General features: G+C 65.6%; 56 protein-coding genes and 2 pseudogenes (1 of these 58 cut by a window edge). 33 read left to right on the top strand and 25 right to left on the bottom strand.

Translation table 11 applies throughout. The features are described from left to right. On the top strand, positions 1-336 hold the 3' portion of the coding sequence (locus GGQ98_RS04350) for an SDR family NAD(P)-dependent oxidoreductase (protein ID WP_184065668.1). Its footprint begins 444 nt before the window's first position; the window shows 336 of its 780 coding nt (coding positions 445-780); the start codon falls outside the window, past its left edge; the stop codon is at positions 334-336. Between the two features lie 24 nt (positions 337-360). Here GGQ98_RS04350 and GGQ98_RS04345 read toward each other — a convergent pair whose 3' ends face one another. The 5 genes from GGQ98_RS04345 to GGQ98_RS04325 all read right to left on the bottom strand — a co-directional run bounded on the left by GGQ98_RS04345 (position 361) and on the right by GGQ98_RS04325 (position 7,797). Continuing rightward, complete coding sequence (locus tag GGQ98_RS04345; protein ID WP_184065665.1) at positions 361-1,293, bottom strand: formylglycine-generating enzyme family protein; 933 nt, start codon at positions 1,291-1,293, stop codon at positions 361-363. Next, positions 1,290-2,930 (bottom strand): arylsulfatase, encoded by a 1,641-nt coding sequence (locus tag GGQ98_RS04340; protein WP_184065662.1) that lies wholly within the window; start codon positions 2,928-2,930, stop codon positions 1,290-1,292. The genes GGQ98_RS04345 and GGQ98_RS04340 overlap by 4 nt, the downstream gene beginning before the upstream one ends. A 97-nt stretch (positions 2,931-3,027) precedes the next feature. After that, the gene (locus tag GGQ98_RS04335) at positions 3,028-3,969 is read right to left on the bottom strand and encodes a TauD/TfdA dioxygenase family protein (protein WP_184065658.1); all 942 of its coding nucleotides are present in this window, start codon (positions 3,967-3,969) and stop codon (positions 3,028-3,030) included. A 25-nt stretch (positions 3,970-3,994) separates the two neighbouring features. Then, the gene (locus GGQ98_RS04330) at positions 3,995-5,410 is read right to left on the bottom strand and encodes an MFS transporter (protein WP_184065655.1); all 1,416 of its coding nucleotides are present in this window, start codon (positions 5,408-5,410) and stop codon (positions 3,995-3,997) included. 8 nt (positions 5,411-5,418) lie between these two features. Next, positions 5,419-7,797, bottom strand: coding sequence for a TonB-dependent receptor (locus GGQ98_RS04325; RefSeq protein ID WP_184065652.1), 2,379 nt, complete (start codon positions 7,795-7,797; stop codon positions 5,419-5,421). A 577-nt stretch (positions 7,798-8,374) separates the two neighbouring features. On the opposite strand from GGQ98_RS04325, the gene GGQ98_RS04320 reads away from it, so the two are divergent. After that, positions 8,375-11,125, top strand: coding sequence for a TonB-dependent receptor (locus tag GGQ98_RS04320; RefSeq protein ID WP_184065649.1), 2,751 nt, complete (start codon positions 8,375-8,377; stop codon positions 11,123-11,125). A gap of 68 nt (positions 11,126-11,193) precedes the next feature. Here GGQ98_RS04320 and GGQ98_RS04315 read toward each other — a convergent pair whose 3' ends face one another. The 3 genes from GGQ98_RS04315 to GGQ98_RS04305 all read right to left on the bottom strand — a co-directional run bounded on the left by GGQ98_RS04315 (position 11,194) and on the right by GGQ98_RS04305 (position 15,238). Beyond that, complete coding sequence (locus GGQ98_RS04315; RefSeq protein WP_184065645.1) at positions 11,194-12,753, bottom strand: alkaline phosphatase D family protein; 1,560 nt, start codon at positions 12,751-12,753, stop codon at positions 11,194-11,196. A gap of 185 nt (positions 12,754-12,938) precedes the next feature. Then, positions 12,939-14,303: an ABC transporter permease gene (locus tag GGQ98_RS04310; protein ID WP_184065642.1), complete on the bottom strand. Its 1,365-nt coding sequence runs from the start codon at positions 14,301-14,303 to the stop codon at positions 12,939-12,941. Next, entirely contained in the window at positions 14,300-15,238 is a 939-nt protein-coding gene (locus GGQ98_RS04305) for an ABC transporter ATP-binding protein (protein ID WP_184065639.1), read from the bottom strand. The genes GGQ98_RS04310 and GGQ98_RS04305 overlap by 4 nt, the downstream gene beginning before the upstream one ends. Before the next feature lie 49 nt (positions 15,239-15,287). On the opposite strand from GGQ98_RS04305, the gene queG reads away from it, so the two are divergent. Beyond that, positions 15,288-16,445 carry a tRNA epoxyqueuosine(34) reductase QueG gene (gene queG, locus GGQ98_RS04300; protein WP_184065636.1) on the top strand — a complete coding sequence of 386 codons (1,158 nt, stop codon included), beginning with the start codon at positions 15,288-15,290 and terminating at the stop codon, positions 16,443-16,445. Here the strand turns inward: queG and GGQ98_RS18290 are convergent. Continuing rightward, positions 16,425-16,997: pseudogene (locus GGQ98_RS18290) on the bottom strand (EI24 domain-containing protein); the annotation flags it as partial. The gene queG and the pseudogene GGQ98_RS18290 sit on opposite strands and share 21 nt — an antisense overlap. Before the next feature lie 86 nt (positions 16,998-17,083). Here GGQ98_RS18290 and GGQ98_RS04295 point away from each other — a divergent pair. Further along, positions 17,084-18,073 carry an adenosine kinase gene (locus tag GGQ98_RS04295; protein WP_184065634.1) on the top strand — a complete coding sequence of 330 codons (990 nt, stop codon included), beginning with the start codon at positions 17,084-17,086 and terminating at the stop codon, positions 18,071-18,073. Between the two features lie 59 nt (positions 18,074-18,132). Here the strand turns inward: GGQ98_RS04295 and GGQ98_RS04290 are convergent, their stop codons facing one another. From GGQ98_RS04290 to GGQ98_RS04255, 8 genes are all read right to left on the bottom strand, one after another. Then, a complete protein-coding gene (locus GGQ98_RS04290) occupies positions 18,133-19,716 on the bottom strand; it encodes an amino acid permease (RefSeq protein ID WP_184065631.1) in 1,584 nt (527 codons plus the stop codon). Between the two features lie 110 nt (positions 19,717-19,826). Further along, on the bottom strand, positions 19,827-20,207 hold the full coding sequence (locus GGQ98_RS04285; protein ID WP_184065628.1) for an HIT domain-containing protein: 381 nt from the start codon (positions 20,205-20,207) through the stop codon (positions 19,827-19,829). A gap of 2 nt (positions 20,208-20,209) precedes the next feature. Next, complete coding sequence (locus GGQ98_RS04280) at positions 20,210-20,542, bottom strand: phosphoribosyl-ATP diphosphatase (RefSeq protein WP_184065624.1); 333 nt, start codon at positions 20,540-20,542, stop codon at positions 20,210-20,212. 31 nt (positions 20,543-20,573) lie between these two features. Continuing rightward, positions 20,574-21,335: an imidazole glycerol phosphate synthase subunit HisF gene (hisF, locus tag GGQ98_RS04275; RefSeq protein WP_184065622.1), complete on the bottom strand. Its 762-nt coding sequence runs from the start codon at positions 21,333-21,335 to the stop codon at positions 20,574-20,576. Next, the gene (hisA, locus tag GGQ98_RS04270) at positions 21,332-22,060 is read right to left on the bottom strand and encodes a 1-(5-phosphoribosyl)-5-[(5-phosphoribosylamino)methylideneamino]imidazole-4-carboxamide isomerase (protein WP_184065619.1); all 729 of its coding nucleotides are present in this window, start codon (positions 22,058-22,060) and stop codon (positions 21,332-21,334) included. Before hisA ends, hisF begins: the two co-directional genes overlap by 4 nt. Positions 22,061-22,187: 127 nt before the next feature. Continuing rightward, the gene (hisH, locus tag GGQ98_RS04265; RefSeq protein ID WP_184065616.1) at positions 22,188-22,844 is read right to left on the bottom strand and encodes an imidazole glycerol phosphate synthase subunit HisH; all 657 of its coding nucleotides are present in this window, start codon (positions 22,842-22,844) and stop codon (positions 22,188-22,190) included. Between the two features lie 34 nt (positions 22,845-22,878). After that, complete coding sequence (gene hisB / locus GGQ98_RS04260) at positions 22,879-23,478, bottom strand: imidazoleglycerol-phosphate dehydratase HisB (RefSeq protein WP_184065613.1); 600 nt, start codon at positions 23,476-23,478, stop codon at positions 22,879-22,881. Next, positions 23,475-24,809, bottom strand: coding sequence for a PQQ-dependent sugar dehydrogenase (locus GGQ98_RS04255; protein ID WP_184065610.1), 1,335 nt, complete (start codon positions 24,807-24,809; stop codon positions 23,475-23,477). Before GGQ98_RS04255 ends, hisB begins: the two co-directional genes overlap by 4 nt. A 93-nt stretch (positions 24,810-24,902) precedes the next feature. Here GGQ98_RS04255 and hslV point away from each other — a divergent pair, with 93 nt between their 5' ends. Together hslV and hslU are read left to right on the top strand one after the other, a co-directional pair. Further along, positions 24,903-25,454 (top strand): ATP-dependent protease subunit HslV, encoded by a 552-nt coding sequence (gene hslV, locus GGQ98_RS04250; protein WP_184065607.1) that lies wholly within the window; start codon positions 24,903-24,905, stop codon positions 25,452-25,454. After that, positions 25,451-26,782: an ATP-dependent protease ATPase subunit HslU gene (gene hslU / locus GGQ98_RS04245; protein WP_424141346.1), complete on the top strand. Its 1,332-nt coding sequence runs from the start codon at positions 25,451-25,453 to the stop codon at positions 26,780-26,782. The genes hslV and hslU overlap by 4 nt, the downstream gene beginning before the upstream one ends. A 46-nt stretch (positions 26,783-26,828) precedes the next feature. On the opposite strand, the gene GGQ98_RS04240 is transcribed toward hslU, so the two are convergent. From GGQ98_RS04240 to GGQ98_RS04225, 4 genes are all read right to left on the bottom strand, one after another. Further along, entirely contained in the window at positions 26,829-27,812 is a 984-nt protein-coding gene (locus tag GGQ98_RS04240) for an I78 family peptidase inhibitor (RefSeq protein WP_184065604.1), read from the bottom strand. 58 nt (positions 27,813-27,870) lie between these two features. Then, positions 27,871-28,401, bottom strand: coding sequence for a Smr/MutS family protein (locus GGQ98_RS18615; protein ID WP_184065601.1), 531 nt, complete (start codon positions 28,399-28,401; stop codon positions 27,871-27,873). Beyond that, positions 28,385-29,611 carry an MltA domain-containing protein gene (gene mltA, locus GGQ98_RS04230; RefSeq protein WP_184065598.1) on the bottom strand — a complete coding sequence of 409 codons (1,227 nt, stop codon included), beginning with the start codon at positions 29,609-29,611 and terminating at the stop codon, positions 28,385-28,387. The genes GGQ98_RS18615 and mltA overlap by 17 nt, the downstream gene beginning before the upstream one ends. Positions 29,612-29,697: 86 nt before the next feature. Beyond that, positions 29,698-30,354 carry a Tim44/TimA family putative adaptor protein gene (locus GGQ98_RS04225; RefSeq protein ID WP_184065784.1) on the bottom strand — a complete coding sequence of 219 codons (657 nt, stop codon included), beginning with the start codon at positions 30,352-30,354 and terminating at the stop codon, positions 29,698-29,700. A gap of 215 nt (positions 30,355-30,569) precedes the next feature. Between GGQ98_RS04225 and secB the strand changes: the two genes are divergently transcribed. The 20 genes from secB to GGQ98_RS04125 all read left to right on the top strand — a co-directional run bounded on the left by secB (position 30,570) and on the right by GGQ98_RS04125 (position 46,672). Continuing rightward, a complete protein-coding gene (gene secB / locus GGQ98_RS04220) occupies positions 30,570-31,106 on the top strand; it encodes a protein-export chaperone SecB (protein WP_184065595.1) in 537 nt (178 codons plus the stop codon). Between the two features lie 22 nt (positions 31,107-31,128). Next, positions 31,129-32,691 (top strand): murein biosynthesis integral membrane protein MurJ, encoded by a 1,563-nt coding sequence (gene murJ / locus GGQ98_RS04215; protein ID WP_184065592.1) that lies wholly within the window; start codon positions 31,129-31,131, stop codon positions 32,689-32,691. Between the two features lie 35 nt (positions 32,692-32,726). Continuing rightward, on the top strand, positions 32,727-33,737 hold the full coding sequence (gene trpS / locus GGQ98_RS04210; RefSeq protein ID WP_184065589.1) for a tryptophan--tRNA ligase: 1,011 nt from the start codon (positions 32,727-32,729) through the stop codon (positions 33,735-33,737). Positions 33,738-33,828: 91 nt separating this feature from the next. Then, positions 33,829-34,491, top strand: a complete 663-nt coding sequence (locus GGQ98_RS04205) for a DUF4136 domain-containing protein (protein WP_184065586.1) — start codon at positions 33,829-33,831, stop codon at positions 34,489-34,491. Positions 34,492-34,549: 58 nt separating this feature from the next. After that, positions 34,550-35,500, top strand: a complete 951-nt coding sequence (locus GGQ98_RS04200) for a DUF2333 family protein (RefSeq protein ID WP_184065583.1) — start codon at positions 34,550-34,552, stop codon at positions 35,498-35,500. Beyond that, positions 35,497-35,958, top strand: a complete 462-nt coding sequence (locus GGQ98_RS04195) for a universal stress protein (RefSeq protein ID WP_207791247.1) — start codon at positions 35,497-35,499, stop codon at positions 35,956-35,958. The genes GGQ98_RS04200 and GGQ98_RS04195 overlap by 4 nt, the downstream gene beginning before the upstream one ends. Before the next feature lie 78 nt (positions 35,959-36,036). Further along, entirely contained in the window at positions 36,037-36,591 is a 555-nt protein-coding gene (locus tag GGQ98_RS04190) for a NifU family protein (protein ID WP_184065580.1), read from the top strand. Positions 36,592-36,620: 29 nt separating this feature from the next. Then, positions 36,621-37,214 carry a malonic semialdehyde reductase gene (locus tag GGQ98_RS04185; RefSeq protein WP_184065577.1) on the top strand — a complete coding sequence of 198 codons (594 nt, stop codon included), beginning with the start codon at positions 36,621-36,623 and terminating at the stop codon, positions 37,212-37,214. After that, positions 37,214-37,828, top strand: coding sequence for a tRNA (adenosine(37)-N6)-threonylcarbamoyltransferase complex dimerization subunit type 1 TsaB (gene tsaB, locus GGQ98_RS04180; RefSeq protein ID WP_341534129.1), 615 nt, complete (start codon positions 37,214-37,216; stop codon positions 37,826-37,828). Before GGQ98_RS04185 ends, tsaB begins: the two co-directional genes overlap by 1 nt. Beyond that, positions 37,828-38,283, top strand: a complete 456-nt coding sequence (locus tag GGQ98_RS04175; RefSeq protein ID WP_184065574.1) for a GNAT family N-acetyltransferase — start codon at positions 37,828-37,830, stop codon at positions 38,281-38,283. Before tsaB ends, GGQ98_RS04175 begins: the two co-directional genes overlap by 1 nt. A 99-nt stretch (positions 38,284-38,382) precedes the next feature. Next, positions 38,383-38,802 (top strand): Ros/MucR family transcriptional regulator, encoded by a 420-nt coding sequence (locus GGQ98_RS04170; protein ID WP_184065571.1) that lies wholly within the window; start codon positions 38,383-38,385, stop codon positions 38,800-38,802. 79 nt (positions 38,803-38,881) lie between these two features. Further along, positions 38,882-39,307: a Fur family transcriptional regulator gene (locus tag GGQ98_RS04165; RefSeq protein WP_184065568.1), complete on the top strand. Its 426-nt coding sequence runs from the start codon at positions 38,882-38,884 to the stop codon at positions 39,305-39,307. A gap of 13 nt (positions 39,308-39,320) precedes the next feature. Further along, complete coding sequence (gene miaB / locus GGQ98_RS04160; protein WP_184065565.1) at positions 39,321-40,628, top strand: tRNA (N6-isopentenyl adenosine(37)-C2)-methylthiotransferase MiaB; 1,308 nt, start codon at positions 39,321-39,323, stop codon at positions 40,626-40,628. A gap of 2 nt (positions 40,629-40,630) precedes the next feature. After that, positions 40,631-41,635 carry a PhoH family protein gene (locus GGQ98_RS04155; protein ID WP_184065562.1) on the top strand — a complete coding sequence of 335 codons (1,005 nt, stop codon included), beginning with the start codon at positions 40,631-40,633 and terminating at the stop codon, positions 41,633-41,635. Continuing rightward, the gene (gene ybeY, locus GGQ98_RS04150) at positions 41,628-42,134 is read left to right on the top strand and encodes an rRNA maturation RNase YbeY (RefSeq protein WP_184065559.1); all 507 of its coding nucleotides are present in this window, start codon (positions 41,628-41,630) and stop codon (positions 42,132-42,134) included. Before GGQ98_RS04155 ends, ybeY begins: the two co-directional genes overlap by 8 nt. A gap of 105 nt (positions 42,135-42,239) precedes the next feature. Next, positions 42,240-43,058, top strand: coding sequence for a hemolysin family protein (locus tag GGQ98_RS04145; RefSeq protein ID WP_341534128.1), 819 nt, complete (start codon positions 42,240-42,242; stop codon positions 43,056-43,058). Next, positions 43,055-44,542 carry an apolipoprotein N-acyltransferase gene (gene lnt, locus GGQ98_RS04140; protein WP_184065554.1) on the top strand — a complete coding sequence of 496 codons (1,488 nt, stop codon included), beginning with the start codon at positions 43,055-43,057 and terminating at the stop codon, positions 44,540-44,542. Before GGQ98_RS04145 ends, lnt begins: the two co-directional genes overlap by 4 nt. Before the next feature lie 63 nt (positions 44,543-44,605). Further along, complete coding sequence (locus tag GGQ98_RS04135) at positions 44,606-44,998, top strand: helix-turn-helix domain-containing protein (RefSeq protein ID WP_184065551.1); 393 nt, start codon at positions 44,606-44,608, stop codon at positions 44,996-44,998. 80 nt (positions 44,999-45,078) lie between these two features. After that, a complete protein-coding gene (gene metK / locus GGQ98_RS04130) occupies positions 45,079-46,296 on the top strand; it encodes a methionine adenosyltransferase (protein WP_184065546.1) in 1,218 nt (405 codons plus the stop codon). Between the two features lie 85 nt (positions 46,297-46,381). Further along, positions 46,382-46,672: a hypothetical protein gene (locus GGQ98_RS04125; RefSeq protein WP_184065543.1), complete on the top strand. Its 291-nt coding sequence runs from the start codon at positions 46,382-46,384 to the stop codon at positions 46,670-46,672. Positions 46,673-46,827: 155 nt separating this feature from the next. On the opposite strand, the gene GGQ98_RS18775 is transcribed toward GGQ98_RS04125, so the two are convergent. Then, the gene (locus tag GGQ98_RS18775; RefSeq protein ID WP_184065540.1) at positions 46,828-47,037 is read right to left on the bottom strand and encodes a type II toxin-antitoxin system RelB/DinJ family antitoxin; all 210 of its coding nucleotides are present in this window, start codon (positions 47,035-47,037) and stop codon (positions 46,828-46,830) included. A 266-nt stretch (positions 47,038-47,303) separates the two neighbouring features. Next, positions 47,304-48,182 (bottom strand): OmpA family protein, encoded by an 879-nt coding sequence (locus tag GGQ98_RS04115; RefSeq protein ID WP_184065537.1) that lies wholly within the window; start codon positions 48,180-48,182, stop codon positions 47,304-47,306. A gap of 234 nt (positions 48,183-48,416) precedes the next feature. Between GGQ98_RS04115 and GGQ98_RS04110 the strand changes: the two genes are divergently transcribed. Genes GGQ98_RS04110 through GGQ98_RS04100 form a run of 3 tightly spaced genes read left to right on the top strand, consistent with a single transcriptional unit; the run spans position 48,417 to position 50,510 of the window. Further along, complete coding sequence (locus GGQ98_RS04110; RefSeq protein WP_184065534.1) at positions 48,417-48,953, top strand: RNA polymerase sigma factor; 537 nt, start codon at positions 48,417-48,419, stop codon at positions 48,951-48,953. Then, a complete protein-coding gene (locus tag GGQ98_RS04105) occupies positions 48,950-49,510 on the top strand; it encodes a hypothetical protein (RefSeq protein WP_184065531.1) in 561 nt (186 codons plus the stop codon). The genes GGQ98_RS04110 and GGQ98_RS04105 overlap by 4 nt, the downstream gene beginning before the upstream one ends. A 22-nt stretch (positions 49,511-49,532) precedes the next feature. Then, positions 49,533-50,510 carry a M23 family metallopeptidase gene (locus GGQ98_RS04100; protein WP_184065528.1) on the top strand — a complete coding sequence of 326 codons (978 nt, stop codon included), beginning with the start codon at positions 49,533-49,535 and terminating at the stop codon, positions 50,508-50,510. Positions 50,511-50,513: 3 nt separating this feature from the next. On the opposite strand, the pseudogene GGQ98_RS04095 reads toward GGQ98_RS04100, so the two are convergent. Next, positions 50,514-50,804: pseudogene (locus GGQ98_RS04095) on the bottom strand (4a-hydroxytetrahydrobiopterin dehydratase); the annotation flags it as partial. A gap of 44 nt (positions 50,805-50,848) precedes the next feature. Between GGQ98_RS04095 and GGQ98_RS04090 the strand changes: the two are divergent. Next, positions 50,849-51,247, top strand: a complete 399-nt coding sequence (locus GGQ98_RS04090; protein ID WP_184065522.1) for a metallopeptidase family protein — start codon at positions 50,849-50,851, stop codon at positions 51,245-51,247. On the opposite strand, the gene GGQ98_RS04085 is transcribed toward GGQ98_RS04090, so the two are convergent. Next, complete coding sequence (locus GGQ98_RS04085) at positions 51,236-51,943, bottom strand: NAD-dependent deacylase (protein WP_184065779.1); 708 nt, start codon at positions 51,941-51,943, stop codon at positions 51,236-51,238. The two genes, GGQ98_RS04090 and GGQ98_RS04085, sit on opposite strands and share 12 nt — an antisense overlap. Positions 51,944-52,013: 70 nt before the next feature. Between GGQ98_RS04085 and dapB the strand changes: the two genes are divergently transcribed. The 3 genes from dapB (at position 52,014) to GGQ98_RS04070 (ending at position 54,713) form a co-directional block, all read left to right on the top strand. Further along, positions 52,014-52,817: a 4-hydroxy-tetrahydrodipicolinate reductase gene (dapB, locus tag GGQ98_RS04080; RefSeq protein WP_184065519.1), complete on the top strand. Its 804-nt coding sequence runs from the start codon at positions 52,014-52,016 to the stop codon at positions 52,815-52,817. A 47-nt stretch (positions 52,818-52,864) separates the two neighbouring features. Further along, on the top strand, positions 52,865-53,155 hold the full coding sequence (locus tag GGQ98_RS04075) for a putative quinol monooxygenase (RefSeq protein ID WP_184065516.1): 291 nt from the start codon (positions 52,865-52,867) through the stop codon (positions 53,153-53,155). A gap of 343 nt (positions 53,156-53,498) precedes the next feature. Continuing rightward, positions 53,499-54,713, top strand: coding sequence for a tyrosine-type recombinase/integrase (locus tag GGQ98_RS04070; protein WP_184065513.1), 1,215 nt, complete (start codon positions 53,499-53,501; stop codon positions 54,711-54,713). The last annotated feature ends 92 nt before the right edge of the window (positions 54,714-54,805 follow it).

Here is a 54,805-nt window from a genome sequence, read left to right as displayed (position 1 = left end):
AACACCGCGTCCGTGGCCGCCGAAGACGGCCAGATCGGCCAGGCGGCCTATTCCGCATCGAAGGGCGGCGTCGTGGGCATGACGCTTCCCATCGCGCGCGACCTGATGAGCGAGGGCATCCGCGTCAACACGATCCTGCCGGGCATCTTCAACACGCCGCTGCTGCAGGCCGCGCCCGACAACGTGAAGGCCTCGCTTGCCGCCTCCGTGCCGTTCCCCAAGCGGCTCGGCGAACCGGAAGAGTATGCGAAGCTGGCGATCGCGATGATCAGCATCGGCTATTTCAACGGCGAGGATGTGCGCCTCGACGGCGGCATCCGCATGGCGCCGCGCTGATTCGGTCCATGCCAAGTACGATCTTCACGGTCGAATCGTGCGGAAACCGAGATGTGAGGCGCCGGCGTTTTCGTCTTGTGCGTGGCGGGCCTCCGGACGGTAGCGGGCGCAGTAGTTGGGGGCGCAGAGGAACGAGCCGCCCTTGATGACGCGAACGCGCGCGCCGGGCTGCGCGGGATCGAAACTGGGGTTGCCGGGTGCGCCTTCACCCATCACCAGCGCGCGGTGGCTCGGTAGATACCAGCTTCGCGTCCATTCCCACGCATTGCCGATCATGTCGTTGAGGCCGTAGCGGTTCGGCTTGAAGCATCCCACCGGGGCGAGCGCGGCGTGGCCGTCCTTGCGGTCGTTGACCATCGGGAAACGCCCCTGCCAGGTGTTCGCGTCCGCCGCTCCGGGCTGATCGAGCGATTCCGCCGCGCCGCCGCGCGCGGCATGCTCGAACTGCTCTTCGCTGGGAAGCGCGCGGCGGGCCCATTTCGCATAGGCGGCGGCATCCTCGTAAGCGACGTGGACGACGGGATGCTGGCCGCGTCCCGCGATGTCGCTTGCCGGGCCCTCCGGATGGCGCCAGTCGGCGCCCCGCACATACGCCCACCATTCGGCGGGATGCACAGGCGCCTCGCCCGGTCCCGGCGGCTGGAAGACGACGGAGCCGCCGTCCCGTTCCGCGCGGGTGATGTAGCCGGTCGCGGCGACGAACGCGGCGTACTGCCGGTTCGTCACCTCGTGCCGGTCAATCCAGAAGCCGCGCAGCGTCACCTCGTGCGCGGGGCCTTCCTCGGCATAGGCCTTGTCGGTGCCGATGCGGACCTTGCCGCCCGGCACCCACAGCTCGTCGTCGACGGGCAGCGGGCAACCGGGCGGTTCGGCCGCGCGCACGCCACCACCGGCGCTCCCTCCGGGCAGGATGGCGAGCGCCGCAGCGGCGAGCAGGGCACGAAACGAAGGGGTCATGGCCGGTAGAGCGTCTGGTCCGGCAGGATGACGCCGACGTCCTTCGCATAGGCATCCCATGCCGCGGTGAGCTGGGCGAGACGTTCCGGCTCGCCGGCGGCGAGGTTGGTCGTTTCGGCGGGATCGTCCGCGATGTTGAACAGCCGCCAGCGGCCGTCGCCGATGTCGGTGATCTTCCAGTCGCCCTGCCTGAGCGCGCGCGAGCCGAACAGTTCGACGCCGTAGGCATCGTTCGGACCATAGACGCGGTCAGCCCTGCCGGTGAGGTAGGGCACCCAGCTCTTGCCGCGGATCGGTTCCACCGCCTTGCCCCTGAACGTGCCGTTGTGGTTCGGGATGCCCGCGAGATCGAGGAAGGTGGGCACCACGTCGGCCACCGAGAGGAACGCGCCGGCGATGCCTTTCGGGGCGCTCAGTCCCCTGCCCGAGACGAACGAGACGACGCGTGTGCCGCCTTCGGTCGCATAGGCCTTGTAGAGCCATGACGGCGCCGTAGCCGCCTGCGCCCAGCCGGGACCGTAGGCGATGTAGGATTCGGCACTGCCCCGGCTTTCGAAGCTGTTGTCGGCGTTGTCGTCGAGGCGGTTGATGCCGACCATCTCGCTCGTCGCGATGTCCAGCGCCTCGGCGCCGTTGTCGGAGAGGAAGACGATGACGGTGTTGTCGAACTCGCCGGTGCGCTTCAGTTCCGTGACGACGCGCCCGACGGCCTTGTCGAGCCGGTCGACCATCGCGGCGTAGATCTCCATGTCGCGCGCGGCGGTGCGCTTCTCTTCCGCCGAGAGCGACGCCCACGGGCGCGGGTAGGTCGCGGTGTGAACGGGCTTCGAGGGATCGCGAAGGCCAAGCTCCGCCTGCCGCTTCAGACGCTCTTCGCGCAGCACCTCGAACCCGGCGTCGTACTTGCCGCGATACTTCGCGATGGTCTCGGCGGGAGCCTGCAGCGGCCAGTGCGGCGCGGTGAAGGCAAGATAGGCGAAGAACGGCTTGTCGCCCTCCGGCCCCGCCTTCGTCTCGCCGATATACTGGACGAGCTTCGCTGCGAAATAATCCGACGAATAGAAATCGGAAGGAACGCCCGTCAGGCGCTGACCCTGTTCGGTGTAGGTCGCGCCCTTGATGGGATCGTCGGAGGCGCCGAGGCCGAAGTGATTGTGGCCCCCTTGCAGCAGTGCGAAGCTGTGCTGGAAGCCGCGCGCGTGCGGATCCTGCTCCGGCGTGACACCGAGGTGCCACTTGCCCGAATAAAGCGTCCGGTAGCCGTTCGCGCCGAGCAGCTCCGCGAGCGAGGCGACCTCGGGCCGGAGATAGCCTTCATGGCCCGGCTTGCCTCGCTGGTTGGGCGCGATCAGCTCCGCCATCGTGCCGAGACCGGCGCGATGGTTATCCGTGCCCGAAAGCAGCATCGAGCGCGTCGGCGAACAGGTCGGCGCGGTGTGGAAGCCGGTGAAGCGCACGCCCGACTTCGACAGCGCATCAAGGTTCGGCGTGTCGATCTCGCCGCCGAACGCACCGATATCGGAGAAGCCGAGATCGTCCGCGACGATGACGAGGAAGTTGGGGCGTTTCGGCGTTTGGGCAAACGCGGGTACAGCGCCCGCGACGAGGGCTGCAACGATCAACAGGGTGCGGCGCATCCGAGGGAAATCCTTTTTTGATAATTGGCCGCGCCCCGGAAGGGGGATCGGAGCGCGGCCGAGGCGATCTTCCGGGAAGGGGGAGGACTCCCGGGAGCTATTCGGCGGCGACCAGAGCCGGCTGCGGCTCCGGTTTCACGATGCGGCTGCGGCTGCCGTCGATGGCGACCGGCACCTCGCCGTGGATCGTCGCGCGGCGCAGCGTGCGGCGCTGCGTGCCGAAATCGGCGACGGCGCGGTGCTGGGTCGAACGGTTGTCCCAGATCGCCACGTCGCCCGCGCGCCAGCGCCAGCGCACGGTATTTTCGGGCTTGGTGATGTGATCCTGCAGGATCGAGAACAGCCGCTGCGAATCCGCGCTGTTCAGCCCCACGAAGCTCTTCACGAAATGCCCGACGAGCAGCGCACGCTCGCCGCTTTCCGGGTGGACGCGCACGACGGGATGCTCTGTTTCATAGACCGTGGAGGCGAACACATTGCGGTGCTCCTCGATGCGCTTGCGGTCGGCGCCGCCAAGCGTGGCGGCATAGTCGTAATCGTTGGTATGCAGCGCCCAGAGATTGTCGACGAGCGTCTTCAGGCTGTCGGGAAGTTCCTCATAGGCGGTGACACCGTTCGCCCACAGCGTGTCGCCGCCAGCCTCCGGAATCGTGATGGCGCGCAGAATCGAGGCTTCCGGATAGGCATCCACGAAGGTGACGTCGGTGTGCCAGCTCGACGCGGCGTAGCCTTCCTTCGAATCGAGTTCGAGCAGGAAGCGCGAGCCTTCGGCGACGGGCACGGTCGGGTGCGCGACCGGCTTGCCGAGGCGACCGGCGAAGCCTTCCTGCTTCGCGTCGTCGAGATCGAACTGGTCGCGGAAGAAGATCACCTTGTGGCGGACGAGCGCGGCGCGGATCGCGGCGATGGTGATGTCGTCGAGATCGCCCGAAAGCGCGATGCCGCGAATCTCGGCGCCGATGCGGCCGGCGACGGGGACGATTTCCAGCGGGCTTTCGGCCGCGCGGGCGTTGACGAAGTTGTGGGTCAGTACGGTCATGGGACGTCTCCTTGGGTTTGAGTGTTCATTCGGCAGGAACAGCGGTTGAGAAGGCCGCGCGCTCCCGCTCGTCGAGCGCGCGGCGGATTTCGGAATGACGGGATTCATCGAGCGGAAAACCATGGATCAGCCAGGCGGAGAGCGCGTGCGCCACTGCCGGGCCGAGGGCGAAGACGAGGAGCAGGCCATGCAGCGCCTGCGGCGTATTCGCGCCCGACGGCTGGAAGCCGAGCCAGGCGACGAGCGGCAGGGCAATGCCGACGGCTGCGGCCATCGCGGCCTTGCTGGTAAGGCTGAACACCGAGAAGAACAGCGCGGTGCGATCGACGCCGGTATCGAGACGGTGCTTGTCCGCGACGTCCGCGACGATGGCGCGCAGCATCAGGTTGCCCGAACCCTGCGCCAAGCCCTGCGCCACGGTAAGCGCAATGAGCAGGCCGAAAGCGTTCGGCGTGACCAGCAGCAGACCGAGATTGATGACGACCTGCACGACCTCCCCGGCGACGCCGGTGCGGTGCTTGCCGTAGCGCAGCGCGATCTTCATCCAGATCGGGCCGGCGGCGATGCCGAAGACGAACTGGAGGAGGAACAGGCCGCTCGCCCATTGCGGCAGGCCCATGTAGCTGGTGATGAAGAAGACGAAGAGCGTCGAGCGCACGAGCTGGCCGAAGGTGACGGCGAAATCGGAGCCGATAACGCGGAGCAGCAGCCGGTCGCCGAGGATGGCGGCGAGCGTTTCGCGAAAGGAAACCCGCGCAGTGACACCGCGCGGCGCCGGCGCTTCGGGGAAGGCCCGCAGCACGAACGCAAGCGAAATGACGAGGCTGACGAGGACGACACCGCCAAACGCCGCGAGCTTCAGTTCGGCGTCGCCGGGGCGCAGCTGATCGGCGATGGTCGGCAGTACGAGCACCAGCAGCAGTGCGCTCGACCCGGCGACGCTCGCGTAGGTCGCGACGCGCGTGCGCTCGTGATAGCGGCCCGAAATCTCCCCCGACCAGGCGAGATACGGAATCTGCATCATCGACCAGCCGAGATAGAAGACGAACAGCGTGACGCCGAGATAGAGCGGCGTGATCGTGGCGGGCGGGAAGAACAGCGGGATCGCCGCCACGCCGTAAAGCGCGGCGCCGGCGACAATCCAAGGCCGACGCCGGCCGAAGGGGCTGCGCGTGCGGTCGCTGAGGATGCCGATCACCGGATCGGCGGCGGCGCCCCATAGCCGTTCGAGGAGGAAGATGAGCCCGAGCGTCGCCAGCGACAGCCCGTAGTGCTGCGCATAGATCGCCGGCAGATAGACGCCGAGCGGCATCTGCGCCGCATAGATGGGGACGGCGAAGGACGAGAACGCCGCCAGCCGCCAGCCGTTCAGCCTCGCTCCCGCAGCCGGAGCGGCGGCGGGAGCGGATGCTGCGTGCGGGGAGGAGAATGCCGTCGCCATCGCCGCCTCTACAGCTTCGTGCGCAGGGTGACGCCGACTGTGCGCGGCTCGCCGATAAGGGCGGTCACGAGGCCGGTGGCGGCGGGGCTCAAGGTCTGGAAATAGTCCTTGTCGGTGAGGTTGCGGGCCCACACCGAAATGTCCCAGCGCGTATCCTCGCTGCGGAGGCCGAGGCGGGCGTTGAGGAGGCCGTAGCCTTCGATCTGCGCCCACGCCGAATTGGTCGCCGACGTGTTGTACGAGGAACGGTGCGAGAAGTCGGCATGGCCGTAGACCTCGAGCGCGCCGCCCACGGGCCGGGCGACATCGGCGCCGAGCGTGTAGGTGAACTTCGGCACGCCCGAGAGCTGCTCGCCGCTCAGATCCTGAAGCGCGCCGAGGTTGAGATTCTCCTGCGCCTGCGGGGCGTTGGTGTAGTTGCGGTAGGTCGTGTCGGCATAGGCTGCGGAGGCCGTGAGGCTGACGTAATTTGTCGGCGCATAGACGACATCCGCCTCGAAGCCGCGTGAGCGCACCTTGGGAATGTTCGCGATGTACTGGCGGAAGTTGACGGTATCGGGCACCTGTTCGGTGATCGCGGTCTGGTAATCGCTGACCTCCGTCCAGAAGCCGGCGAGGTTGAAGGTCAGGCGGCGATCGAGGAACTCGCTCTTCAGGCCCAGTTCGAAGTTGTCGACCTTTTCGGGATCGACCTCCGGCCGGACTCCGGCGGGCAGCGCCGAGAGATTGAGACCGCCCGATTTTCCGCCGCGCGAATAGGTGGCGTAGACGAGCGCGTCGGGGGTGAAATTCCACGACAGGCTGAGAAGCCCCGACAGGCTGTTGTCGGTGAAGCTCGTTTCATAATCGGTGATCGGATTGAACTGCGCACGGATCGCCAGTGCGGCGGCGGCCTGCGCCGGGAGCAGCCCGGCGAGGCTCGGTTCCACGACATTGAACTGATGATATTCGCCGCTCTTCTTCTCGTGCGTGTAGCGGAGGCCGCCGGTGAGCTTCACGGCATCGCTGATGTTCCATGTCGCCTGACCGAAGGCCGCGTAGCTCTTTGTTTCGGGGTTCGAGGTGGAATGGGATTCATAGCCATCGAGCGCGGCGTTGCCGACGATCGCGGGAACCGTGGGCAGGTTCCAGTTCGCGGCGGCGGACCCGTAGGCAAGCTTTCCGTAGCCGCGCACGACCTGCCAGAAATAGTATGCGCCAAGGACGTAATCGACGGTGTTCTGCCCGGTGGAGGAGAGGCGGATTTCCTGGCTGAACTGACGCTGGTCGTTCGCCTGCTGCGCCTTCGTGATGATCGGCAGCGCGGTGGAATCGCCATCGTTCGAAGGCCGCCAGTCCCACCAGCGATAGGCGGTGATCGCGGTGAGCGTGCTGTTTCCGACCTCCCAGTCGATCTGGCCCGAAAGCCCGTAGCCCTTCATGTTCGACTGGTAGTGCCCGTCGGAATCGCCCTTGCGCGCGAAGGGGTCCACGGGAAGCGGCGTGTAGCCGGCGCGGGCGGCGCGGTCGGAGAAGCTGTTGGCGATGTCCGTACCGTCCGCGTAGGTGTCGTTGATGGCGCCGATGACGTTCAGGACATGCTTCTGCCGCTGCCGCGAGACGTCGCCGATCAGGCGGACGCTGAGAGTTTCGGACGGCAGGATGAGCAATTGTCCGCGCGCGGTGAAATTGTCGTAGTCCTGCGCCTTGTTCCCCTTGGTGACGTTGTCGAGGAAGCCGTCGCGGTGCGTGTCCGCAAGGCTGAGGCGGAAGGCGACGCTGTCGCCGATCAGCGGTGCCGAAATGGAGCCGCGCACCTGATGATAGCCATAATCGCCAAGCGTCGCCTCGCCCGAGAATTCGGGCTCGAAGCTCGGCAGGCGCGAGGTGATGTTGATGGCGCCTGCCGTGGTGTTCTTGCCGAACAGCGTGCCCTGCGGCCCGCGCAGCACCTCGATCTGCTGAAGATCGACGAGATCGAACTGCGACTGGCCGACGCGGCCGTAATAGACGTTGTCGATATAAACGCCGACGCCGTTTTCGAGACCATCGTTGGTGAGCGCGACGTTGGATCCGAGGCCGCGGATGTTGATGTTGGTGTTGCGCGGATTGAAGCTGAACACCTGCAACGTCGGCACGAGCTGCTGCACCTGGCCGAGCGTGAAATTACCCGTGGCTTCAAGCGTTTCGGCGCCGACGACGCTGAGCGCGATCGGCACATCCTGCGCGCGCTCCTCGCGGCGGCGGGCGGTGACGGTGATCTCGCCGGCGTCTTCGTAAACGGCGCTTTCGGCTGCGGCATTATCGACCGCGACAGCCTCCGCAGCGAGCGCCGCGCCGGCTGCGAGAACGAGGCCGAGCGCGCTGCCCGTGCCGGCGAATAGAACGAAACTGGTCTTGCTGGTCATGATGAAATTCACGATTCCCCGATGCCGGACGGCACAGGGCCGCCGACCCCGCGCGCGAAGGCGCAGGTTATTTTTGATGGACGTGCGTGGTCGGTCCGCATGCGCGCGTGCGCCGAGCGGAGAACGACGGATCAGCGCGCGGCCGCAAAGCCGCGTCTGCCGTGGGTGCTATTTCAGGTCTGACATTGCATCGTCATTTCCCCTTGTCGGTGGGGGGAACACGAAGCCTGGCGTCGTTGCCTCAGCATCGTGCGCTTTAGCTGTTTTTTACGCGGAGCAAGCTGCATCCCATCAAAAGCCGCGGACCCATCGACGACCCTGCGGCCGTGGGCGCCCTGGTCAATGAGCGTCCCTGATTCGATGTCTACTTATCTCGTAGATAATTTGGAATGTCAATAAGGAATTGCTATCCACTGCCAAAGAGCCAGATTGCGCGACCGAGCGGCTCCGCGCTGGATTCCAGGCCGCGCAAGCGCCTTCGGCATCGTCGCAGCGTCTCTTCAAACTGTCTCGGAATCGTCGCCGAACAGTCACAGCGCATTGGTACCGCGCCCCACGGAATTAACGGGGGACTTTAATGATGATCAGGAAATTATTGGCGGGCACGGCTTTGGCCTGTCTTCCGACTGCGGCCCTTGCCGAAGACATTATCGGCAATGTGACGAACGCGGCCAGCGGCAATGCCTTGGCGGGCGCCGTGGTCAGGGTTGCGGAGGTGGGACGCGAAGCCGTCACAGGGCAGGACGGCCGCTATCTCATCAGCAATCTGGCGCCGGGTGAATACACGCTCGTCATCGCCTATGCGGGCCTCGATGAGCAGACAATGACAGTCGTGGTTCCGCAGGGCGGCGTCGCGCGCCAGAATGTCGAGCTCACCAGCGCTGCTATCGACACCAGCGAAATCCTGGTGGTCGCGCGGCTTGAAGGTCAGGCCGGCGCCATCAATCTTCAACGGCGTGCGCCCAGCTTGCGCACTGTCGTATCCGCTGACGCCTTAGGCCAGATTCGCGAGGGCAATATCGGTGATGCGCTCGTGCGCTTGCCAGGCGTTTCGGTCGAAACCCGGGCAGGCGTGCAGCGCACCGCCACGATCCGCGGCCTCGCTCCGCAATACAACACCGTCACTGTCGACGGCTTGCGCATGACGAACGTGGACGGCAATCGCGATATCGCGCTCGACAGCTTTCCTTCAAACATGCTTTCGCGCGTGGAAGTGATCAAATCGCCGACACCGGACATGTCTGCCGACGCAATCGGCGGCACCGTAAACCTTGTGACCAAATCCGCCTTCGATCGGCGCGGTTTCAACGCCGACGGCCAGGCCGGCGGTACATATAATGATCTGCGTGGAAACTGGAACTATCAGGCGGGCCTCACGGTCTCGAACACCTTCGGATCCAACGAGCAGTTCGGCCTGCTCGGTTCCGTCTATTATTTCCGCGACGAGCGCGGCTATGATGTCGTCCAGACCGGTTACACCACGAACGCAGCCGACCAGAAGACCATCAACCGCTCCTTCTATTTCGATCGCGGCGAATCCAAGGACAAGATCGGCGCGGGCCTGACCTTCGACTTCCGGCCCGATGACAATACCCGCGCCTTCATTCGCGGCGTCTATCACTATGATTATCGGTGGCTGAACCACCGCGGCACGGATTATCGTCCCAATGCCGCGACGTTGACGAATGTGACACCGGACAGCGCCAGTTCGACCGGCGGCCGCGTTGACCTGATCGCCTTCTATCGCGAACCCAAGAACATCTTCCAGATGTACTCCACCGGTGTTGAGCATCAGTCAGACGGGTGGATGCTGGACGGGCGGATCGCCTTCTCTCAGGCAGACAAGACCTATCCGGTCACGCTTCAGGTCACGAATTCGTTCAACGGCGTCGATATGAGCTACGACCGGACCGATCGTGACTTCCCGACGTTCCAGGTGACGAACGGCGTCGACATCACCGATCCGGCAAACCTCTCTTTCCGGCAGTTCGACACCAATCAGGTTCCGCGCACGGAGAAGGAATGGTCGTTCGACGGCAATGTGGCCCGGGAATTCACGGGTAGCATTCCGGTTACGATGAAGGCCGGCGTGCGCGTGACGCTGAAGGATGCTGCCCAGTCCCAACCGCTCACGGTGCGCTACACGGGCCTCACCGGCATCACGGCAGGCTCGTTGCTGGAAACCCTGGACGGCTCCAACTTCATGAGCGACTCTGACGGTCGCGCAGTCCTCCTCGATTTCGCGCCTGACTGGCGCAAATATCTGGAGATACAGCAAACCAACCCCTCGGCGTTTACGCAGACGGCAGCGGCGCGACTTTTCACCGACGAGACCCGCGCCAATGCGGACTTCACGATTACCGAGAACATCTACGCAAGCTACCTGATGGGCACATTCGATATCGGTGCGCTCCAGATTGTTGCTGGCGGCCGTATCGAGCACACCAAGATTTCCAGTGAAGCCAACGCCGTCGTTACGAGTGGCGGCGCGGTGACTTCGGTTACGCGTGTCAGTGACGAGAATTCCTATACGAACTTCCTGCCGGGCGTTCAGGCGCGTTACACGACGCTGGATGACCGGCTGGTGTTGCGTGCAAGTGTGACGGAAGCCATCTCCCGCCCACCGCCCGGCGATCTCGTGCCATCACGCCAAGAGAACGCACAGCTCAATCAGCGCATCATCGGCAATCCCGATCTGATGCCGGCCACATCCTGGAACTACGATGCCTCGGCTGAGTATTTCTTCCCGCCGCTGGGCCTGGTTTCGGCGGGCGTGTTCCACAAGGACATATCCGACTTCGTGTTCAGCTCCAGCCGCATCACGTCGGATGGCGTAGACGAGCGCACCCGCCAGAACGGCGAGGGCGGCAAGGTGACCGGCATCGAGCTGGGCTGGGTGCAACAGTTCACCGGCCTGCCCGGTTTGCTCTCCGGTCTGGGTATCGAAGCCAACTACACATGGCTGGATTCCAAGGGCTCTTATCCCGGCCGCACGGAAAATCTGTCGCTGGTGAACTCGCCCCGACATATTCTGAACGCTGTGGCCTCCTACGCGCAGGGGCCGGTCAGTGTTCGGGTTTCCTATAATCGCCTGTCCAAGCGGCTTGAGTCCGTCGGCGGGCGGGCAGCCCTCGATGTCTACAACGAAAAATCGAGTGTGTGGGATCTGGCGGCAAAGGTTCGTGTGTTGGGCGGGAACAGCCTGTTCTTCAATGTGAAGAACCTCACCGACGAACCCACGGTGTCGTATCAGGGCAGCCGGGACAATCCGACGATCGTCACTTATTACGGCCGCCAGTTCAATTTCGGGTTGAACGTCGAGTTCTGATCGACACGTCAGACCAGAAGAAGGGCGCTATCCTGACGGATGGCGCCCTTCTTCATGCTCTGCTGCATTCAGGCGCTCAGCAGGCCCCTGAGGCCGTCTTCGACGACGAACCGGGCATCTGGCGCCAGGGGGGATTCGGGGTCGCGCGCATCGACAAGAGAGCGGAAGGTAATCTCGCTGCGCGCCTTTTTGATATCGAGCCGCCCATAGCCGCGGCGGCTGCTGTCGAACAGTGCGAGACGCGGATTGTCTTCGTGAACCTGCCGGGCCGCAGCACGGTCTCGGCCGAGCGAACTGATGGATCCGCCGACAAACTCGCTCGCGACCACCGTCTCGCGCGCATCCAGCACATCACCGGCGGCAAAGGTATGGATGTCCCCTCCGATGATCAGGGGATTGCGAACCTTGGCATCCGTCCAGCGCTGCATGATGCGATCGCGCGTTGCCGGGAAACCGTCCCAGCCATCGCGCGAGAAACGCTCAGGCACGCGCTCGGGCGTATCCCGCAGGTGCAGGGTGCCGAATAGCGTCTGCTGTGTCAGGATGCTCCACTGCGCCCGTGATGTCGCCACGCGGTCCAGCAGCCATTCTTCCTGCGCAGCGCCCAGGATCGAACGGGCAGGATCGCGACGCTCCGCGCAATCGGGGATCAACTTGCCGTTCGCTTCGCTATCGCATGCTCTTGTCGACCGATACTGACGGTCATCAACAAGCTGAAACTGGGCGAGCGCCCCCCAATCCAGCGCGCGATAGATCGGCATTCCTTCAGCGACCGGCAGCGCGCGCCTGCGTAGCGGCATATGCTCATAATAAGCCTGATAAGCGGCCATTCGCCGGCGCAGAAAGAGGGCTGGGTCGACATCGTCTTCGGATTGAAGGTGTCCATAATCGTTCGCGACTTCATGATCATCCCAGATCGTCATCCATGGCGCCGCTGCGTGCGCGGCCTGGAGCAGCGGGTCGCTCTTGTAGGTTGCGTAGCGAATGCGATAGCCGGCCAGATCGACCGGTTCCGGGTTGCGGTGAAGCCGAACATGATTGGCAGCGCCTGGATTGGCCTCGTAAATATAATCGCCGAGGAACAGGACGACATCGGGATCATCAGCCACCATATGCCGATACGCCGCGTAATGGCCGCGCTCATAGTGCTGACAGGACGTGAAACAGGCGCGCATTGCGCTGATGTCTGCCCCCGCAAGCGGCGTCGTGCGCCCGCGGCCGACCGGGCTGAGTTCACCGCCCGCGCGGAACCGATACCAATAGGGGCGGTCTGGCCTGAGACCCGTAATCTCGACATGCACACTATGCCCCCATGCCGGCGATGCGATTGAGGTGCCCGAGGCGACGACCCTGGAGAACGTCTCGCTCTCGGCAACTTGCCATTGCACATCGACAGCCACCGGCGGCATCCCTCCGTCCGGCTGAAGCCAGTCCGGCGCAAGCCGGGTCCAGATCACGAAGCCATCCGAAGCTGGATCACCCGAAGCAATCCCGAGCGTAAATGGATATGCCCCAAGGCTTGCCAAGGCAGATCGTGCCTTGCCGCACGCTGGCATCAGGGTGCCGCCGGCAAGAAGAACGGCGCCTTTCAGCACCTCGCGTCGAGATGCGTTTCCCAGAGTTTTCATGCCGTGAACAGTGCCATTTCTTCTTCGCGGATATGCGCCACTATCGAAGAAAAGCGAGACCTTTGTGTGACAGCCGAAGGCGCCCGCGCTGCATCGTTATGTTGAAGCGCGACTCAAGCGACGAGATCAGGGCATTGGAACAAAGGGCTGAATCAACGGCCTGGGCGGAATGCCGATCCGTCTCTTCAAGCCGCTTTCGGTTTCAGGCCCGCCAGCTGGCGCAAGCTGGGCGGCGAGCCTGAGCGCAGCACGCCGTAGCGGAACAGGCGCGCGGCAAGTGCGATGACCAGCGCCGCGAAGGCGAGTTGCCACGCGATCGACGCCAGATGGATGCCGAGACCCGTATCGGCGGCGGCGCGGCCCAGCATCATGTAGGGCGCCGACAGCGGAAACCACGACACGATCTGAAACCAGAGCCCGCCGGGGTTCGCGAGCGCGCCGAGCGTCGAGATCAGGATCACCATCTGCAGGATGGTGACGGGCATCGAAAGCGTCTGCACCTCGCGGATCGTGGAGCAGAGGCTGCCGATGCCGAGATAGATCGCGCCGTAGATGAGATAGGCGCAGGTGAAATAGGCGACGCCGAGCACCAGCAGTTCGGGCCAGCCGCGCGGCGGCATGGGGATCAGCCCGGCGGGAAGCTGCGCCGCCGCCAGCATCAAGCCGCCGCCGAAGAGCAGCCCCCAGACGGTGACGCCGATCAGCGAGACGGCGAGCATCGCGATGAGCTTGCCCGCGTAGATCGCCGGAACCGGCACGGCGGCGACCAGCACCTCTATGATCTTGTTCGATTTTTCTTCGACCATGTTGGACAGAAGCGCGCCCGCGAGCAGCGAAATCAGCGCGAAAAGCACCGTCGCGGCGCCCGTGGCGAGGATCGGCGCGCCGCGCCGCTGCGCCTGCGGCGCCGGGTCGCCGAGCACGGCGAGCGTGATGTCCGGCTGGGCCGCGCGCATGGCCTCCATACGATCGGAAAGCCCCTCCGCCGCAAGCGTACGGCGCATCCACGCCAGGCCCGCGAGCGTGCGGATGCGCTCGGCATCCTGCACCTTGCCGCGCGTCAACAGCATCAGGCCGTCCGGCTTCACGACGAGCGCCGCGCCGAAACGGCTTTTGCCGGTGAGCAGACGGCGGGCTTGCTCTTCAGGATCGCCGTGGATGATGACCTGCACGAATGCGGGCGCACGGCGCGGCGCCATCGCCGCCACGTCGGCGCGTTTCGCCAGCGCATCGAGCTGCGTATCGGAAAGCAGTGCCGCGGGGCGCGCAAACGCCGCCGTGTCGCCGTGCGCGGCGCGCAGACGATCATAGGCATTCCGGGTCTGCTCGCGCGCGGCCGCAGCCTGCACCCAGGGCGCGAAATCACCCGCAGGATCAACCACCGCGACCGCCTGCGGCGGCGGCGCGGCATCGCGCGGACCGCCGACGAGCGAGGCGAACACGGCGAAGGCGAGGCCGATGACCGGCATCGCGAGCCAGACGAGGAAGCCGCGCGACAGGATCGTCGCCATGATATCGCGGCGCGCGATGGTGAGCGTTGCGCGGATCATGCGGCCTCCGGTGTTTCAGCGCGCAGTGCGCCGTCGCCGACGATGGTGACGAAGGCGTCGTGCAGTGTCGGCCGCTCGATGTGCATGTCGCGGATGCCGCTTCCCGTTTCGATGAGGCATGCGAGCAGCGGCTCGATACCGCCCGGCGGCAAAGGGAAACGATAGGCGTTTCCCGGGCCGGGCAGGATATCGACCGTGCTGCCCGGCGGCAGCATCGCGTGCAGATTCGAGAGCGGCCGATCGGTGACGAGGACGACACGCGACGGCAGATGCGCGCGCGCGGCGCCCACGCTTCCCGAAAAGCGGGTGCGCCCGTGCGCGATGATGACGAGGCCGTCGCACATGCGCTCGGCATGCGCCATAACGTGCGTGGAGAACAATATGGTCGCGCCGCGCGCCCGCTCGGCATGGATCATCGCTTCGAGATCCTGCTGGTTGACCGGATCGAGCCCTGAAAAGGGCTCGTCGAGGACGATGAGATCGGGGCGGTTCACGAAGGTGGCGAGCAGTTGCACCTTCTGCGCCATGCCTTTCGAGAAGGTGCGGATACGCGCGGTCGCTTCCCCGCCGAGGCCGTTCGCCGCGAGCAGTTCGTCCGCCCGCGTGCGGCCCTCCGCAAGGGACATGCCGCGCAGGGCGCCGACATACGCGATCGCCTCCCGCGCGGTCATCGCCGGATAGAGGCCGCGTTCTTCGGGAAGATAGCCGACCCGCGCCGCGACCGAGAGCGGCCGATCCGTGCCGAGCAGGCGGCGATGTCCGCCGTCGGGCTCCAGAATGCCGAGCAGCATGCGCAGCGTCGTCGTCTTGCCCGCGCCGTTCTGGCCGAGGAAGCCGTAGATGGCGCCCGCAGGCACGCGAAGATCGACACCCGCCACCGCCTGCTTGTCGCCGAAGCGTTTGGAGAGGTTTTCAGCTTCGATGGCGTAGTTCAAACACCTGATCCCTTCACACGCAGGCCCGCGACGATGCTATGAATAGATCGTGGATACGAACAAAATCTTGAAGGACTTGAACGCGAAGGCGGCGGAGCTGGGCTTTTCCGCCATCGGCATCGCACCCGCCGACGCCGCGCCTGCCGCAGGCGCGCGGCTGAGGGCGTGGATCGCCGACGGCCGCCACGGCGACATGCTGTGGATGGCGGAAAAGGCCGATCGCCGCGAAAGCCCGCGCGCGCTGTGGAGCGATGTGAAATCCATCATCATGCTGGGCATGAGCTATGCGCCGGGGCTGGATCCGCTGCGCCACGCGGGGCACCCCGACATCGGTGTGATTTCGGTCTACGCGCAGGGGCAGGACTATCACGACACGATCAAGGCGCGGCTGAAGACGCTGGCGCGCTGGCTGCTGGCGGCGACAGGCGAGGGCGAGGTGAAGGTGTTCGTGGACACCGCGCCGGTGATGGAAAAGCCGCTCGCCGCCGCCGCCGGGATCGGCTGGCAGGGGAAGCACACGAATCTCGTCAGCCGCGACCACGGCAGCTGGCTGTTCCTGGGCGCGATCTACACGACGCTGGAGCTTCCCGCCGATGCGCCGCACGCCGACCGCTGCGGTTCGTGCGACGCGTGCCAGCGCGCGTGCCCGACCGACGCCTTCACGGGGCCCTACAGCCTCGACGCGCGGCGGTGCATCTCGTACCTGACCATCGAGCTGAAAGGCCCGATTCCGCACGAATTCCGGCGCGCGATCGGCAATCGTATTTACGGCTGCGACGATTGCCTGGCCGTGTGCCCCTGGAACCGCTTCGCCAAGGCCTCCGCCGAGGCGGCGTTCCTGCCGCGCGCCGAACTGACCGCGCCGCGCCTCGCCGAGCTTGCCGCGCTCGACGAGGCGGGGTTCCGGCAGGTGTTCGCCGGATCGCCGGTCAAGCGGATCGGCCGCGACCGTTTCGTGCGCAACGTCGCCATTGCGCTCGGCAACAGCGGGGCTGCCGGTGCGGCGCCGGTGCTGAAGCGGTTGACCGAGGATGCGTCGGAACTGGTGCGCGAGGCGGCGGCGTGGGGCCTTTCAGCGCTTGCCGACGATCTGGAACGCATGCGCGGCGAGCGCGGCGGCGATGATCGGCGCGAACAGGTTGAGGACGGGCACGAGGAACAGCGGCGCGGCAGTGAGGCCGAGACGGAGCCGCAGCGCACGGTTTGATGCAACCAGCGCCGACGCCTGCGCGCGCGGCATGTGGCGAACCGCGACCATCTCCAGAAGATCACGGCCCATCAGCCAGCCGTTGACGGCGGTGAACAGGAGGAGCGGGCCCACCGCCGTGAACAGCAGCAGCACATAGACGGGCGCTAGCGCAAGGTTCCACAGCACGACGCGCAGCGCGGAGGCGAGCGCGAGCATCCCGGCCTCAGCCATGGTCACGCGGCGATGCGCCGCTGCGCGGGGGTAGTGGCGGTCCTCCACGGCATCGACGACATCGTCGAGGAACAGGCCCATGACGCCGGTGGCGATGCCGGGGAACAGGAACCAGCCGCCGATGAGGACGATGGGCAGCGCCGCCCAGTCCGCCGCATCCGCCCAGAAACGCTGCATCCATAGCGGCAGCGGCGGCGCGCTGCTGCCGCTGAGCCAGAGATCGAGACCGAACCAGACGCCCGCGAGGACGAGGAGCGTCAGCACGATCGATTTCAGGAACACGGCGACAAGGCGCCGGTCGGAGAGCTGGACGAGGACGCGCGGGAGTTCAGCGAGCATTTGCCGAGACTAGCACCGAAGGTTGCGGACGGCGAGACGCGCCGCTAGGGGTCGGGTTTCCCCCTCTTCTCAGGTGAAAACGCCCGATGACCAGCACCTACGACATCGTCGTGATGGGCAACGCCCTTGTCGATGTGATCGCGTCCGCCGACGATGCCTTCCTTGCGGAAAACGGCCTGCAGAAAGGATCGATGCACCTGATCGATACCGCAGAGGCGGAGCGCCTGTACGGCCGCATGGGGCCGGGGCGCGAGGTTTCGGGCGGATCGGGCTCCAACGCCGCCGTGGGCATGGCGGCACTCGGCCGGCGGGTGAACTTCATCGGGCGGGTTTCAGGAGACCAGCTCGGCGAGGTGTTCGCGCACGACATGCGCGCGTCGGGCGTCGACTATACGACGCCTTACGCGGCGGACGGCACACCGACGGGGCGCTGCCTGATCCTGGTGACGCCCGACGCGCAGCGCACGATGAACACCTTCCTGGGCACCAGCGCGATGCTGAGCACGGCGGACGTGGACTACGACCTGATCGCGGCGAGCCCGCTGACCTACCTGGAAGGCTATTTGTGGGACGCCGCCGATCCGCGCGCCGCGATGGAAAAGGCCTGCGCGGTGGCGCATGCAAACGGGCGGCGCGTGTCGTTCACGCTTTCCGACGTGTTCTGCGTGGAGCGTCACCGGGCCGACTTCCTGCGCCTGGCGCGCGGCGGCGCGGATATCCTGTTCGCCAACGAGAACGAACTGAAGAGCCTTTACGAAACGGACGACTTCGACGTTGCCGTCGCGGCGCAGCGCGGGGCCTGCGAGGTGAGCGTCATCACCCGGTCCGAGAAGGGCGCGGTCGTGCTGACGAAGGACGCGGCGATCACGGTTCCGGCCGAGCCCGCCGCGCGCATTATCGACACGACGGGCGCGGGCGACCTGTTCGCGGGCGGGTTCCTTGCCGGTTTCTCCGAAGGCCGCGCGCTGCGCGACTGCGCGGTGATGGGCGCGGTGGCGGCGGCGGAAGTCATCAGCCACTTCGGCGCGCGCCCCGAGGCCGATCTCGCCGCGCTCGTCGCGAAACGGCTGGGCTGAAAAGCGGCTGGGCTGAAAACAGGTCGGCCCGGTTCTGGTGAGAACCGGGCCGATCCGTATCAGGCCTGCTTGCCGCCCGGGGTCGGCGCGCCCGGCATCGGGGGCACCGGCTGCGGCGGCACATCGGGATCGGCTTCCGGCACATCGATGATACCGCGGCCGACATGGCTCTTGCGGTAGCCGTAGGCGAAGTACAGCAGAAGGCCGAGGGCGCCCCAGAGCGGCAGCACGATCTTCGCATCGAACGGCAGCGCGAAGTAAAGCGACACGCAGCCGATCACCGTGAGCGGACCAACCAGCCAAAGCGCCGGGGTGCGGAACGGCCGCGCGCGGTGCGGATCGCGCTTGCGGAGCAGCATCACCGCGATCGCCACCATCATGAACGCGAACAGCGTGCCCGCGTTCGCGATATCGGCGAGCTTGCCGACCGGCAGGAACGCCGCCGTGAAGGTGACGGCAAGGCCGGTGATCAGCGTGATGATGTGCGGCGTCTTCCACTTCGGGTGGATCGTGGAGAGCTTTTCCGGCAGCAGGCCATCGCGCGACATCACGAAGAAGATGCGCGTCTGGCCGAACAGCATGACGAGAATGACCGACGGCAACGCAAGGAAAGCAGCGAGACCGATGAGATTGCCGATGTTGAGATAGCCGACCTCGCGCAGAACGTGGGCAAGCGCTTCCTTCGAGCAGGCGAGCGGTTCCTGACCTGCCGCCATCAGCGTGGCGCAGCGCGCGCCGAGTTCGGCCGAACCGGGGGTCAGCCATTCGCCGAGCGCCGAGGTGACCGGCTGCGACCCGAGCGGCGAACCGATCGCGCCCGCAGCGACGAGCATGTAGAAGACCGTGCAGATCGCGAGTGAGCCGATCAGACCGATCGGCACGTTGCGCTGCGGGTTCTTCGTTTCCTCCGCCGCCGTCGAGACGGCGTCGAAACCCACATAGGCGAAAAAGATGGAGGCTGCGGCGCCGACGATGCCCGCGCCGCCCGAACCGAACCAGCCCTGCGGCGCAAACGGTTCGAAGTTTTCCATACGCATCACCGGCAATGCGAGCACGATGAACGCGGTGAGCGCCACCACCTTGATGGCGACCAGCACGGCATTGACGCGCGCGCTTTCCGTGGTGCCGAGCATAAGAAGCCAGGTGATGAGAAGCGCGATGACGACAGCGGGGAGATTGATGATGCCGCCGGGCACGTACGGCCCGGAGATGAGCGCGATCGGCAGGTCTATATCGAACCAGCCCTTGACCTGGCCGACGAAATAGCCCGACCAGCCGACCGAAACCGCGCTCGCCGCCACGGCATATTCAAGCACCAGCGCCCAGCCGACCATCCAGGCAAGCAGCTCGCCCATGACGGCATAGGTATAGGTGTAGGCGGAGCCCGAAACGGGCACCATCGAGGCGATTTCCGAATAGCAGAGCGCCGCAACCACGCAGACCGAGCCCGCGATGATGAAGCTGACGATCATGCCGGGGCCGGCCTTCTGCGCGGCCTCCGACGTGAGCACGAAGATGCCCGTGCCGATGATGGCGCCGACGCCGAGCAGCGTCAGTTGCAGCGCGCCGAGCGAGCGGTGAAGCGACTTCTTCTGAGCCGTCGCCAGAATGGCGTCGAGCGATTTGACACGACCAAAAATCATTCGGGAATTCCCCCCAACAAAAATACGCGCCCTGCTCCCCAGCCAAGGCTGAAACAATGTTGCGTGGTCTAGCGGTTTTCACGCCGACCACAAACTGAAAAGCACCAGATTCAGGGCGTCACGAGCATCGCGCCGAGTTTTTTCCCGCCGAAGATGTGCACATGGAGGTGCGGCACCTCCTGATGCGAATGGGGTCCGGCGTTGGCGAGCAGGCGATAGCCCGTCTCCTCGATGCCGAGCTCGCGCGCGACGGCGCCGACCGCGCGCACGAAACCGGCGATTTCAGCGTCCGCCGCCTTCGCCGCGAAATCCGCCCAGCTGACGTAGCGGCCCTTCGGGATCACCAGCACATGCGTCGGCGCCTGCGGATTGATGTCGTGGAACGCGAAGGCGTAATCGTCTTCATAGACCGGCTTTGCCGGTATCTCGCCGCGCAGGATGCGCGCGAAGATGTTGTCGTCGTCGTATGGCTCCAGCGTTTCGACGCCCAAGATCAGTCTCCCGGTGTTTCGGTTTTTCTGGCGGCTTTTTCGGCAATGCCCGATACGCCCTCGCGCCGGGCGAGCTCGGCATCGATATCGCCCGGCGTGATGCCCGCGTGCGCCCAGAGGACGGACAGGTGGAACAGCAGGTCGGCGCTTTCGCCGATCAGTTCCGCGCGGTCGTCCTTCACGGCGGCGATGACGGCTTCCACAGCCTCCTCGCCCACCTTCTGCGCGATCTTCGCGCGGCCCTTCACGAAGAGCTTCGCGACGTAGCTTTCAGCAGGATCGGCGGCGCGGCGCGAGGCGACGATGGCGGCGAGGCGTTCGAGGGTGGCGGTCATGCCCGGACCCTGACGCCGGAGGCGCGAGGCGTCAACGGTTTCGCACCCTGATCCCGGCGGCGCGCATCGCCGCGCGCGCATCGCCGATCGTCGCTTCGCCGAAATGGAAGATGGACGCGGCGAGCACCGCAGAGGCGTGGCCCTCGCGAACCCCCTCCACCAGATGCGCCACGTTGCCGACGCCGCCGCTGGCGATGACGGGCACGGGCACCGAATCGGCGATGGTGCGGGTGAGCGCGAGATCGAAGCCCGACTTCGTGCCGTCGCGGTCCATCGAGGTGAGCAGGATTTCGCCCGCGCCCTTGTCGACCACGGCAAGCGCGAACTCCAACGCATCGATGCCCGTGGCCTTGCGCCCGCCGTGCGTGAAGATTTCCCAGCGGCCGGTACCGGACTGGCGCGCATCGATGGCGACGACGACGCACTGCGACCCGAAATGTTCGGCAAGCGCGGTGACGACACCGGGATCGCGCACGGCGGCGCTGTTGATCGCCACCTTGTCGGCGCCCGCAAGCAGCAGCGCGCGCGCATCGTCGATCGAGCGGACACCGCCGCCCACGGTCAAAGGCACGAAGCACTGGTCCGCCGTGCGCTGGACGATATCGAGCAGCGTGCCGCGATCCTCGTGCGTCGCGGTGATATCGAGGAAGCAGATCTCGTCGGCGCCCGCCGCGTCATAGGCCTTCGCGGCTTCCACCGGATCGCCGGCATCGCGAAGATCGACGAAGTTTACGCCCTTCACGACGCGGCCGTTCGCCACGTCGAGGCAGGGGATGATCCGCACGGCGCTCATGCGGCGATGGCGAGCGCTCGGCCGAGATCGAGACGGCCGTCGTAGATGGCACGGCCGCAAATCACGCCCGCGATGCCGTCTGCCGCGATCGCCTTCAGCGCGTGGATGTCCGCCTCCCCCGCGACGCCGCCGCTGGCGATGACGGGGAGCGTCTGCGCCTGCGCGAGCGCGTGCGTCGCTTCGAGATTGACGCCCTTGAGGAGCCCGTCGCGTCCGACATCGGTGAACAGCACGGCGGCGACGCCCGCATCTTCGAAGCGGCGGGCGAGATCGACGACCGGCATGTCGGACGCCTCCGCCCAGCCTTCGGTCGCGACCATGCCGCCCTTCGCATCGACCGCGACGACGATCCGGCCGGGATACGCCTTTGCGGCGGCTTTCACGAAATCGGGATCTTTCAGCGCCGCAGTGCCGATGACGGCGCGCGTGACGCCGCGCGCGAACCAGCTTTCGACAGCGGCCATGTCGCGGATACCCCCGCCGAGCTGCACCTTGCCGGTGAAGGCGGCAACGATTCGCGCCACCACATCGCCGTTGACGCTGCGGCCCGCGAAGGCGCCGTCGAGATCGACGACGTGCAGCCACGCGGCGCCGCCGCGCGCGAAGACGGCCGCCTGCGCGGCGGGATCATCGGAATAAATCGTGGCGCGCGCCATATCGCCCTCGGCGAGGCGCACGACCTGACCGGATTTGAGATCGATGGCGGGGAAGATCGTGAATGACATTGCGGGGCTGCATTAGAGCATTTTCAAGTCAGGTGGAAACACCTGACGGCTCGGAAAATGCGGTAAGCAAAGAAAATCTGATCACGGTCCGATCGAGGCGATCGGATCGTGGTCCAACCCGGCCGGATTACGGCGTCCAGCCCAGAAACGTCGCGAGGAACGAGAGACCGTAATGCTGGCTCTTTTCCGGGTGAAACTGCGCGCCGAGAATATTGTCGCGCCCGATGATCGCCGCGACCGGCCCGCCGTAATCGCAGGTGGCGAGCAGATGCGAATGATCGGTGCATTCGAAATGAAAACTGTGCACGAAATAGGCCTCGCCGCCATCCTCGATGCGGCTGAGCGCATCGTGGTTGATGCCCGCGAGCTTCATCGACACCGGCGACCAGCCCATGTGCGGAATCTTGAGGTTCGGATCATGCGGATCGAGCTTCACGACCTTGCCGGGAATCCAGCCGAGGCCCTGGTAGACGCCCTTTTCCTCGCCGCGCTTGGCGAGAAGCTGCATGCCGACGCAAATGCCGAGGAACGGACGCTGCTTCACGAGCACGACCTCGCTCAGCGCATCTTCCATGCCGGCGATCGCGCGGAGCGACGTCGCGCACTGGCCGAACGCGCCGACGCCCGGAAGCACGATGCGATCCGCCTGCGATGCCGTGGAGGGGCTGTCCGTAACGACGATCTGCACCGCGACGCCGATTTCGTTCGAAGCCGCTTCAAGCGCCTTCGCCACCGAGCGCAGGTTGCCCGCGCCGTAATCGATGACTGCAATCCGTTCCGCCATACCGTGCCTGTGCCTGATCCTTAGAGGTTCCCGGTCAGCCGCCCAGAACGCCCTTGGTGCTCGGCACGCTGTCCGCCTTGCGCTGATCGATCTCCGTCGCCGTACGCAAGGCTCTCGCCAGACCCTTAAAGCAGGATTCGATAATATGATGTGAATTTTCGCCCGAAAGCTGCTCGATATGCAGTGTCATGCCGACGCTGCCCGCGAAACTGTGGAACCAGTGCGGGAACAGTTCGGTATCCATTTCGCCGAGGCGCGCCTGCGGGATCGAGACCTTCCAGACCGTGAACGGACGGCCCGAGATATCGAGCGCGACGCGGGTGAGCGCCTCGTCCATCGGCGAGAGCGCATCGCCGTAGCGGCGGATGCCGCGCTTTTCGCCGAGCGCCTTGTGGATCGCGTCGCCGAGCGCGATGCCGCAATCCTCCACGGTGTGGTGCTGATCGATATGCAGGTCGCCCTTGCAGCTGAGCTTCACGTCGATCAGCGAGTGGCGCGAAAGCTGCTCCAGCATGTGATCGAAGAAGCCGATGCCGGTTTCGATCTCGTATTGCCCGGTGCCGTCGAGATTCACCTCGACGGAAATATCGGTCTCGTTCGTCTTGCGGACGATGCTTGCGGTGCGCGCGGTCATTCCGGCGCTATAGCGGGTTCGGCGGCGGGCTCAAGGCTCTTGAGACCATTGCCGAGACCCGGACCCGTCACGCGCCAGACGCGGCCGCCGACATCGTCCGCCACCAGAAGCGCGCCCGTGCGATCGAACGCGACGCCGACGGGACGGCCCTTCGCATGATCGCCGACGAGGAAGCCGGTGAGGATATCGCGCGGCATCCCGGCGGGTTTTCCGCCCGCGAAGGGTACGAAGATAACCTTGTAGCCCGAGTGGGGCTTGCGGTTCCACGAGCCGTGCTGGCCGACGTAGGCGCCGCTGCCGTCGGGCGCGAAGGCGAGGCCGAGGCTCGCGGTGTGGGCGCCGAGCGCATAATCGGGCTTGATGGCCTTCGCGACGAGATCGGGGCGTTTCGGATCGGGGCGCGTATCGACGTTCCCGCCATAGTAGCTGTAGGGCCAGCCGTAGAAGCCGCCGTCCTTCACGCTTGTCATGTAATCGGGCACGAGATCGCTGCCGAGCGCGTCGCGTTCGTTCACCGCGGTCCAGAGCTGCCCGGTGACGGGATTCCAGTCCATGCCCACCGGATTGCGGAGGCCGGTCGCAAAGAGGCGCGATGCGCCGGTCGCGAGGTCGATCTCGTGGATGGCGGCTCGGCCTTCCTCCACCGCCATGCCGCCTTCCGCGACGTTGGAGACGGAGCCGACGGCGACGTAGAGTTTGCTGCTGTCCGCGCTCGCGAGCAGGTTGCGCGTCCAGTGGCCGGTGCTCTCGCCCTTGCGCGGCAGGTCGATCAGCCTGGTGCCGACGCCTGTGAGCGATGTGGCACCCTCCGTATAGGGCCATGCGCGCACGTCGGCGTAGTTGCCGACGTAAAAACGATCCCCGACGAGCGCCATGCCGAAGGGCGAGCCGAGACCTTCGGCCAGGAACGGGCCGCGCGTATCCACCACGCCGTCGCCGTCCGCATCGCGGAGCAGGGTAATGCGGTCGGCAGAGGGCGCGCCCGCGCCCGCCTTGCCCATGATATAGGCCTCGATGCGGCCCATGAGGCCCTTGACCGGGCGCGGCGGCTTGTTCGATTCGGCAACGAGGATGTCGCCGCCGGGCAGGCGGTATATCCAGCGCGGGTGCGCGAGGCCTTCGGCGAAGAGCGCGACGGAATAGCCCTCCGCAGCGACCGGCGTTTCCCCCGCCGCCCACGGTTTCGCGTCCGCGATGTTCACCGTGGGCAGGAGCGTCTGCACGGGTTCAGGCAGTTTCGGATCGGTGCCGGTGCCGTCCTCCACGCTGAGCTTCGCGGTATCCCCGCACGCGGCGAGCGCAAGCAGTGCAACAACGATGGCGGTTCTCATGATGCTCTCCCGGCGCGGAATTGAAGCGCGCCTTTCACTTCCTATATCAGCAGGCAAGCACTCTCACATCCACACGAAAGATACTTTCCAGACATGGCAGACCAGGTGATGCACGGCACGACCATCCTTGCCGTGCGCAAGAACGGCAAGGTGGTGATCGCAGGCGACGGACAGGTCAGCCTGGGCAACACCGTGATGAAGGGCGACGCCAAGAAAGTGCGGCGCCTGGGCGACGGCAGCGTAATCGGCGGCTTCGCCGGCGCGACCGCCGACGCCTTCACGCTGTTCGAGCGGCTGGAGGCGAAGCTGGAACGCTTCCCCGGCCAGCTGAAGCGCGCGGCGGTGGAACTCGCCAAGGACTGGCGGACCGACCGCTACCTGCGGCGGCTGGAGGCGATGATGATCGTCGCCGACCGCGAGGTGACGCTGGTTTTGACCGGCACGGGCGACGTGCTGGAGCCCGAGCACAACGTGACCGCGATCGGTTCGGGCGGCAACTACGCGCTTTCCGCCGCGCGGGCGCTGATCGACATCGACGGGCTTTCGGCGGACGACGTGGCGAACAGGGCCATGGGAATCGCCGCCGAAATCTGCGTTTTCACCAACACCAATCTCACCATTGAAACGCTGGAGGCGGCAAAGTGAACGTCGAAGCTCCCATCAGGCCCGCCGAGACCATCTCGGCACTGACCCCCAAGGCCGTCGTCGCCGCGCTCGACCGCTATATCGTCGGCCAGAACGACGCGAAGCGCGCGGTCGCCGTCGCGCTGCGCAACCGCTGGCGGCGGCAGCAGCTGCCCGAGGACATGCGCGACGAGGTCAGCCCCAAGAACATCCTGATGATCGGGCCGACGGGCTGCGGCAAGACGGAGATCAGCCGCCGCCTCGCAAAGCTCGCCGAAGCGCCGTTCCTGAAGGTGGAAGCGACCAAGTTCACCGAGGTCGGCTACGTCGGCCGCGATGTCGAGCAGATCATCCGCGATCTCGTGGAGGAGGCCATCCGCCTGGTCCGCGAGCAGAAGCGCAAGGGCGTGCGCGCGCAGGCCGAACAGGCCGCCGAGGCGCGCGTGCTGGACGCGCTCGTCGGCAAGGACGCAAGCGGCGCGACGCGCGACCGCTTCCGCGAGAAGCTGCTCGCGGGCGAGCTTTCCGACAAGGAGATCGAGATCGAGGTCGACGAGGCGCCGCAGATGCCCTTCGAGATCCCCGGCATGACCGGGCAGGTCGGCATGATCGACCTGGGCGGCATGTTCGGCAAACTCGGCGGCCAGCGCACGAAGAAGCGCAAGCTGAAGGTGCGGCAGGCGTGGGAGGCGCTCGTCAACGAGGAATCCGACAAGCGGCTCGACCAGGAAGAGGTGAACCGCGAGGCGATCGTCTCCGCCGAGCAGAACGGCATCGTGTTCCTCGACGAGATCGACAAGATCGCGGTGTCGGACGTGCGCGGCGGCTCCGTCTCGCGCGAAGGCGTGCAGCGCGATCTGCTGCCGCTGATCGAGGGAACCACCGTGGCGACGAAATACGGCCCGGTGAAGACCGACCACATCCTGTTCATCGCATCGGGCGCGTTCCATGTCGCGAAGCCGTCGGACCTGCTGCCCGAGCTTCAGGGGCGCCTGCCGATCCGGGTGGAGCTGAAAGGCCTGACGGAAGCGGATTTCCGCCGCATCCTGACGGACACCGAAGTTTCACTGGTGGGGCAATACGCCGCGCTGATGGGCACCGAGGGCGTGACGCTGGAATTCACCGACGACGCGATCGACGCGATCGCGCGGATCGCGGCGCAGGTGAACGACCGCATCGAGAACATCGGCGCGCGGCGGTTGCAGACCGTGCTCGAAAAGCTGCTCGAGGAGATCAGCTTCGATGCTTCGGATCGCGGCGGCACCGCAGTGAAGATCGACGCGGCTTACGTCGATGCGCAGCTTTCGGACATCGCGCGCGACAACGACCTTTCGAAGTATATTCTGTAGCCAGCCCCTCTCCCCGGCCCTCTCCCCGGCGGGGAGAGGGAGAAACTCAGCCGCAGGAAACGCGGGTGATGTTTCCGGCTTCGTCGGTTGAAATCGTGAGCCGGTCGGGGCGGAAATCCATCGTGACCGCGCCGTTCGGCGGCACGACGCGCGCGGTGCGGGCGCCGGTGGCCTTCTTCATCTCGCCCACGGTCGCCTCGTCGGCGGGCCGGCCGATGAAACTTTGGGCCTTCTCCACATCGCAGGCCATCGCGAGATCATCCTTGGGTGCGCCGTCGGGCTTGCTGAATTTGTAGACGATCCGGTCGGTCTTGCCGCGCACGGCGGGATCGAACACCGATTTCGAGAGGTCGTCGCCAGGCACGCGAAGCACATCCGATTCGCCTTCGAAGACGAAACCGGCGCGCTCGAAATCCGCGCGGACCACGGCGGGATCGATGCGGTGCGTCTTGTCGACCTCGGCGCGCGTGTCGCCGCCCGCGGGGCCGACATGGTCGATCACCCCGACAATACCGCCGGACTTCATCGCGCCGTAGAGCGTGGCGAGCAGCAGGGCCGGATCGGTGCGGACGAGCTTGTATTCGGCGCTTTCCCAATACGCATCGTGATAAACGAGGTGAAAGAGCGCGAAATCGAAGCTGGCGGGTGCAAGCGCGAGGTCGGGCATGAACGTGCTGAACACGGCGACATTCTTCACGCGGACGCGCAAGCTCTGCCACGCCGTTTTCACCGGGTCGCTTTCCCCGATGCCGGAGGGATTCCACGCGACGACCATGCCCTTCGGGCCGACGGCGCGCGCCATGATTTCGCTGTAGTAGCCGCGCCCCGCCATGAAATCGAAGGCGCGGTCGCCGCGTTCAAGGCCGAGGAACTTGAGGACTTCGGCGGGCTTGCGGCTTTCATCGAGCTTCGCTTCATCTGCAGGGCGGTCTTTGGCGGCAACGGCGACCGTGATGGCGGCGGGCGCGGCCTCCACGGGCAATGCGGGCATGAGCAGCGCGGCGGCAAGCAGCAGGAACGTCTTCGACATCGGTGGTCTCCCCTGAGTCCTGTTTCCGATCATGCCACTCGGCGAGACGAGCGTACAGCTAGCGCTTGCGCCGCAGGATCACATACCAGGCGCCGCCGCCGCCGTGGCGGGGATGCGCGGGGCGGATGGCGGCGATGAACGGACGAAGCGCCGGGGTTGCCGCCCAGCGGGAGAAACTGGCGGCAATGACACCGCGCGGGCGGCCATCCTCGTCCGCAGGCCGGATCTTACCGGTGATGACGAGCAGCGTGCGCACATCGTCGCGCCACGCGCGTTCCAGTGCGCCGGCAAAGACGGTGTAAGCCTCGTCCTGCGTGTAGCCGTGGAGATCGACGGTGCGCTCCGCATCGAGGCTACCCCTGCGGATGCGGCGGTCCCAGCCGCCGTCGAGCGAGGCGCCGTCCGGCGGGGCCGCCGCGCGCTCGCGGGAAATCGCAGGCGCTTCGACCGGCTGCGGACGCACATGGACGCGGATGCGCGGGACTTCGGGCGGCGGCGCGGTGCGGGCTTTCAGCGGGCGGACGGACGCCTTGACCTTGGCCCAGAGCGCGTCTCCCGCGTCAGGCGGCGGTTCAGGTCGCCGCGCCACGGAGCAGACGCGCCGCCGCCGCCTTCGGCAGCAGGATGAAAGCGGCGCCTTCGCTGGAAAGCCCGCCCGCGATGGTGCGCGCGCGTTCGCCCGCCCCCCAGAACAGATCGAAGCGGTTTGCGCCCTTGATCGCGCCGCCGGTATCCTGCGCCACCATGAGCGCGGCGAACGGCTTCATGCCGCGATCGACATCGGTGTAGCGCGTGGCAAGCCATACGGGGGCGCCGAGCGGCACGAACATCGGATCGGCGGCGAGGCTGCGTTCGGGCGTGACCGGCGTTCCGAGCGCGCCCAGCGGACCTTCGCCGGTAAGCTCCTTGAAGAAGATGAAGCTCTTGTTCTCGTGCATGACCTTGCGGCCTTCGTCGGGGTTGGCGCGCAGCCAGCGCATGATGCCCTGCATCGACGCTTCACCCGGCGCGAGCAGGTTTCGATCGCGCAGCAACCGCCCGATGCCCACGTATTCGCGACCATTCTGGCCCGCATAACCGATTCGCATGACGCTGCCGTCGGGCAGGCGCAGGCGGCCCGAGCCCTGGATCTGGAGGAAGAAGAATTCCACCTCGTCCGCCGCCCAGGCGATCTCGAGGTTGCGATCGAAGAGCGCGCCGTTGTCGATGTCTTCGCGCGTCCAGTAGAGCTGATAGGCGCCGGTTTCATCGATCCGGCCGGTGGCCTTCTTCATCTGCCCCGGCTTTGCCGGATCGGGCTGATCGACGCGCACGAGGTCTTCGGGCACGCCGTAGATCGGCACCAGATAGCCGGGGCCGCGCGTGCGCGATCCTGCGATTTCAGGCTCGTAATAGCCGGTGACGAACGCCGCGCCGGTGCCGACGCGCACGGGAGTGAAGTTCAGCTCGAAAAAGGCGCGCGGGTCGGCGGCGGCAGGCACGAGATTGCACGCGGTTTCCCAGTCCGCCGCAATGGTCAGCCCGCTGACATCGGTGCGGCGCGTGACCGCGCGGCAGGATTTGCGGAATGCCGCGAGCGTCGCGGCGAAGTCGTTGGTTGCCCATCCCGGTATGTCTGCGAACGTCGCCGGGGCGGCGCCAAGCGCGGCTGCGGTGGCGGGCCCGGCGGGAGGCGTCGGGGTGGGGGCCGGGGCGGGCCGGGTGCCCGGAGAAACCGGCGCGGTGGGCGCGGTCTCCACGCGCGGCGACGCGCACGCGGCAATTGCGAGCAGCAGAAACAAGGGAATAAAACGGCGCACGCGAAAACTCCGGATGACGATCGGAGCGCAGGGCTAGCGGATTTCAGCGGCGGCGGGAATCCGCATTCGTCTCGAAAGTGCGGCGATCAGGCGTCTTCGTCGGTGTCGATGAGCAGCCAGTTCGGGTCCGCAGCGCCGGTGTGGCGGCTGAATGTCCAGATATCGTGCGACTGCACGGCATCGGAAACCGACCCGCTGACGACGTTGCCCGCCTTGTCGCGCGTGACGGCGACGAGATCGGCATCGAAACGCAGCGTCACCTCGGCCATTGCACCGCGAAGCTGCGCCGCGACGATTTCGACCTTTTCGAGCGACACCAGCCTGTTGTCGAGCGTGAGGCCTTCTTCTTCGCGGGCGGCAATCGCTTCCGCGAACTGATCCGCGATATCATCGGACACGAGCTCGCGCAGCGCCTCTGCATCACCCTTCCAGAAGGCTTCGAGAACCATGCGATAGGCCGCTTTCGCACCTTCGGCGAAACGCAGCGGATCGAACATGGGGTCGGCGGCGGCGATCGCGTTCAGCGACTCCTTCAGCGCGGGCGACATGTCGGCGGGAAGATCGAGCGGCGCGGCAGGCGGCAGATCGTAGCTGCCCGCACGCGGCGGCGCCTGCTGTTCGGCGGGGGCACGGCGAACGACATCGCCCACAGGCTCCTCGTGCCCCGTGCGACGGCCAAGTACGCTGACCAACCGCAGGGCGATGAACCCGGCGAGCATCGCCAGAACGACGATCTCGATCATTCCGCTGCTGTCGCCCATATCTCTACCTTCACGCGTCCCTTCAAACGTATTTCCTTAACAGCGCCGTGCCGTTCAGTCCACGCAGCTTAACCCGATTTCGGTTAAGATAGGCTATTCTGCGCCGCATACAAGGAACAGCGCCGCCTTGCGCCGGTTCCATGCGCCTGCTAGCGAGCGCGCCGTATTCCTGTCCAACAGAATTGAGATCCTGCACCATGGCCGAGAACGAAACGGGCGACGAAGGCTACATCAACGGCAACGGCGGCGAAGCGGCCGGTGACGCGGCGGGCGAAGCCATGCCGCAGGTGAGCATCCTTGCACAGTACGTGAAGGACCTGTCGTTCGAAAACCCCGGCGCTCCGGGATCGCTGCAGCAGGGTTCCGGTCAGCCCAAGATCGAGATCAACGTCAACGTCGGCGTCCGCCAGCAGAGCGAAAACGTCTATGAGGTGGAGCTGAAACTCTCCGCGAACGCCGCGTTCGAAAACGGCAAGACCGCCTTTATCACAGAGCTGCTCTACGGTGGCCTGTTCGGCCTGCAGAACGTGCCGCAGGAGCATCTGGAGCTGTTCCTCGTCGTCGAGGCGCCGCGCCAGCTGTTCCCGTTCGCGCGCCGCATCTTCGCGGACGCAACCCGCGACGGCGGCTTCCCGCCGCTGATGCTCGATCCGATCGACTTCGCGCAGCTTTACTTCGCGCGCCAGCAGCAGGCGGAGACCGCAGAACAATCCGGCGAAATCGGGCACGCCTGAGGCCCGGCGGGAGGCTGCGCCCATGTCGCTCGTCAAGAGCGTCGGCGTTATCGGCGGGCTGACCCTCGTCAGCCGCATTTTCGGCTTTGCCCGCGACATGCTGCTTTCGCGCCTGCTCGGTGCGGGCGCGGGCGCGGACGCCTTTTTTGTGGCGTTCAAGCTGCCCAACACCTTCCGCCGCCTGTTTGCCGAAGGCGCGTTCAGCGCCGCCTATGTGCCGATGTTCAGCAAGGAACTGCACGGGCCGGGCGGCAAGAAAGCCGCCGAGCGCTTCTCGGCGAACGTGCTTTCCGTGTTCCTGCCCGTGCTGCTGCTGTTCACCGCGCTGTTCGAGATCTTCATGCCCGGCATCGTCTGGCTGATGGCGAGCGCCTACCAGGACGTGCCGGGCAAGTTCGAGCTGACCGTCGAGCTGACGCGAATCGCCTTTCCCTATCTGCTGCTCATCAGCCTGGTGTCGCTGCTGTCGGGCGTGCTCAATTCGATGTCGAAGTTCGCCGCCGCCGCCGCCGCGCCGATCCTGCTCAACATCTGCCTGATCGGCGGCGTGCTGCTGTTCGGCAGCACGACCGGCGACAACGCCGAAACGGCGCGTGCGCTCGCGATTTCCGTGACTGTGGCGGGCGTCGTGCAGTTCGTGTGGCTGCTCTGGGCGGTGCGCCGGGCCGGGCTGACGCTGCGCCTGCGGCGCCCGCGCCTCGACCCCAAGGTGAAGCAGCTCGGCCGCATCATCGTGCCCGCCACGTTCGGCGCGGGCATCTACCAGCTTTCGCAGCTGATCGACACGTTCTTCGCGACACGGCTGGAAGAGGGCGCGATGAGCTTCCTGAACTACGCCGATCGCCTCAACCAGCTTCCGCTCGGCGTTGTCGGCATCGCGCTCGGCACGGCGATCCTGCCCGCGCTCAGCCGGCTCATCGCCCGCGAGGATGCGGACGGCGCGCAGCGGCTGCAGGGCACGGCGGTCGAGCTTTCGATGCTGCTGACGCTGCCCGCCGCCGCGGCGCTCGGCGTGGCCGCGCAGCCGATCGTCGAGGCGATCTTCCTCGGCGGGCGCTTCACGGCGGAGCATGTCGCCGCAACCGCGGGCGTGCTCGTGGCGCTCGTATCCGGGCTGCCCGCCTATGTGCTCATCAAGGTGCTGACGCCCGGCTTCTTCGCGCGCGGCGATACGAAGACGCCGGTGAAGACCGCCGCTGCGGCGCTGACCTTCAACGTCGCCGTGATCCTGCTGGTGATCGACCGATTCGGTATCGTGGGGCTCGCCGCCGCGACCGCCGTTTCCAGCTGGTTCAACTGCGCGATGCTCTACACGATCCTGCACCGGCGCGGGCATTTCACGCTGAGCGGCCAGGTCGTGCTGCGCGTGGCCAAGCAGCTTTTCGCTGCACTGGTGATGGCTGCGGGCCTGTGGTGGGTGACCGGCGCGCTCGGTTCCGCCTTCACCGCCGGGGCGCTCGCCCGCGCGGGGGCGCTGGCGGCGGTCGTGCTGACCGGGGCGACGCTCTATTTCGGCGTACTGTGGGTGATCGGCGGCTTCCACCGCGAACATCTCGCCAAGCTGAGGCGCGGCAACACCGCTTGACCTGTGCCCTGCGCGAAGCCTAACGGCGGCGCGCTATGACACAGACTTTTCAACCGCGCGTCTTTTCCGGCATCCAGCCGACCGGCAACCTGCACCTGGGCAATTACCTGGGCGCGATCCGCAACTGGGTCGACATGCAGCACCAGCACGAATGCGTCTATTGCATCGTGGACCTGCACGCGATCACGCTGTGGCAGGAGCCCGCAGCGCTGCGCCGGGGCATCCACGAGATGGCCGCCGCGCTGCTCGCGAGCGGCATCGATCCCGACCGCGCCGTGCTGTTCAACCAGAGCCAGGTGCACATGCACGCCGAGCTTTGCTGGATCCTGATGTGCACCGCGCGCATGGGCTGGATGCAGCGCATGACGCAGTTCAAGGAAAAATCGGGCAAGGACAAGGAAGGCGCCTCCGTCGGCCTGTTCGGCTATCCGGTGCTGCAGGCCGCCGACATCCTGGGCTACAAGGCGACGCACGTGCCGGTGGGCGAGGACCAGAAGCAGCACCTGGAGCTTTCCCGCGACATCGCGCAGAAGTTCAACACCGACTACGGCGTGGCGCTGTTCCCGCTGCCCGAGCCCGTGATCCAGGGCCCGGCGACGCGCGTGATGTCGCTGCGCGACGGCACCGCCAAGATGTCGAAATCAGACGCTTCGGACATGAGCCGAATCAACCTTTCCGACGACGTCGACGCGATCGCGCAGAAGATCAGGAAAGCGAAGACGGACGCCGAGCCGCTGCCCGGCGACCTCGCCGGGCTCGAGTCGCGACCCGAAGCGAAAAACCTCGTTTCGATCTATGCGGCGCTCGCCGGAACGACCGCGCAAGTGGTGCTGACGGAGTTCGAGGGCAAAGGCTTCGGCGCATTCAAGCCCGCGCTCGCCGATCTCACGGTGAGCGTTCTGGCGCCGATCGCCGCGCGTTTCCGTGAGCTTTGCGCCGATCCGGGCCATCTCGACGCCGTGCTGACGAAGGGCGCAGAGCGCGCCGACGCCATTTCGGCGCCGGTTCTCGCGGAGGTGAAACGGACTGTGGGGTTTCTCGGCTGAGGGCTTTGTAAATTCAGGGATCGTTCAGCCGCGCATATGCATTATATGAGCATGGCGATATCCTGAACGAGAAAGCCCTAAGGTGATTAGCATGAAACTGCCGAAGATTCTGTTGTCGCTGGGGGTGCTTGCGCTCGTGAGCGCATGCGCGACGCCCTTTACTGCCGATGTCTCCCGCTTCCAGCGCCTGCCGGCGCCGACAGGCGAGAGCTTCGCGATCGAAGCCCGCGATGCGACGCGATCGGGCGGACTCGAGTTCGCGCAATACGCCTCGTACGTCGAAAACAAGCTCGTTCAGCAGGGCTATCAGCGCGCCGCTTCCCCCGAAGCCGCCACACTCGTCGTCAAGCTCGACTACGGCGTCAACGACGGCCGTGAGAAGATCGACACTCGCTACACCGGTTTCGGCGCGGGTTACGGCTGGGGCGGATGGGGCGGATGGGGCTGGCCGCACTACAGCCGCTATCGCTACAGCCCTTATTACTGGAGCTCGTTCTACGACCCGTTCTGGGGTCCGGGCTTCGGCGGCGGCAGCGAAGTTTACAGCTACACCGTCTATCGCTCGTTCCTCGACATGGACATTGTCCGCAAGAACGGCGCGCCGGTATTCGAGGGCCGCGCAGAGGCGACGACGCGCTCATCCGACCTCACCAAGCTGGTGCCCAACCTCGTCGAGGCGATGTTCACGGGCTTCCCCGGCAATTCCGGGCAGACCCAGCGCGTGAAGATCGACCAGACGAACAGCAGCTCCTGACGATTTGCGATGGCGGTAGGGGTTTCCCTGCCGCCTCGACGCGCGCTAAGAACAACGCGTGGGTATATTCGACATCTTCCGCCGTCAGACGGTAAATCCCGTGACCGCCGCAAGCGCAGAGGCGAAGGGCATCAGCCTCGCCGGTCGCTTCGCCGCGATCCCGCGCTGGATGCTGCTGATCCTCGGGGCATTTTTCGCCGCTATCCTTTACTGGGGCGTTGTCGGCAGCCTGCTTTCCGATACCCGCGCCGACCTTACCGTGCGCCCCGGCACGACCGTATTGCCGCCTGGGGGAAGCGTTGCCGTCGCGACGGCCGCGATGCTGCTCGATCGGGCGCTGAACAAAGGCTGGACCCCCAACGACAGCCTGCTTCGCCCCACCGGTCTTCTGGAAGACATGCCCGCGTTCCAGCGCGGACAGCACGCCGCGATTCGCACATTCGTTTCCAGCTTCGATCAGGGCGTCGGCGGCGATCCCGAACTGAGCGAGGCCGTGGACGCGCTCGAGACGCCTCCTGACCGCGGCTGGCTGCACGGCGATTTTCCCTTCATCGGCGGCTCCGCAGAAAGCCGTTACCGCGATGCGATCGATGCGCTCGCGCGCTACAACCGCGCCGTTGCGGAGAGCGCCGCGCCGGGCGAAGGCGATGCCCGCGAGCTGCGGCTCGCGCTGCTCGGGCTCAACACCGCACTCGGCGAGGAAGCGGGCGCGGTGGACCGCATGATCGACGACAGCCGCGTGGGCAGCGCCGACGCACAGTTCAACGAGGTTCGCGGCGGCGCCTATGCCGCAGCCATGCTGATGCGCGGACTGCGCGAGGATTTCGGCACGACGATCGGCCAGAGACAGCTTGCCGCCACATGGGCTGAAACAACCGAAGCGCTCGATGCCGTCGCAGGGAAACGCCCGGCGTTCGGCGTCGGCAGGCAGGACCTCGTCGAGCAGGGCTATTATCTGATGCGCGCCCGCGAATCGCTGCGCACACTCGCGGCGGGTCTGGCACGATGACGGCGGTGCCCAACTATCTCGTCGTTGTCGACGACACCGACGAATCGGCGCTTGCCCTGCGGTATGCGGCGCTCCGCGCCAAGTCGAGCGGCGGCAACATCATGCTCGCCTATATCGTTCCCAAGGCCGAGTTCCTTCTTTCCGGCGGGCTTCAGGACATGATCGCCGCCGAAGCGCAGGAGGCTGCCGAGGCCCTGCTCGCCCGCAAGGCCGACGAGGTGATGGCGCTTTCCGGGCGGCGCCCCTCCCTGGAAATCCGCGAGGGAACGGTCGTCGATGAAGTCACCGGGATGCTGACGGAAAACAACGTCCACACGCTGATCCTCGGCGCCGCCGCCAAAGGCGCGCCCGGCCCCCTCGTCAGCCACTTTTCCGGCGAGCGCGCCGGCAACCTTCCCTGCGTGGTGGTGATCGTGCCCGGCGGGCTCGATGCCGAAGCGATCGACCGTCTGGCTTGATCCGGCGCGCAAGGCACGCCACATGGGCATGCATGAGGATGGGCCCCGCCCACGAACCACCACCCGAGGACCGCCGCCATGTTCATTGAAACCCAGGCCACACCCAATCCCGCGACCGTGAAGTTCCTTCCCGGGCGCGCCGTGATGCCTTCGGGCACGATCGATTTCGGATCCCCCGAAGCGGCGGAGGCATCGCCGCTCGCAAGCGCACTCTTCACGCTCGGCGATGTGACGGGCGTGTTCCTGGGCAGCGACTTCATCTCGGTGACGCGCGCCGAGGGCGGCGGCGACTGGCGCGAGCTGAAACCCCAGGTGCTCGGCATCATCGTCGATCATTTCGCCAGCGGTGCGCCGCTGCTGAACGAGATCGCCGCCGAAACCGAAATCGAGGACGATCCCGAAACGGCGGACATCGTCGCGCAGATCAGAGACCTTCTGGAAACGCGCATCCGCCCCGCCGTCGCGAACGACGGCGGCGACATCGTCTACAAGGGTTTCCGGGAAGGCGTCGTCTATCTGCAGATGCAGGGCGCCTGCTCGGGCTGCCCCTCTTCAACCGCGACGCTGAAGAACGGCATCGAAAATCTTCTGAAATACTATGTGCCGGAAGTCATCGACGTCCGCGCCGTCTGAGGGGCGCGGCAAGACAACAGGGAGTCCTTATGAACGATCATCTGCTGAGCGATCGCGACCTCGATCTTATCTTCCGTAACGCAAGGACGCACAACGACTGGTCCGACCGTCAGGTCTCCGACGTTCAGCTGCGCGCCGTGTACGACCTGATGCGGATGGGCCCGACGTCCGCAAACGCCTCTCCAGCGCGAATCGTGTTCGCCAAGAGCGCGGAAGCACGCGAGAAGCTCGCAGCCTGCGCATCGGGCGCCAATGGCCCGAAAATCCTGCAGGCGCCGGTGACGGCGATCATCGGCATGGACATGAAGTTCTACGATCACCTGCCGAAGCTTTTCCCGCATACCGACGCGCGCAGCTGGTTCACGGGCAACGACGCGATGATTCACGAAACCGCGTTCCGCAATTCGTCTCTGCAGGGGGCGTATTTCATGATCGCCGCGCGCGCGATCGGGCTGAATTGCGGCCCGATGTCGGGCTTCGACAAGGCGAAGGTCGATGCCGCGTTCTTCGCGGGCACCGCCATCGAGACGAATTTCCTCTGTGCGATCGGCTACGGCACGGAGAAGAACCTGTTCGAGCGCAGTCCGCGCCTGTCGTTCGAAGAGGCCGCGTCCATCGTCTGATGCTGCTTGCGATCGAAACCGGCACTGCCGCCTGTTCGGTCGCGCTGATCGAAGGCGCGCGCATCGTTGCAGCGCGGCATGAACGCATCGGCCGCGGCCATGCCGAGCGGCTCGTGCCGCTCGTCGAGGCCGTGCTTGCCGAAACGGGCATGCGGCCGCGCGCCATCGCAGTCGGCGTGGGACCGGGAAGTTTCACCGGACTCCGCGTCGGAATTGCCGCCGCGCGAGGCTTCGGGCTTGTCTGGAACGTGCCGGTCCACGGCTTTTCATCCACTGCGCTGATCGCCGCGAGCGTGTTTGCCGCGCAGGATGTCGCGCGCCTTGATGTGGTGATGGACGGAGGCCGCGGCGAGGTCTTCATGCAGGCCTTCGACAGGGATTTGCATGCGGCGGCGGCGGTCGCGGCGCTTTCCTACGGCAGCGCCGCCGCAGTTTGCCGGGGACCCCTCGCCGGAACCGGCGCGCCGTTTCTGCAGGAGGCCGGCAGCCTTGCCGCGATTCTTTCCGATGCGCCGCCCGACGCCCGCGATGTGCGGCTGTTGCCGCCCGAACTTCGGATGCTCGCGCCGACGCCTCTGTATGTGCGGGCACCGGATGCGAAGCTGCCCGCCTGATGCTTTTCCGAACTGTCACGATCGATGACGTCCCGGCGCTTGCGGCACTCATGTCGCGCGCGTTCGACGCCCGCTATGGGGAAGGCTGGAACGGCAGCCAGCTTTTGGGCACGCTCGCCATGCCCGGCACGCGATCGGAACTGGCGCTGATCGACGCGGCGCCGGCCGGCTTCACGTTGACGCGCAATACCGGCGAGGATTGCGAGCTTCTGCTGATCGCCGTCGACCCGGATCGGGGCGGGCAAGGTATCGGAACCGAACTGCTGCGAAGATCGACTGAATTCGCGAAACATTCGGGAATCCGGCGCATGTTCCTTGAAGTCCGCAGCGGCAACACCGGCGCGCTGAGGCTTTATGAACGCCGGGGTTTTGTCTGTGTCGGGCAACGGAAAGATTATTATGTCGGGGAAAATCATCTGCGTTTCGATGCGATAACCATGGCACTGTCATTCTAGACATCTGTTCAGTCACAACATGCGTTAAATCTTGCGAAAGCCATTCAGACGTTACATAAAACGCCCCGCCAACAACAAAATGGTCGGGGTCTCGGATTTATGAATGAACATAGCGACAATCATCAGGAACTACTTGCGCTGACAGCGGACATTGTATCGTCTCACGTCGCAAACAATACGGTGGCGGTTTCGGACCTTCCGAACCTGATCGAGAATATCTACTCGACACTTGCGAAGCTCGGCGGGGTGGTGGAACCTGTCAAGCCGAAGCAGGAGCCCGCAGTTTCGGTCCGCGCATCTATAAAGCCGGACTACATCGTCTGCCTGGAAGACGGCAAGAAGCTGAAGATGCTGAAGCGCCATCTCATGACGCACTACGGCATGACTCCGGACGACTATCGCGCGAAGTGGAACCTTCCCGCCGACTATCCCATGGTCGCGCCGAACTATGCGCTGCAGCGTCAGGCGCTCGCCAAGAAGATCGGCCTGGGGACCAAGCGGGCCGGCAAGCGCAAGTAGCTTCGGCATCCTTTCAAAAGGATGCGACGGCAGCAGGGACGGACTTGTCCGTCCCTGTTTCCACGCCTAAACTGCTGCGATGACAAAAATCGATATCGAAGCGATATGTGCAGAGCGCGGCCTCCGCATCACCGAGCAGCGCCGGGTGATCGCGCGGGTGCTTTCCGACGCCGAGGACCACCCGGATGTTGAAGAGCTCTACCGGCGCGCTTCGGCGATCGATTCCGGCATTTCAATCGCGACGGTCTACAGGACGGTGCGCCTTTTCGAAGAGGCCGGCATCCTTGAACGCCACGACTTCCGCGACGGCAGATCGCGCTATGAGCCGACGCCCGAAGAGCACCACGATCATCTTATCGACGTGGAAAGCGGCGCAGTGATCGAATTCCATGACGATGCGCTTGAGGATCTGCAGCGCCTGATTGCAGAGCGGCTGGGCTTCGAACTGGTGGATCACCGCCTGGAGCTCTACGGCCGACCGCTCAAAAACAGGCCGGCCAACTGAAATCGACGCCCCCGTGAACACTTCCAGGTCTTATTTCGTCAAGACGTTCGGCTGTCAGATGAACGTCTATGACAGCGAGCGCATGGCGGAACTTCTCGACGCAGAAGGCCACACGCCCGCCGCGTCCGCAGAGGACGCCGAGATCGTCGTGCTCAACACCTGCCACATTCGCGAACGCGCGAGCGAGAAGGTCTATTCGGAGATCGGCCGCCTGAAGCACCGCGACGGACCCAAGCCGATCGTGGCGGTCGCGGGCTGCGTGGCGCAGGCGGAAGGCGCCGAGATCGTGCGCCGGGCGCCTGCCGTCGATATCGTCGTGGGGCCGCAGGCCTACCACCGGTTGCCGGATCTGATCGCCCGGGCCTCGGAAAAGCCGGTGGAAACCGACCTGCCCACGCTCGAAAAGTTCGAAGCGCTCGGGAAGCGTCGCAAGGCGACGGCGTCGTCGTTCCTGACGATTCAGGAAGGGTGCGACAAGTTCTGCACCTACTGCGTGGTGCCCTACACGCGCGGCGCAGAAGTCTCGCGGCCCGCCGCCTCCATTCTCGATGAGGCCCGCCGTCTCGCCGACGAGGGCGCGCGGGAGATCGTGCTGCTCGGCCAGAACGTCAACGCCTACCGCCACGGTGGAACCGATTTCGCGGCGCTGATCGCCGAGGTTGCGGCGATCGACGGGGTCGCCCGCATCCGTTACACGACGAGCCACCCCGCCGACATGACGGACGCGCTGATCGAGGCGCACGGCACCACGCCCAAGCTGATGCCTTACCTGCATCTGCCCGTGCAATCCGGCTCCAACCGCGTGCTGAAAGCGATGAACCGCTCGCACACGGTGGAAACCTATCTCGCCATCCTCGAAAAATTGCGCGCGACCCGTACCGACATGGCGGTTTCAGGCGACTTCATCGTCGGCTTCCCCGGAGAGACGGAAGCGGAATTCGAGGAGACGCTCGCGATCATCCGCGCGGCGAACTATGCGCAGGCCTATTCGTTCAAATATTCAGCGCGGCCCGGAACGCCGGCGGCGGAGATGGACGGGCAGATCGACGAGGACGTGAAGACGGATCGCCTGCGCCGGCTGCAGGCGCTGGTGCAGGAACAGCAGCTCGCATTCAATACGGCGGCGCTCGGCAGCACGATGCCTATCCTGCTGGAACGCCCCGGCAAGCGTGCGGGGCAGCTGATCGGCAAGTCGCCCTGGCTGCAATCGGTGTATGTCGATGCACGCGGAGCACAGATCGGCGACATTGTGACGGTGGAGATCGAAGGCGCCTACGCGAACAGTCTTGCGGGACGCATCGCATTCGCCGAAGCTGCGTAGCGATGGCCAAAAAATCCGCTCCGCTTTCCCCGCCCGCCGCGAACGACCGGGTCCGCCTTGAACTCGATTTCGACCGCGCCGAACTGCTGGGAGCGCTGTTCGGGCAGTACGACCAGAACCTGATCGCCATCGAGAACCGGCTTGGCGTCTATATCGCCGCACGCGGCAACCGGCTGTCGATAGAAGGCGAGGCCCATGCGGCGGCAAGGGCGCGCGACGTTTTGACAGGCCTCTACAACCGGCTCGCGCTGGGGCAGGGCGTTGATATCGGCGATGTGGAGGGAGCTTTGGCCTTGTCGCAGGATCCGTCGCTGGAGGGCCTGGTTCGCGCCGAGGACGGAAGCGCTTCGCCGATCATCATCCGCACCCGCCGCAAGACCATCGTGCCGCGCTCGCCGACACAGCTTCGTTACATGGAAGCGCTGGCCCGGCAGGACATCATCTTCGCCCTGGGCCCGGCCGGAACGGGCAAGACCTATGTGGCCGTTGCGCAGGCGGTAAGCCAGCTGATCGCGGGTTCGGTCGATCGGCTGATCCTTTCGCGTCCGGCCGTGGAAGCCGGCGAACGGCTGGGCTTTCTGCCCGGCGACATGCGCGAGAAGGTCGATCCCTACCTGCGGCCGCTCTACGACGCTTTGTACGACATGCTGCCTTCCGAGCAGGTGGAACGACGCATCGCCAGCGGCGAGATCGAGATCGCGCCCATCGCCTTCATGCGCGGCCGCACCCTCGCCAACGCGTTCGTGATCCTCGACGAGGCGCAGAACACCACGCCCGAGCAGATGAAGATGTTCCTGACCCGCTTCGGGCAGGGCAGCCGCATGGTGGTTTGCGGCGATCCGAAACAGATCGACCTGCCCAACCCCGGCCGTTCCGGGCTCAACGACGCCACGCAGCGCCTTGAGGGCATCGACGGCATCGCCGTGGTGCGCTTCGGCGCCGCCGACGTGGTGCGGCATCCGATCGTCGGCCGCATCGTGGAGGCCTACGAAGGCCCCGATGCTTGACGTCGCCGCGACCGTAGCGGGCGGCACATGGCCCGACATCGACTGGACGGCCCGCGCTGAAACCGCCTGCCGCGCCGCGCTCGGCGAAAGCCCGTACGCGGGTCTCATCGACGCCAGCTTCTGCTGCGAGGTTTCGATTCGCCTGACCGACGACGAAGAGGTGAAGACGCTCAACGCGCAGTATCGCGGCAAGGACAAGCCCACCAACGTGCTGTCGTTTCCGATGGTCCAGCCCGACTTGCTGGAGAGCCTTTCGAACAGCGACGACGGCGAGGTTCTGCTCGGCGACATCGTGCTGGCAGACGGCGTTGTGACGCGGGAAGCTGCGGAGCGGGGCATCAGCATGACCGATCATGCAGCGCATCTGATCGTCCACGGGCTGCTGCACCTTGTCGGCTACGACCACGAGAACGATGCGGACGCGGATGCAATGGAAGAGATGGAACGACGTGCCCTTTTTTCACTGGGGATTGCCAACCCCTATGCCGGCGAGGCATGACGGTTTCGAACGATGAGCGAAGAACCTCCGAGTAGCAGCGGCGACCAGCCGTTCCGACCCCTTGTCCGAGCCCTGCGGAGCCTGATCTTTGGCCGCAGCGGCGAAGTGACGCTGCGCGAAAGCATCGAGGAAGCCCTCGAGGATCACGCCCGCGATACGCCCGACGGGGATGACCTTTCCGCCACCGAGCGCCTGATGCTGCGGAATCTGCTTGATTTCGGCGAGCGGCGTGTCGGCGACGTGATGGTGCCGCGCGGCGAGATCATCGCCTGCGATGTCGATGACAATTTCCAGGTTCTGGTCGCGGCATTCGTCGATGCGGGCCACAGCCGCCTGCCGGTGTTCCGCGAATCACTCGACGACGTGATCGGCATGATTCACGTGAAGGACGTTTACGCGGTGATCGCAGTCGACGGGCGCAGCGCCGCTGTCGATGCCGAAAGCCTGCTGCGCCCCGTGCTGTTCGTGCCGCCCGCGATGCGCGTGCTCGACCTGCTCGCACGGATGCGGCAGGGGCGGACGCACATGGCGATCGTGGTCGATGAATACGGCGGGACCGACGGGCTCGTGACGATCGAAGACCTTGTCGAGGAGATCGTGGGCGACATCGCCGACGAGCACGACGAGGAGGAAGCCGAGACGATCACGCCGCTTCCGGACGGCGGCTTCGAGGTTGATGCGCGCGTGGATATCGAGGCGCTGGAAGCGGCGACGGGAGCGCCGCTGTCGGAGGCGGCGGACCGCGATGTCGATACGGTCGGCGGTCTGGTGTTCATGCTGGCGGGACACATTCCGGCGATCGGCGAGATCGTGGAGCATCCGGTGGGCTGGTCGTTCGAAGTGACGCAGGGCGACGAGCGCAAGATCGAGCGCGTGCGCGCCTATCCCCCGCAAACAGTTCCGGCCGCGGCACGCGGGGCGTGAGATCGGCCGCGGGGCGACGCGGACTGCTGTTTGTTGCCGGCATCATCAGCAGCCTGGGTTTCGCGCCGTGGAACCTTTGGCCGCTGACGCTGATCGGGCTGGCCTGGCTGATCCGGGAAACCGCGACGACGCAGACGCTGCGCGAGGCGGCGAAGGCGGGGTGGGTATTCGGGTTCGGACACTTCCTGCTCGGCACTCACTGGATAGCGCAGGCATTTCAGTATCAGCAGGATATGCCCGCGTGGACCGGATGGATCGGCGTGCTGCTGCTTTCGGCCTATCTCGCGATTTTCCCCGCGGTTGCAGCGGCTTCGGCGCGGCGGCTCGCCGGGCTGTCGCTGGTTCTGAGCCTCGCGGGGTGCTGGACGATCGGCGAGGCGCTGCGCGGCGTGCTGTTTTCGGGCTTTCCGTGGAATCCGCTGGGCGCGGTCGCGCTGCCGATGGCGGGGCTGGCGCAGGGCGCGGCGATCATCGGCGGGCTGGGGCTTACGGCGATCATCGTGCTGGCGGCGGGCGGGCTTTACCTGATCGGCAAGCGGCAATGGCGCGCGGGCGCGGCGATCCTGGGCGTGACGGCAGCGGCAGCGATCGCCGGACTGATGCCGCTGCGGGCGCCGACGCCGCTTACGGCGGCGCGCCTTCACATCGTGCAGGCCGATATCGGGCAGGACGAGAAATGGTCTGAGGACGGCGTCGAGCGCGCCGTCGCGAAGTATCTGAAGTTATCGCCGACGTCGACGCGCGAGGCGCGGCTGCTGATCTGGCCCGAGGCAGCTATTCCCGATCTGCTCGACGAGATGCCCGCGATGCGGCGCAGGCTGGGCGCGCAGCTGGGGCCGAATGACCTGATGCTGCTGGGCGCGCTGAAGGCGATCCGCGAAGTAGACGGCAGGGCGATCGCGGCGCGCAACAGCCTGTTCGTGCTCGACAGCGAAGGCGGCATCCTGGCGCGCTACGACAAGAAGCGCCTGGTGCCCTTCGGCGAGTTCCTGCCCGCGCGCGCGCTGCTGAACGCGATCGGGCTCGACCGGCTCGCGCCGGGCGCGCTCGACTTCTGGCCCGGACCGGGGCCGCGCACGCTGCCGCTTCCCGGCGGCTTCCCGGCGGTCGGCCCGCTGATCTGCTACGAAATGATCTTCGACGGCCGCGTGACGGAAGCCGATCACCGCCCGGCGTGGCTGCTGAACGTCTCCAATGACGCATGGTTCGCGGGCGCGGGCGCCGAAATGCATCTGGCGCAGGCGCGGCTGCGCAGCATCGAGGAGGGGCTGCCGATGGCGCGGTCCACCCCCACGGGGATCAGCGCCGTGATCGACGCGAACGGCCGCGTGACGGCGGCGATGCCGCGCGGCACGGCGGGCGTGATCGACGCGCGGCTGCCCGCCGCCAACCCGCCGACACCGTTCAGCCACACCGGCCGCATCCTGCCGCTGCTGCTCGCGGCGATGCTGATGCTGCTTGGCTGGAGACTCGCAAAGCGCTGACGCCTTGCGCGCCGGAACGGATGCAAATACACCCGCTATGGTTGTATTCTGCCCGCCGGAGCCATGCCGAACGAAACCGTCCATCCCGTCGACCTTCACGTGGGCAGACGCCTGCGCGAAAGCCGTGCGGCGCGGGGCGTGACGCAGGCCGAACTCGGCGCGGATCTCGGCATCAGCGCGCAGCAGGTGCAGAAATACGAAAACGGCAGCAACCGCATCAGCGCGAGCAAATTGTTCGAAATCGCCGGGCGGCTGGGCACGGGCATCGACTGGTTTTTCGACGGGCTGGAAACGCCGGCGCCTGCGGGGCTTGCGGAGACGCAGGATGCCTATGAGGCCGAGCCGACACCCCACGACCAAACCCGCGCGCTGATCGCCGCGTTCAGGGCGCTGCCCGACGACGCGGCGCGCAGGAACGTGTTGGCATACGTGCAGGATCGTACCGAAAAGACATAAACGATTCTTTATGTCCGCTTGCGCAGGCCGCGCGGCGGCGCTAGACCGGGATCGTCCAAGGGCTGTTTCAGGAAAGACGCATGGCGCGCAGCGACTATCTCTTCACGTCCGAATCGGTTTCGGAAGGCCACCCCGACAAGGTTTCCGACCAGATTTCAGACGCGATCGTCGATCTGTTCCTGTCGAAAGACCCCGAAGCGCGCATCGCTTGCGAAACGCTGACGACGACGCAGCTGGTGGTGCTGGCCGGTGAAATCCGCTGCAAGGGCGTGTACGAAAACGGCGCCTGGGTGGCGGGCGCGCTCGACGAGATCGAGGCGACGGTGCGCTCGACGGTGAAGCGCATCGGATACGCGCAGGACGGCTTCCACTGGGAACAATTCCGCTTCGAGAACCATCTGCACGGCCAATCCGCGCACATCGCGCAGGGCGTCGACGAGGCGGGCAACAAGGACGAGGGCGCGGGCGACCAGGGCATCATGTTCGGCTACGCGACCGACGAGACGCCCGACCTGATGCCCGCGACGCTGGATTACAGCCACAAGATCCTGGCGCGGCTGGCGGCGGACCGCCACTGCGGCGCGGCGCCGTTTCTGGAACCGGACAGCAAGAGCCAGGTGACGCTGCGCTACGCGGGCGGCGTGCCGGTGGAAGCCGCCGCGCTCGTCGTTTCGACGCAGCATGCGCCGGGCTATTTCTTCCACGGCGGCGAAGGCGACCCGGAAAAGTTCAAGGTTCTGCGCGACTATGTGATGCGCGTGTTCCGCGACGTGCTGCCCGAAGGCTTCGTGACCGAGCGGACCGCGATCCACGTGAACCCGACGGGCCGCTTCGAGATCGGCGGACCGGACGGCGACGCGGGCCTGACCGGGCGCAAGATCATCGTGGACACCTACGGCGGCGCGAGCCCGCACGGCGGCGGCGCGTTCAGCGGCAAAGACCCGACGAAGGTGGACCGGTCAGCGGCGTATATCGCGCGCTACCTTGCGAAGAACATCGTGGCGGCGGGCCTCGGCAAGCGCTGCACGATCCAGCTTTCCTACGCGATCGGCGTCGCCGAGCCGCTGTCGCTGTATGTCGACCTGCACGGCACCGGCACGGTGGACGAAGCGAAACTGGAAACGGTGATCCCCCAGCTCGTGCGCCTGACACCCAAGGGCATCCGCGAGCACCTGGGCCTCAACAAGCCCATTTACAGCCGCACCGCCGCATACGGGCACTTCGGGCGCAAGGCCGAGGGCGACTTCTTCCCGTGGGAAAAGACCGATCTTGTGGAGAAGCTGAAGGCGGCGGTTTAAGCCCCTACGCGTTAAGGACTGACCATTCCCACCTATTGCTGATTTTCAATTCGATATATTGTGAAATCTTGTAAGGAGCGGGGGCATGCAAGAAATCAAAGTCAGTCGATTGTCGGCAGGATCCGTATTCAAATTTGGTTACGTGGCTTATGCCATGCTGTTCTTACCGATCATGGTTTTGCTTGGTCTTTACGGGATGAGCGGCGGAACGGCCGTTTATCAGAACGGCCAGCCGGTTTACGGGATCGCAGCCTTGATAACTGCGATTTTCATAGGATTAATCATCCCGGCCATTCTTGCCGTTTGGCTTCTTCTTGGCACACTCATTCTTCGGCTGGCGAAAGACAGGGCTCCTTCGCTTCGGACGGGCGACTAACTGACGTCCTCCGATCGTGCCGAAGCCGCCGCAACAATCACCGTTTAAAAGCGCGATCAAACCTTCCGCTCAAGTGGATCTCGTCAAGAAACCGATCTAATCCTTATCATCCGCGTTGAGCGCGCCCATCAAATCAGCAACGCTGGCGAAACGCTCTATCCGACCTTCCGACACGTCGCGCGTCGCTGCCTGGTTGTCGCGTTGGGCACGCGGATATCGAAGGGCAGGTTCTTGTCGGACGCCACGCGCACAAGCATCAGCCGAATGGCATCGGACACAGACAGCCCCATCCCCGCAAGGACTGCACTGGCTTCCTTCTTCAGATCGGAATCAATCCGAGCACGCACGATGTCGGCCGCTGCCACTTCGCTTACTCCAGTCCATTAGAGGGCTGGTCCATTAGATGGGCTACATTGTAGCTACAATTTCTAAATGCCTCTCTAACGTCGGAGAGTCACGATGGCACATTTCCTGTTGCACGAATAGATACTTAAGGTATTGAAAAAATTAGATAAGAATTTAACATGTTGTGCGCTTTTGGCGAATCCGACCCGGCGGGACCAACGCATCGTCGCGTAACGGAGCCCGGCCAAAACAAATCGCGGGGTGGGCCGCAGCCCACCCCGATACCTCAGATCCCGTCGAGGCCCTTGCTGACGAGCACATTCACCGCGACGCGGCGGTTCTGTGCCTTGCCTTCGGCGGAGTCGTTGCTTGCCGCCGGGTCGGCTTCGGCCATGCCGGTGGGCGTGAGCATGCGGTAGGGTTTCCAGCCGCAGGCCTGCTGCAGATAATTGACGACGCGCGCGGCGCGCTTTTCGCTGAGCACCTGATTATACTCTTCGCTGCCCGTGGAATCGGTGTAGCCGACGACCAGCAGCAGCGCATTGTCCATCGCTTCGGCCTCGGTCGCGGCGGTGCAGAGATCGGCTTTCGCCTGTTCGGAGAGCACGGCCTTGCCGGTGTCGAAGTTCACGTTCGTCGTGCCCTTGATGTTATACTGATCGATGTCGCCGACGCGGCCGCGCAGCGCCTCCGTCGCCGCGGACTGCTCCTCGAAGCGCTGCTCGGTGGCGTTGCGGATCATCGAGGCGGTTTTGAGATCCTTGTTCTTGAGATCGATCTGGCTCGCCACCAGCCCCTGCCCCCACTGCACGGTCTTGATGCTGACGGGCAGGCCGTTCAGCAGCGCATCCGCCGCCAGCTTCTTGCTGTTGGCGCCGAGGAAGCCGCCGCTCGATTTCACCCTGGTCGCATCGCTGATGAACACCGTCGTTTTGGTGCCGCCTGCGGTCGTGACCTGCATCTTCTGGTCGGTGCGCGCCGAGATGAAGCCTTCGACCTCCGGCCCTTCGGCGAGACCCGCGAGGTCCGCCGGGGGATAGGCGTTCACGTCTATGGACGGGTCGGACCCGTTCACATCCTGCGGCTGCGCTTGCAGGCTGGCGGGCACCAGACCCGACAGCGCAAGCAGCACAAACATTCTCGGACTTTTGAAAATGACACTCATTGCGTTCCTCCTTCAGACTCGACCCCATCGGCCGCGCCTGCGCGCGTACCGTCCGCCCCCGGCGCATCGCCGTGTTCGCACCGGCATCTCCGGCACAACATCGTGGTTAACGCCAGTATTACGGAGACGTTTCGAGAGTCTGTTGCGGCAGGCCGATGCAAATGGCCCCGGGCGGGCGCGGAGGGGCGAAAATTTCTTTGTAAGAAACGCCGCGCGGCTGCGACTGTCTCCCCCATGAGCAGTGCGGAAACAAGCGGCGACACGCGCGATGCGCTGTATGCGGACGCGGCGGCGGCGCACGGCGGCATGATCGCGCGGCTTTGCGCGGGCTATGAGGCGGACCCGGCGCTGCGCGAGGATCTGGAACAGGAGATTCACCTGCAGCTCTGGCGGAGCTTCGCCGGGTTCGCAAAGCAGTGCAGCCTTGCGACATGGGTGCACCGCATCGCGCACAACGTGGGGGCGCGGCATATCCACCGCGCGGTGCGGGCGAAACCCGCCGCATTTGTCGATCTCGATACCGTCGATGTCGCCGACAGCCGCGCCGGGCCGGAGGACAGCGCCGACGCCGCGCTGACGCTGGAGCGGCTTTACGCGCTGATCTGGCGGCTGCGGCCGATCGACCGGCAGGTGCTGCTGCTGCACCTCGAAGGACTGGACGCCGCCGCAAGCGCCGAGATCACCGGGCTGACCCCCGGCGCGGTCGGCGTGCGCATCCACCGCATCAAGGCCCTGCTCGCCGAGACTTTCGCGAAAGGAAACCGGGCATGACCGACAGGAACGGCCTGAGCGCGCTGTGGACGGCGCAGACGGTGCAGCCGCGCGCGCTGCCGCCGGAAGACATTCACCGGCGTCACACCGCGCTCGAACGGCGCGTGCGGAGGCGCAACCTGATCGAATACATGACCGCGGCGATGATGATCGTCGCCGTCGCGGGCCTCGTTCTCCTCGACGTGCGGCTCGGCGCGTTCGGCGCGGGCACGATCGGCCTGATCCTGCTGGGGATCGGCGGCGGCGTGGTGGTGCGGCAGCTTCACCGGCGCACGGGCGGAGGCTCGGCGATCGACGGCGCGCGGCCCAGCATCGACGCCTATCGCGACAGCCTGAGGCGCGAACGCGACGCGCTCGCTTCGGTGGCGCGCTGGTACATCGGGCCGATGCTGCCCGGCATGGTGACGATCTACGCGAGCGCGTTCCTCAACGCCCCGCCCGGCGGACGCCTGCTCGTGATCGGCCTGGCGGCAGCGACGGCGATCGCGATGGCGTGGGTCATCCGCATCAATCGGCGCGGCGCCGAGGCGATCGCGGACGAACTCGAAAACATCTGACCTGCAACCCGGAGACCTTTTCATGCACGCTTTCACGATCGCAGCCGCGATGATCGCCGCCACGGCCGCCAGTTCGGTTATCGAACGCGGGCGCGCCGTTTCCCAGTGGGCGTCGCCCGAAAGCGTCGGCGCGCTTTCGGCAGCGGCCGCGCCCGACCTGAAGACGAAGATCGATGCCGCGGGCGGCCCCGCTGCGTTCTCGGCCGCGATCAATGCGCAGTTGGGCGCGCAGACAATCGTGTTCGACGAGGTGGAAATGGCCATCAACGGGCTTACCTTCTACCAGCGCCTCGCCGCGCATGAACGCGCGCCCGCCGCGATGACGACGGTGGTGTGGGACGACAAGGGCGCCGTGGTCGCCGCGACCGTGCAGCCATCGTCTCCGCCGCCGCCGGCGCCCGCAGCCGGTGCGGGCGTCTCCGTGCAGCCGCCGTTCGCAGCGCCGCGCGAGGGCACGTGGTTCACCTTCTGGGGCGGGCGCAACCTTGCCCGCAACTATCACATGGTTGCGCGCGCGCAGACCTATGCCTTCGACCTGGTGGTGGTGAAGGACGGCAAGAGCTTTTCCGGCCCGGCAAACGAACACGCATCCTATTACTGCTGGGGCGAGCCGGTGCTGGCGGTGGGCGACGGCGTCGTTACCGAAGCGGTGGACGGACTGCCCGACATGGCGATCGGCGACATCAGCGCGAACGCGGCGGCGGGCAATCACGTGATCGTTCGTCACGGGCCCGAGCAGCATTCGCTCGTCGCGCATCTGCAGCAGGGATCGACGCGGGTGAAGACCGGCGACACGGTGAAGGCCGGGCAGACGCTCGGCCTGTGCGGCAACAGCGGCCGCACATCGGAGCCGCACATCCATTTCCACCTGCAGACGGGGGCGACCTTCGCCGAGGGCGGCAAGGGGCTTCCCGCCGATTTCCAGAACATGCTGGCGGACGGCCGCCCGGTCCGCGACGGCGAGCCGGTGCGCGGGCAGGCGATCGCGCCCGCGAAATAGGCTTCAGAGCGCGTCGATCGCCTTCGCGAGATCGATGTCGCGCTGCGAAAGCCCGCCCGCGTCGTGCGTGGTGAGCAGGATATCGACGCGGTTCCAGACGTTCGACCATTCCGGGTGGTGATCCGCCTTTTCGGCAAGGAGCGCCACCCGGCTCATGAAGCCGAACGCTTCGACGAAATCCTTGAAGCGGAAGCTGCGGGCGATGCCGTCGCGCGCCGCGTCCAGCGTCCACGCCGGGAGGCCGGGGAGCAGCGCCGCACGCGCGTCGTCGGAAAGTTTCTTCACCATGGCTGTCCTCCTGCTGGCGCGGCGGGGCGCATGCTTCTATGTCGTGGAGCATGAGCGTTCGTCAAACCTTCGCGCCCACGCTGGATGATATCGAGGCGCTGGCGCGCGCGGCAATCGCCAGGCTGCCCGACGTGTTCCAGGCGCATCTCGGCGCGGTCGTGCTGCGCATCGAGGACTTCCCCGACGCGGATGTGTGCCGCGACATGGGCCTCGAAAGCGAGTTCGACCTGCTCGGGCTCTATCAGGGGCATGCCGTGGGGCGGTCGGTCGATGTGTCGGGCGCGCTGCCCGACACCGTCTATCTCTATCGCCGCCCGATGCTCGACCTGTGGGCCGAAGGCGAGGAAAGCCTGGAGCATATCGTGACGCACGTGCTGGTGCACGAAGTGGGGCACCATTTCGGCCTTTCCGACGAGGCGATGCACCAGATCGAGGAATCAGCGCTTTAGAAGCGCGTCCACCCACAGCGGCACGAGTTCGCCCGCGCGCCCGTGGCGGGCTTCATCGAAAAAATGCGTGCCTTCGGAGCGATCGAGATTGATTTCGAGCGTGCGCGCACCCGCGTGCCGGGCGCCCTGCACGAAGCCCGCCGCCGGATAGACCGCGCCCGACGTGCCGATCGAGACGAACAGATCGCAGGCGGCGAGCGCCGTTTCGATGCGATCCATGTGATAGGGCATCTCGCCGAACCAGACGATATCGGGCCGCAGCCGCCGCGCTTCGCAGCGGATGCAGGCGGGGCCGTCCGACAGGGTATCGGGCGCGGTCTGGCGCTCTCCGCAGGCGAGGCAGAGCGCGCTTTTCAGTTCGCCGTGCATGTGCACCATGCGCCTTGCCCCCGCGCGCTCGTGAAGATCATCGACGTTCTGCGTGACGACGAGGAGATCGCCCGGCCACTGCGCATCCAGCCGCGCGAGCGCCGCGTGCGCAGCGTTGGGCGCAACACGGGCGAGCGCGGCGCGGCGCGCATCGTAGAACGCCTGCACCAGCACCGGATCGCGGCGGAACGCCTGCGGCGTCGCCACGTCTTCCACGCGGTGACCTTCCCAGAGGCCGTCTGGGCCCCGAAACGTCGGCACGCCGCTTTCGGCGGAAATGCCCGCGCCCGTGAGCACGACGATGCTTTGAAACTCCGCTGCCCGCATGATCTTGCGCACCGCTCCCCGATTGGCCAGAGATATGCCTTCGCATCAGCGTTCGAGGGGTTCAAGGTTTATGGCGAAGCGTGGCGGCAAGGCCCGTATCGGTGTTCTGGGCGCGGGCGGGCGCATGGGGCAGGGCATCATCGCGCGCGTGCTTGAAACGAAGGAGGCCGTGCTCGCAGGCGCCGCCGAGAAACCGGGCCACCCGGCGATGGGCCGCAGCATCGCGCCGAGCCTGGTGATCTGTGCGAACACGCTGGCGCTGGCGCACAGCGCCGATGTGCTCGTGGATTTCACGACGCCCGACGCGCTTGAAGAAAACCTGACCGCCGCGTGCGATGCCGCCTGCGCCATCGTGATCGGCACGACGGGCCTGGCCCCGAAACACCACAGGCTGATCGACGAAGCCGCGAAAACCACCGCCGTGCTGCAGACCGCGAACACCAGCCTCGGCGTCACCATGCTCGCCGCGCTGGTGAAGGCGGCCGCAAGCCGCCTCGGCGAGGACTGGGACATCGAGATCGCCGAGATGCACCACCGCCACAAGGTGGATGCGCCCTCCGGCACCGCGCTGATGCTGGGCGAAGCCGCCGCCGCCGGGCGCGGCGTGAAGCTCTCGAACGCCGCCGTCAACGCCCGCGCGGGCGCGGACGCGGCGCGCAAGGTCGGCGAGATCGGCTTCGCGGCGCTGCGCGGCGGATCGGTGGCGGGCGACCACATGGTGATCCTGGCGGCGGACGGCGAACGCATCGAACTCGGCCACCGCGCCGAATCGCGCGAGATCTTCGTGCGCGGAGCGGTGCGCGCCGCGCTCTGGCTCGCAGGCAAACCCGCCGGACGCTACACGATGAACGAGGTGCTGGGGCTCGACGCCTGAGAAACGGCGCCTGAGAAACAGCACCTGAGAAACGAGGGAGAATAAAGATGACCGTGCTACGCCATTATCTGATGCGCGCCGCAGAAGGGCGCGGCGAAGCGCTCGGCCAGGCACTGGCAACGCTCGCCGACAAGGTGCGGCCGCTCGCGGGATGCGAAAAGGTGGAAATGTTCACCGACGCGGGCGACGCGGACGCCTTCATCTTCATCGAATACTGGTCGTCCGTGGAGGCGCACAAGGCGGCGGGCGCAGCACTGGGCAAGGACGCCTTTGCGGGGGTGATGGCGGCGCTGGCGGGGCCGCCGGAGGGCCGCTACCTCAATCCCGCAGCAGCCTAGGCGTTCATAGTCAAGCGTCACGCCGAAGGCGTCTAAGTGATTGCCACCACCGCAGAAACTGGAGCGGGCGAAGGGATTCGAACTCTCGACCCCAACCTTGGCAAGGTAGGTAGCATCTATTTTCCTGCCTCATTGATGTTATAGCCGTTCCCAGATTTCCGCCAATGACAAAACATATGCGTTTCTGTTGTTTATGACGGCCATGGTAGTTTATAGCCGTTGCCAGTGGGGATGTGGTGGGGTGAATTAATCTATCATTTTATGGCACAATCTCCATACACCCCACTCGATTCCCCACTGGAGGATGGTTTAGCAGGGTCATCGAAAAATGGAAGGAGCGCAGATGTCAGTTGCCAAACGCACCATGGGCCGCCCCCGACGTTTTGCCAAATTTGAAGAGTTTGAAGCGGCCCTACCCCGCGATATGAAAAAGCGCGCTTCCTACTGCGACGGCATCGGTATTTTCAAGGGCGCGAGCAGTTCGACTGTATGGGTTAAGATCAGAATGCCGCGCGGTGGCACATACAGGGGCCGTTCAATTCCGGTCGGCGGCTCAGTTGAGCATAAGCTAGGCAAGCGATCTTCTTGGGACTGGCCACAGTTGGTTGCAGAACGCGACCGACTCCAAGGCTTAGCTGACCGTGGAGAGCCGTTGGAAGCCGTGGTAGTCGAAACCTTCTCGCAATACGCCTCAAGCTGGCTTGCACGGAAAAAGCCGACCTTGAAGGGCTACGGCGTCACAAAGGGCCATATCAATTCCGCGCTCAATGCAGCTTTCGGGAAAAAGGCGCTGAATGCCATCACCGTTACAGACCTAAATCGTTGGATAGGCATACAGAGCGAAAAGCTGAAACCGGCCACAGTCCAAAGGCAGTTAGCTACCTTCAACGCAATCATGAATGATGCGGTCCGCAGCGGCGTCATAGAACGGAACCCGACCGAGCGAGCCGATAGGATCAAAGGCATCGAACCAAGGCAACGCTTCGTTACCGAGGAAGAATGGCAGAAAATCCTGAAAGCGACGGAAAAGATCGAACAAGATCAGGAGGAAAACAAGGAACGCACCCCGCAGCAGATCAGAGGATGGCTGCGCCACTATGTGGTCTGGGCCTACAACTCCGGTATGCGGCGCGGCGAGATTATTAATCTGACATGGGACCATGTGCGAAAGATCGATGACGAAACCACGGTCATCGAAGTCGGCAACACCAAGACCGGCAAACCCCGGTTCGTCACCTGCACGGCAGAGATGGAGGCCATTCTCACCGCTCTTCGGAAACTGGATAGGGCCGAAGGCGATAACCGCCTGTTCCCTGTGTCCATGACAACTCTCAAACGGGCTCTGACACGCCTATGGAAGGCCACGGGGTTGCAGGACGTGCGATTGCACGATCTACGCCGGACCCACGCCACGATCCTTATTCAGCGCAACATCGACGCTCGTACAGTCGCGGGAAGGCTTGGGCATTCCGGCACGGCAATGCTTGCGAAACATTACGCCGTAGACCTTGGAGACATGGCGGCCGCCAAGGTTTTTAGCCAGCCATTTGCAAAGTGACGTGACCCCCTGGTTTCCACCAGCACGGATTAGAGTCCGGCAGCTTTGTTGCGCATGAGCGCGGGTTGAGCAATGGCCTGCGAAGCGGAGCC

The organism is Sphingosinicella soli (assembly GCF_014199685.1).
In the GTDB taxonomy this organism is placed as follows: Bacteria; Pseudomonadota; Alphaproteobacteria; order Sphingomonadales; family Sphingomonadaceae; genus Sphingosinicella; species Sphingosinicella soli.
The sequence above is the reverse complement of the archived record's forward strand: the minus strand, read 5'-3'. Positions and strand labels throughout refer to the sequence as shown.

What these genes read in the sequence shown, in the direction of transcription:
- GGQ98_RS04345 (WP_184065665.1), bottom strand. Translation starts at nt 1,293, where the DNA reads ATGACCCCTTCGTTTCGTGCCCTGCTCGCCGCTGCGGCGCTCGCCATC.
- GGQ98_RS04340 (WP_184065662.1), bottom strand. Translation starts at nt 2,930, where the DNA reads ATGCGCCGCACCCTGTTGATCGTTGCAGCCCTCGTCGCGGGCGCTGTA.
- GGQ98_RS04335 (WP_184065658.1), bottom strand. Translation starts at nt 3,969, where the DNA reads ATGACCGTACTGACCCACAACTTCGTCAACGCCCGCGCGGCCGAAAGC.
- GGQ98_RS04330 (WP_184065655.1), bottom strand. Translation starts at nt 5,410, where the DNA reads ATGGCGACGGCATTCTCCTCCCCGCACGCAGCATCCGCTCCCGCCGCC.
- GGQ98_RS04325 (WP_184065652.1), bottom strand. Translation starts at nt 7,797, where the DNA reads ATGACCAGCAAGACCAGTTTCGTTCTATTCGCCGGCACGGGCAGCGCG.
- GGQ98_RS04320 (WP_184065649.1), top strand. Translation starts at nt 8,375, where the DNA reads ATGATGATCAGGAAATTATTGGCGGGCACGGCTTTGGCCTGTCTTCCG.
- GGQ98_RS04315 (WP_184065645.1), bottom strand. Translation starts at nt 12,753, where the DNA reads ATGAAAACTCTGGGAAACGCATCTCGACGCGAGGTGCTGAAAGGCGCC.
- GGQ98_RS04310 (WP_184065642.1), bottom strand. Translation starts at nt 14,303, where the DNA reads ATGATCCGCGCAACGCTCACCATCGCGCGCCGCGATATCATGGCGACG.
- GGQ98_RS04295 (WP_184065634.1), top strand. Translation starts at nt 17,084, where the DNA reads ATGACCAGCACCTACGACATCGTCGTGATGGGCAACGCCCTTGTCGAT.
- GGQ98_RS04290 (WP_184065631.1), bottom strand. Translation starts at nt 19,716, where the DNA reads ATGATTTTTGGTCGTGTCAAATCGCTCGACGCCATTCTGGCGACGGCT.
- GGQ98_RS04280 (WP_184065624.1), bottom strand. Translation starts at nt 20,542, where the DNA reads ATGACCGCCACCCTCGAACGCCTCGCCGCCATCGTCGCCTCGCGCCGC.
- hisF (WP_184065622.1), bottom strand. Translation starts at nt 21,335, where the DNA reads ATGAGCGCCGTGCGGATCATCCCCTGCCTCGACGTGGCGAACGGCCGC.
- hisA (WP_184065619.1), bottom strand. Translation starts at nt 22,060, where the DNA reads ATGTCATTCACGATCTTCCCCGCCATCGATCTCAAATCCGGTCAGGTC.
- hisH (WP_184065616.1), bottom strand. Translation starts at nt 22,844, where the DNA reads ATGGCGGAACGGATTGCAGTCATCGATTACGGCGCGGGCAACCTGCGC.
- hisB (WP_184065613.1), bottom strand. Translation starts at nt 23,478, where the DNA reads ATGACCGCGCGCACCGCAAGCATCGTCCGCAAGACGAACGAGACCGAT.
- GGQ98_RS04255 (WP_184065610.1), bottom strand. Translation starts at nt 24,809, where the DNA reads ATGAGAACCGCCATCGTTGTTGCACTGCTTGCGCTCGCCGCGTGCGGG.
- hslV (WP_184065607.1), top strand. Translation starts at nt 24,903, where the DNA reads ATGGCAGACCAGGTGATGCACGGCACGACCATCCTTGCCGTGCGCAAG.
- GGQ98_RS04240 (WP_184065604.1), bottom strand. Translation starts at nt 27,812, where the DNA reads ATGTCGAAGACGTTCCTGCTGCTTGCCGCCGCGCTGCTCATGCCCGCA.
- GGQ98_RS04225 (WP_184065784.1), bottom strand. Translation starts at nt 30,354, where the DNA reads ATGATCGAGATCGTCGTTCTGGCGATGCTCGCCGGGTTCATCGCCCTG.
- secB (WP_184065595.1), top strand. Translation starts at nt 30,570, where the DNA reads ATGGCCGAGAACGAAACGGGCGACGAAGGCTACATCAACGGCAACGGC.
- murJ (WP_184065592.1), top strand. Translation starts at nt 31,129, where the DNA reads ATGTCGCTCGTCAAGAGCGTCGGCGTTATCGGCGGGCTGACCCTCGTC.
- trpS (WP_184065589.1), top strand. Translation starts at nt 32,727, where the DNA reads ATGACACAGACTTTTCAACCGCGCGTCTTTTCCGGCATCCAGCCGACC.
- GGQ98_RS04205 (WP_184065586.1), top strand. Translation starts at nt 33,829, where the DNA reads ATGAAACTGCCGAAGATTCTGTTGTCGCTGGGGGTGCTTGCGCTCGTG.
- GGQ98_RS04195 (WP_207791247.1), top strand. Translation starts at nt 35,497, where the DNA reads ATGACGGCGGTGCCCAACTATCTCGTCGTTGTCGACGACACCGACGAA.
- GGQ98_RS04190 (WP_184065580.1), top strand. Translation starts at nt 36,037, where the DNA reads ATGTTCATTGAAACCCAGGCCACACCCAATCCCGCGACCGTGAAGTTC.
- GGQ98_RS04185 (WP_184065577.1), top strand. Translation starts at nt 36,621, where the DNA reads ATGAACGATCATCTGCTGAGCGATCGCGACCTCGATCTTATCTTCCGT.
- tsaB (WP_341534129.1), top strand. Translation starts at nt 37,214, where the DNA reads ATGCTGCTTGCGATCGAAACCGGCACTGCCGCCTGTTCGGTCGCGCTG.
- GGQ98_RS04175 (WP_184065574.1), top strand. Translation starts at nt 37,828, where the DNA reads ATGCTTTTCCGAACTGTCACGATCGATGACGTCCCGGCGCTTGCGGCA.
- GGQ98_RS04170 (WP_184065571.1), top strand. Translation starts at nt 38,383, where the DNA reads ATGAATGAACATAGCGACAATCATCAGGAACTACTTGCGCTGACAGCG.
- GGQ98_RS04165 (WP_184065568.1), top strand. Translation starts at nt 38,882, where the DNA reads ATGACAAAAATCGATATCGAAGCGATATGTGCAGAGCGCGGCCTCCGC.
- GGQ98_RS04155 (WP_184065562.1), top strand. Translation starts at nt 40,631, where the DNA reads ATGGCCAAAAAATCCGCTCCGCTTTCCCCGCCCGCCGCGAACGACCGG.
- ybeY (WP_184065559.1), top strand. Translation starts at nt 41,628, where the DNA reads ATGCTTGACGTCGCCGCGACCGTAGCGGGCGGCACATGGCCCGACATC.
- GGQ98_RS04135 (WP_184065551.1), top strand. Translation starts at nt 44,606, where the DNA reads ATGCCGAACGAAACCGTCCATCCCGTCGACCTTCACGTGGGCAGACGC.
- metK (WP_184065546.1), top strand. Translation starts at nt 45,079, where the DNA reads ATGGCGCGCAGCGACTATCTCTTCACGTCCGAATCGGTTTCGGAAGGC.
- GGQ98_RS04125 (WP_184065543.1), top strand. Translation starts at nt 46,382, where the DNA reads ATGCAAGAAATCAAAGTCAGTCGATTGTCGGCAGGATCCGTATTCAAA.
- GGQ98_RS04115 (WP_184065537.1), bottom strand. Translation starts at nt 48,182, where the DNA reads ATGAGTGTCATTTTCAAAAGTCCGAGAATGTTTGTGCTGCTTGCGCTG.
- GGQ98_RS04110 (WP_184065534.1), top strand. Translation starts at nt 48,417, where the DNA reads ATGAGCAGTGCGGAAACAAGCGGCGACACGCGCGATGCGCTGTATGCG.
- GGQ98_RS04105 (WP_184065531.1), top strand. Translation starts at nt 48,950, where the DNA reads ATGACCGACAGGAACGGCCTGAGCGCGCTGTGGACGGCGCAGACGGTG.
- GGQ98_RS04100 (WP_184065528.1), top strand. Translation starts at nt 49,533, where the DNA reads ATGCACGCTTTCACGATCGCAGCCGCGATGATCGCCGCCACGGCCGCC.
- GGQ98_RS04090 (WP_184065522.1), top strand. Translation starts at nt 50,849, where the DNA reads ATGAGCGTTCGTCAAACCTTCGCGCCCACGCTGGATGATATCGAGGCG.
- GGQ98_RS04085 (WP_184065779.1), bottom strand. Translation starts at nt 51,943, where the DNA reads ATGCGGGCAGCGGAGTTTCAAAGCATCGTCGTGCTCACGGGCGCGGGC.
- dapB (WP_184065519.1), top strand. Translation starts at nt 52,014, where the DNA reads ATGGCGAAGCGTGGCGGCAAGGCCCGTATCGGTGTTCTGGGCGCGGGC.
- GGQ98_RS04075 (WP_184065516.1), top strand. Translation starts at nt 52,865, where the DNA reads ATGACCGTGCTACGCCATTATCTGATGCGCGCCGCAGAAGGGCGCGGC.
- GGQ98_RS04070 (WP_184065513.1), top strand. Translation starts at nt 53,499, where the DNA reads ATGTCAGTTGCCAAACGCACCATGGGCCGCCCCCGACGTTTTGCCAAA.